The organism is Veillonella sp. LMAG:90, assembly GCF_008679445.1.
Lineage (GTDB): Bacteria > Bacillota > Negativicutes > Veillonellales > Veillonellaceae > Veillonella_A.
On record NZ_NAND01000001.1, the window covers coordinates 2,210,001 to 2,267,671 of the forward strand.

The 57,671-nt window shown below is 44.1% G+C and carries 42 protein-coding genes, 3 tRNA genes, 1 rRNA gene and 1 pseudogene (2 of these 47 cut by a window edge); 8 read left to right on the forward strand and 39 right to left on the reverse strand.

Annotation, left to right across the window (positions count from 1 at the left end):
• The 18 genes from CCC71_RS09790 to recQ form a co-directional block, all read right to left on the reverse strand.
• Positions 1–429: ribosomal RNA gene (locus CCC71_RS09790) — 16S ribosomal RNA — on the reverse strand; it reaches 1,134 nt to the left of the window's first position.
• Between the two features lie 421 nt (positions 430–850).
• A tRNA-Lys gene (locus CCC71_RS09795) sits at positions 851–926 on the reverse strand.
• A 6-nt stretch (positions 927–932) separates the two neighbouring features.
• Positions 933–1,007, reverse strand: a tRNA-Gln gene (locus CCC71_RS09800).
• Between the two features lie 3 nt (positions 1,008–1,010).
• Positions 1,011–1,086, reverse strand: a tRNA-His gene (locus tag CCC71_RS09805).
• A 95-nt stretch (positions 1,087–1,181) separates the two neighbouring features.
• A complete protein-coding gene (speE, locus tag CCC71_RS09810; protein WP_021840764.1) occupies positions 1,182–2,021 on the reverse strand; it encodes a polyamine aminopropyltransferase in 840 nt (279 codons plus the stop codon).
• Between the two features lie 177 nt (positions 2,022–2,198).
• Positions 2,199–2,831, reverse strand: coding sequence for a hypothetical protein (locus tag CCC71_RS09815; protein ID WP_021840763.1), 633 nt, complete (start codon positions 2,829–2,831; stop codon positions 2,199–2,201).
• An 89-nt stretch (positions 2,832–2,920) separates the two neighbouring features.
• Positions 2,921–3,352, reverse strand: coding sequence for a peptidylprolyl isomerase (locus CCC71_RS09820; protein WP_021840762.1), 432 nt, complete (start codon positions 3,350–3,352; stop codon positions 2,921–2,923).
• Position 3,353: 1 nt separating this feature from the next.
• Entirely contained in the window at positions 3,354–4,055 is a 702-nt protein-coding gene (locus CCC71_RS09825; RefSeq protein WP_021840761.1) for a tRNA threonylcarbamoyladenosine dehydratase, read from the reverse strand.
• A 211-nt stretch (positions 4,056–4,266) separates the two neighbouring features.
• Positions 4,267–4,638: a VOC family protein gene (locus CCC71_RS09830; protein ID WP_021840760.1), complete on the reverse strand. Its 372-nt coding sequence runs from the start codon at positions 4,636–4,638 to the stop codon at positions 4,267–4,269.
• 211 nt (positions 4,639–4,849) lie between these two features.
• Positions 4,850–7,933, reverse strand: coding sequence for an AAA family ATPase (locus tag CCC71_RS09835; RefSeq protein WP_156704813.1), 3,084 nt, complete (start codon positions 7,931–7,933; stop codon positions 4,850–4,852).
• Position 7,934: 1 nt separating this feature from the next.
• Positions 7,935–9,116, reverse strand: a complete 1,182-nt coding sequence (locus tag CCC71_RS09840; RefSeq protein ID WP_021840758.1) for an exonuclease SbcCD subunit D — start codon at positions 9,114–9,116, stop codon at positions 7,935–7,937.
• 89 nt (positions 9,117–9,205) lie between these two features.
• Positions 9,206–10,042, reverse strand: coding sequence for a deoxyribonuclease IV (locus CCC71_RS09845; RefSeq protein WP_021840757.1), 837 nt, complete (start codon positions 10,040–10,042; stop codon positions 9,206–9,208).
• A 228-nt stretch (positions 10,043–10,270) separates the two neighbouring features.
• On the reverse strand, positions 10,271–10,690 hold the full coding sequence (locus CCC71_RS09850; RefSeq protein ID WP_021840756.1) for a Fur family transcriptional regulator: 420 nt from the start codon (positions 10,688–10,690) through the stop codon (positions 10,271–10,273).
• A gap of 187 nt (positions 10,691–10,877) precedes the next feature.
• Entirely contained in the window at positions 10,878–12,449 is a 1,572-nt protein-coding gene (locus CCC71_RS09855) for a DEAD/DEAH box helicase (RefSeq protein WP_295827967.1), read from the reverse strand.
• Between the two features lie 147 nt (positions 12,450–12,596).
• Positions 12,597–15,104, reverse strand: coding sequence for a Tex family protein (locus CCC71_RS09860; RefSeq protein ID WP_296333539.1), 2,508 nt, complete (start codon positions 15,102–15,104; stop codon positions 12,597–12,599).
• 3 nt (positions 15,105–15,107) lie between these two features.
• Entirely contained in the window at positions 15,108–15,599 is a 492-nt protein-coding gene (locus CCC71_RS09865; protein WP_021840753.1) for a dihydrofolate reductase, read from the reverse strand.
• Complete coding sequence (locus tag CCC71_RS09870; RefSeq protein WP_021840752.1) at positions 15,599–16,390, reverse strand: thymidylate synthase; 792 nt, start codon at positions 16,388–16,390, stop codon at positions 15,599–15,601. The genes CCC71_RS09865 and CCC71_RS09870 overlap by 1 nt, the downstream gene beginning before the upstream one ends.
• Before the next feature lie 11 nt (positions 16,391–16,401).
• Complete coding sequence (gene recQ, locus CCC71_RS09875; protein ID WP_296333541.1) at positions 16,402–18,216, reverse strand: DNA helicase RecQ; 1,815 nt, start codon at positions 18,214–18,216, stop codon at positions 16,402–16,404.
• 161 nt (positions 18,217–18,377) lie between these two features.
• On the opposite strand from recQ, the gene putP reads away from it, so the two are divergent.
• The 3 genes and pseudogenes from putP (at position 18,378) to CCC71_RS09890 (ending at position 22,979) form a co-directional block, all read left to right on the forward strand.
• Positions 18,378–19,862, forward strand: coding sequence for a sodium/proline symporter PutP (gene putP, locus CCC71_RS09880; protein WP_296333543.1), 1,485 nt, complete (start codon positions 18,378–18,380; stop codon positions 19,860–19,862).
• 190 nt (positions 19,863–20,052) lie between these two features.
• Positions 20,053–21,165: pseudogene (locus tag CCC71_RS09885) on the forward strand (IS1249 family transposase).
• Between the two features lie 206 nt (positions 21,166–21,371).
• A complete protein-coding gene (locus tag CCC71_RS09890) occupies positions 21,372–22,979 on the forward strand; it encodes an IS1182 family transposase (protein WP_296333545.1) in 1,608 nt (535 codons plus the stop codon).
• Positions 22,980–23,195: 216 nt separating this feature from the next.
• On the opposite strand, the gene CCC71_RS09895 is transcribed toward CCC71_RS09890, so the two are convergent.
• Positions 23,196–24,740, reverse strand: a complete 1,545-nt coding sequence (locus CCC71_RS09895; protein ID WP_021841323.1) for a WG repeat-containing protein — start codon at positions 24,738–24,740, stop codon at positions 23,196–23,198.
• A 325-nt stretch (positions 24,741–25,065) separates the two neighbouring features.
• Here CCC71_RS09895 and CCC71_RS09900 point away from each other — a divergent pair, with 325 nt between their 5' ends.
• Together CCC71_RS09900 and CCC71_RS09905 are read left to right on the forward strand one after the other, a co-directional pair.
• Positions 25,066–26,340: an ammonium transporter gene (locus CCC71_RS09900; RefSeq protein WP_021841379.1), complete on the forward strand. Its 1,275-nt coding sequence runs from the start codon at positions 25,066–25,068 to the stop codon at positions 26,338–26,340.
• 81 nt (positions 26,341–26,421) lie between these two features.
• Positions 26,422–26,775 carry a P-II family nitrogen regulator gene (locus CCC71_RS09905; RefSeq protein WP_226974666.1) on the forward strand — a complete coding sequence of 118 codons (354 nt, stop codon included), beginning with the start codon at positions 26,422–26,424 and terminating at the stop codon, positions 26,773–26,775.
• A 213-nt stretch (positions 26,776–26,988) separates the two neighbouring features.
• On the opposite strand, the gene nifJ is transcribed toward CCC71_RS09905, so the two are convergent.
• Entirely contained in the window at positions 26,989–30,519 is a 3,531-nt protein-coding gene (gene nifJ, locus CCC71_RS09910) for a pyruvate:ferredoxin (flavodoxin) oxidoreductase (protein WP_295245674.1), read from the reverse strand.
• A gap of 624 nt (positions 30,520–31,143) precedes the next feature.
• On the opposite strand from nifJ, the gene CCC71_RS09915 reads away from it, so the two are divergent.
• The 3 genes from CCC71_RS09915 (at position 31,144) to CCC71_RS09925 (ending at position 33,888) form a co-directional block, all read left to right on the forward strand.
• The gene (locus CCC71_RS09915; RefSeq protein ID WP_021840826.1) at positions 31,144–32,073 is read left to right on the forward strand and encodes a LysR family transcriptional regulator; all 930 of its coding nucleotides are present in this window, start codon (positions 31,144–31,146) and stop codon (positions 32,071–32,073) included.
• Positions 32,074–32,078: 5 nt separating this feature from the next.
• The gene (locus tag CCC71_RS09920; RefSeq protein WP_156704235.1) at positions 32,079–32,540 is read left to right on the forward strand and encodes a tol-pal system YbgF family protein; all 462 of its coding nucleotides are present in this window, start codon (positions 32,079–32,081) and stop codon (positions 32,538–32,540) included.
• A 235-nt stretch (positions 32,541–32,775) separates the two neighbouring features.
• On the forward strand, positions 32,776–33,888 hold the full coding sequence (locus CCC71_RS09925) for an IS1249 family transposase (protein WP_296333587.1): 1,113 nt from the start codon (positions 32,776–32,778) through the stop codon (positions 33,886–33,888).
• A 317-nt stretch (positions 33,889–34,205) separates the two neighbouring features.
• On the opposite strand, the gene CCC71_RS09930 is transcribed toward CCC71_RS09925, so the two are convergent.
• The 19 genes from CCC71_RS09930 to panD all read right to left on the reverse strand — a co-directional run.
• Positions 34,206–35,534, reverse strand: a complete 1,329-nt coding sequence (locus tag CCC71_RS09930; protein ID WP_295245459.1) for a CitMHS family transporter — start codon at positions 35,532–35,534, stop codon at positions 34,206–34,208.
• A gap of 189 nt (positions 35,535–35,723) precedes the next feature.
• Positions 35,724–37,277 carry a citrate lyase subunit alpha gene (gene citF / locus CCC71_RS09935; protein WP_021840219.1) on the reverse strand — a complete coding sequence of 518 codons (1,554 nt, stop codon included), beginning with the start codon at positions 37,275–37,277 and terminating at the stop codon, positions 35,724–35,726.
• Entirely contained in the window at positions 37,267–38,511 is a 1,245-nt protein-coding gene (locus CCC71_RS09940) for an aldolase/citrate lyase family protein (RefSeq protein ID WP_021840220.1), read from the reverse strand. The genes citF and CCC71_RS09940 overlap by 11 nt, the downstream gene beginning before the upstream one ends.
• Positions 38,512–38,939: 428 nt before the next feature.
• Entirely contained in the window at positions 38,940–39,833 is an 894-nt protein-coding gene (locus CCC71_RS09945; RefSeq protein ID WP_021840221.1) for a LysR family transcriptional regulator, read from the reverse strand.
• 11 nt (positions 39,834–39,844) lie between these two features.
• Positions 39,845–40,543 carry a Bax inhibitor-1/YccA family protein gene (locus CCC71_RS09950; RefSeq protein ID WP_021840222.1) on the reverse strand — a complete coding sequence of 233 codons (699 nt, stop codon included), beginning with the start codon at positions 40,541–40,543 and terminating at the stop codon, positions 39,845–39,847.
• A gap of 149 nt (positions 40,544–40,692) precedes the next feature.
• On the reverse strand, positions 40,693–42,441 hold the full coding sequence (pyk, locus tag CCC71_RS09955) for a pyruvate kinase (RefSeq protein WP_021840223.1): 1,749 nt from the start codon (positions 42,439–42,441) through the stop codon (positions 40,693–40,695).
• Between the two features lie 76 nt (positions 42,442–42,517).
• Positions 42,518–45,922 (reverse strand): DNA polymerase III subunit alpha, encoded by a 3,405-nt coding sequence (locus tag CCC71_RS09960; protein WP_296333547.1) that lies wholly within the window; start codon positions 45,920–45,922, stop codon positions 42,518–42,520.
• Positions 45,923–46,081: 159 nt separating this feature from the next.
• Positions 46,082–46,870, reverse strand: a complete 789-nt coding sequence (locus tag CCC71_RS09965) for a M48 family metallopeptidase (RefSeq protein ID WP_156704950.1) — start codon at positions 46,868–46,870, stop codon at positions 46,082–46,084.
• Positions 46,871–46,878: 8 nt separating this feature from the next.
• Complete coding sequence (gene typA / locus CCC71_RS09970; RefSeq protein WP_021840226.1) at positions 46,879–48,690, reverse strand: translational GTPase TypA; 1,812 nt, start codon at positions 48,688–48,690, stop codon at positions 46,879–46,881.
• Positions 48,691–48,793: 103 nt separating this feature from the next.
• Positions 48,794–49,237 (reverse strand): cupin domain-containing protein, encoded by a 444-nt coding sequence (locus tag CCC71_RS09975; protein WP_021840227.1) that lies wholly within the window; start codon positions 49,235–49,237, stop codon positions 48,794–48,796.
• A gap of 82 nt (positions 49,238–49,319) precedes the next feature.
• On the reverse strand, positions 49,320–49,631 hold the full coding sequence (locus CCC71_RS09980; protein ID WP_021840228.1) for a heavy-metal-associated domain-containing protein: 312 nt from the start codon (positions 49,629–49,631) through the stop codon (positions 49,320–49,322).
• A gap of 116 nt (positions 49,632–49,747) precedes the next feature.
• Positions 49,748–49,984 carry a Sec-independent protein translocase subunit TatA/TatB gene (locus CCC71_RS09985; protein WP_021840229.1) on the reverse strand — a complete coding sequence of 79 codons (237 nt, stop codon included), beginning with the start codon at positions 49,982–49,984 and terminating at the stop codon, positions 49,748–49,750.
• 108 nt (positions 49,985–50,092) lie between these two features.
• Positions 50,093–50,839 carry a 6-phosphogluconolactonase gene (pgl, locus tag CCC71_RS09990; RefSeq protein WP_226974554.1) on the reverse strand — a complete coding sequence of 249 codons (747 nt, stop codon included), beginning with the start codon at positions 50,837–50,839 and terminating at the stop codon, positions 50,093–50,095.
• Complete coding sequence (gene zwf, locus CCC71_RS09995; RefSeq protein WP_226974555.1) at positions 50,824–52,356, reverse strand: glucose-6-phosphate dehydrogenase; 1,533 nt, start codon at positions 52,354–52,356, stop codon at positions 50,824–50,826. The genes pgl and zwf overlap by 16 nt, the downstream gene beginning before the upstream one ends.
• A gap of 276 nt (positions 52,357–52,632) precedes the next feature.
• Entirely contained in the window at positions 52,633–54,471 is a 1,839-nt protein-coding gene (locus CCC71_RS10000; RefSeq protein WP_021840232.1) for a carbon starvation CstA family protein, read from the reverse strand.
• A gap of 364 nt (positions 54,472–54,835) precedes the next feature.
• Entirely contained in the window at positions 54,836–55,441 is a 606-nt protein-coding gene (locus CCC71_RS10005; protein ID WP_156704960.1) for a class I SAM-dependent methyltransferase, read from the reverse strand.
• A gap of 108 nt (positions 55,442–55,549) precedes the next feature.
• Positions 55,550–56,539 carry a bile acid:sodium symporter family protein gene (locus CCC71_RS10010; RefSeq protein WP_156704962.1) on the reverse strand — a complete coding sequence of 330 codons (990 nt, stop codon included), beginning with the start codon at positions 56,537–56,539 and terminating at the stop codon, positions 55,550–55,552.
• A gap of 13 nt (positions 56,540–56,552) precedes the next feature.
• A complete protein-coding gene (gene panC, locus CCC71_RS10015; protein ID WP_156704964.1) occupies positions 56,553–57,410 on the reverse strand; it encodes a pantoate--beta-alanine ligase in 858 nt (285 codons plus the stop codon).
• A gap of 57 nt (positions 57,411–57,467) precedes the next feature.
• Positions 57,468–57,671: the 3' portion of an aspartate 1-decarboxylase gene (panD, locus tag CCC71_RS10020; protein ID WP_021841086.1), read on the reverse strand. The gene runs 189 nt beyond the window's last position; 204 of the gene's 393 nt are visible here — the last part of the coding sequence; the start codon falls outside the window, past its right edge; its stop codon occupies positions 57,468–57,470.

Here is a 57,671-nt window from a genome sequence, read left to right on the forward strand (position 1 = left end):
CACTCACGCGGCGTTGCTCCGTCAGACTTTCGTCCATTGCGGAAGATTCCCCACTGCTGCCTCCCGTAGGAGTTTGGGCCGTGTCTCAGTCCCAATGTGGCCGTTCATCCTCTCAGACCGGCTACTGATCATTGCCTTGGTGGGCCGTTACCCCTCCAACTAGCTAATCAGACGCAACCCCCTCCTTCAGCGATAGCTTATAAATAGAGGCCACCTTTCAATGAGCTTCGATGCCGAAGTTCATTCGCACGCGGTATTAGCAACGGTTTCCCGTTGTTATCCCCCTCTGAAGGGCAGGTTGGTTACGCGTTACTCACCCGTTCGCCACTAAGATCGATAGAAGCAAGCTTCCATCTCTCTCCGTTCGACTTGCATGTGTTAAGCACGCCGCCAGCGTTCGTCCTGAGCCAGGATCAAACTCTCCAAGATATCTTGGAGCTATTTGCTAGCTCGTTTTTGTTGTTGTCTCTAACCAAAGTTAGTGACTAGAATTTATTTGGTTGGTTTCAACGTTGTCGAAACCCGCACTCTGGCTATGTTCATTTCATTAAAAATGATTACCTTATATTGTTCAGTTTTCAAAGATCTGCGTGTCAGGTTTTTTAACTTTCATCGCCTGACGACTTAATCATTCTATCAGTGATAGAGGATTATGTCAACCACTTTTTTACAACTTTTTTACTATTTTTACACCACTAGCCGAAAAGCCGCATAAAATAAGGCTTTACAGTTTAATTACAGTGTTCGTCACTCAGGCATCCCCAAGATAACTGTTAATAGTTTCATTAGCTGTTGTAACAAGCTGTTAAAGATAGAGAAAAAGCATCGTCGCAATGACGATGCTTTTAAATGGTGACTCATCCGCGACTCGAACGCGGGACACCCTGATTAAAAGTCAGGTGCTCTACCAACTGAGCTAATGAGTCATGCAATGGCAGGGGCGGCTGGGATCGAACCAGCGCATAATGGAGTCAAAGTCCATTGCCTTACCACTTGGCGACGCCCCTAAGTGGGGTGAGTAGTGGGGATCGAACCCACGCGTAACGGAGCCACAATCCGCCGTGTTAACCGCTTCACCATACCCACCACTGTGGAACATACAGAGGAAAGTATCCCCCGTAACGAATGATATTGTATCATTCTCCGAGGGATACTGTCAACTATTATTTTTAATTAACTAGTTATTTTTTGATTAAATAATCTTTTACAAAATTAGGCAATGCAAATGCCGCCTTTTGTATCCCCTCATTATAGTATTTAGTTGTAAACGTCTGTTCACGATTAGCTTCCCATGTTAATGGGTCATATTTCTTCGAACCCATAGTGAAGCAATGCATCCCGGTTGGATAGATTGGAATAAACGCCGTATAAAGACGGGCAATCGGGAAGTGATTCGAAACATAGCCGAATACTTTTTCAACCAGCGGCTGATGCATCATAGGTGATTCAGTTTGTTGCACAAAAAGACCATCTTCTTTTAAAGCCTTATACGTATTGGCATAGAATTCATCGGTAAATAAACCTTCCCCCGGTCCGATTGGGTCGGAGCAATCTACGATGATTACGTCGTATTTATTTTCAGCCTCAGCCATAAAACCAATGCCGTCACCAATAGTTACTGTGAGTTTTGGATCTTTGCGAATCATGGCATCGGCAATGGTCGGCAAATATTCTTTGGCAAGCTCTACTACTTTGCCGTCAATTTCAATCATGGTTACGGTTTCAACGCAATCATGGCGTACGCATTCTCTGGCTACACCACCGTCACCGCCGCCGATGATCAAAACATGTTTTGGGTTCGGATGCAAGAACAAAGGAACATGGGACATCATTTCATGATAGATAAACTCTTCCCGCTCCGATGCTTGGAACACGCCATCCAAGGACAACATAGTGCCATATTCTAAGCTGTGAACCACTTCAATTTTCTGAAATTCCGATTGTCCGGAATATAAAACTTTATCGATTTCTGCGCTCAATTTCAAATGAGCGGACTGATTTTCTGTAATCCAATCTGCCATTGGTAACCTCCTAATCGATTAACAAGCACTAATCCTACCAAATCAGTGAATACAAATTTGAAAACTCCACCCCTTAATAATTGCAAGCTGCCTTCGTAACCACAATCATACTCGGCAATCATAGCCGGACTTGATATTCACAAGCACCCCTTGATAATTGCAGCTTTCTATAGCCAATTACTGTTGCTTACGTACGGCATAGGCGAAACCGCCGCCCAACATGGTATCTTGTAACCATCTTTTCAGTGAAAAAATGCGTTCAATTTCTTCATCGTATACTACGCAACGCACATCATCATTGTTTTCCGTCAATTTTACGATAGGAACCCAATGCCATGTGGACAAGCCTTTTTCATTACCGCGATGACGATTCAAAAAAGCAACCGGCGAATCACTGCCGAGCCCCTGTTTAATAAAGTTTACTACCTGCTGCAACGGTTGACGACATACAGCAAAGGGGTAAACCCCCATCATCTTCACGGTGTAAGGCAATTCTTTCTTTTCACAATAGTCATTCAGACCTTCCTGAAACCACTGTGTTTTATACAAACCGCCACCGATGCGGGGACGCACATATTGAAACAATTCTTCCATGCGCTTTAAAGCAGCTTCGCCATCATTACTGGTCGTACTATCGAGCAAACCGTCCCGGAACTGCACGTAGCTGATTACCTGTGTAGCCGTCGTCGGGCCGCACCCGGATAAACGCTGCCAATCATCATGATACCATTCTTGGTTATAACCGTAAGAAAAACGGCCGTCTTTTTTCACCTGCAACCATTCAGGATGTTTGAGTGTCAAACTCTCCATATATTACTCAATCCTCTATTACATCAACTTGATTTAACATATAAAATTATTGTAATAGTGACCTTCTATACATAGACCTACGATTAAGCTTAGTCTTCTACAACTTCAACCTTAACCATACGGTCGCCTTGCTGAATGCCATCTACTACATCCATACCTTCAATTACTTTACCAAATACAGTGTGAACACCATCCAAATGAGGTTGTGGTTCATACACGATAAAGAACTGACTGCCCCCTGTATTCGGACCGCGGTGAGCCATGGACAAGGCACCGCGTTCATGTTTGTGCGGATTACCGATTAATTCATCTTTAATGGTGTAACCGGGACCACCCGTACCGTTGCCGTTAGGACAACCACCTTGGGCTACGAAGCCCGGAATTACACGATGAAATGTAAGGCCGTCATAAAAACCTTCTTTGATTAATTTTTCAAAATTAGCAACCGTACCCGGTGCTTCTTTTGCAAATAATTCAATCGTAATATCGCCTTTTTCCATATGGATAATCGCTTTTTTCATGCTATTCTACCTCCAACAATGTACGCAGTACATAACTCGACAACATAAGACCCGCTACGGATGGTACGAAACCGCAAGAGCCGGGACTGCGTGAATCGTCATCACGAGTCGGCGTCATCGGCTTTTCAGTGGAAAAAACTACGGTCTGTTTCTTGATTCCGCGTTTGCGCAATTCGCGGCGAATAACTTTGGCCAAAGGACAGGTGTGAGTTTTGCTGATATCAGAAATGCGAAGTAATCCCGGATGCATCTTATTACCCGTGCCCATTGACGAAATACAAGGAATACCTAATTCCTGACAGTTTTCAATAATCGCCAATTTAGCCGTTACCATGTCAATCGCATCGATTACAAAATCTACCTTAATGTCCTTGATAAAATCAGGATACGCTTCCTTGGTATATACGATATCGTAAGTATCTACCTGCATATCAGGTCGAATCGACAAAGCGCGCTCTTTGGCCACTTCAACCTTACGACGACCGATAGTTTCCTGCGTCGCAATAAGCTGACGGTTCAAATTACTTACCGTAACTTTATCGCCGTCAATCAAAACTAAACGACCGATACCGGTGCGCACTAATGCTTCCATGGCAAAACCGCCTACACCGCCGCAACCAAACAAGGCTACCGATTTAGTACCCAAATTTTCTAATTTTTCTTTTCCTACCAGCCATTCTAAGCGGGTAAACATGTGTTCCATTCAAATCTCCCATCAATAATACACTTTTTACTGACTGCCACCAAAGTGACTACTACAAGCTGCCGCTCTTAGGCAACAGCGTTTTAAAAATAAGTTGGCGCTAATATATTTTCGTCAAAAACCGCATCATAGAGTACGAATTCAACGATTCACAAATTAGCGCTTCAACCATTATACCGCAAATTAACGAAATAACTACTATTACTTCTAATTAACGAGTTGCCGGAATTACTTCCAACCAATAACCATCCGGATCGGCAATGAAGTAAATGCCCATGTTAGGGTTTTCATACACAACACAACCCATTTCTTTGTGTTTTTTGAAAGCCCCTTCATAATCATCAACAACGAATGCCAAATGGAATTCGTTATCACCTAAATTATACGGGCGATCCCAATCACGTAACCATGTCAATTCCAACTGATGATTACTGCTGCCGTCTTCCAAATATACGATTTTAAAAGAACCGTCAGCCGGCTCAATGCGACGACCCGGTTTTAAACCTAAAGCGTCTTCGTAAAATTTAATGCTTTTATCTAAATCACGAACATTAAAATTATTATGTACCATTGTAAATTTCATGTTTGTAATCTCCTCTCATCACATAAAAAGTCATACGAACTTATTTAATTTTCTATTTCAAAGTTTACTGCTCAAAATATTTAATACTGCTATTTAATAGTATCATAAATCTCGATATATTGCTATATGATGAAGTAACAATATGACAAACTACTATATGATGTATCACTTTCAACACGCATAGGGCTACCCATTTTCTTCGCCCGTATATCTACGGTACTAAAAAGTGAGCCGTACTGCCCTTATTGGTAGCTTCCACAACCAAATGGGCCGGTATGCGCCCCTTCAATTCAGGCACATGAGAAATAATACCAACCAGGCGACCCGATTTTTGCAATTCCACCAAGGTTTCCATGGCAATATCGAGCGTATCCGGATCCAAAGTCCCAAAGCCTTCATCAATGAAAATCGTATCCAAGTGAATCCCACCGGCATAGGCTTGAATAATATCGGCTAAACCCATAGCCAGCGACAAAGAAGCAAGGAAGGTTTCACCGCCGGACAAGGTATTAGCCGGCCGTTCATAACCCGTATAGGTATCGAGCACCGACAGATCAAGGCCACGATGGCCGCGACTGACACTGTCCGCCTGAGCGCGTCGCAATTCATAGCGCCCTCGGCTCATCTGACGTAGCCGCACATTGGCGGCTACCACCACTTCTTCCAAAATAGCCCCCAATACATAGCGTTCAAAGGTTACCCCTTTTTGCCCGGCATTGCCGCCATTAGCAAGCTCATAGAGATTATTAATAAACGTAAATCGTTCGGTTATCGCCGCATTATCGGCCACTAATTTACTGTATTCGGCTAAAACTTCCTCGAGATGACGAACCGTCTCCGCTGCCTTCGTTTCGTTACGCACAGCATTTTCATAGATGACTGATGCTTCGTCCTTCATTTCTTTCGTTACAACCATGGACGGTTCTGCCAACGACGCCAAATCATTGGAAGCCGCCGTCAGCAAAGTTTGTACGCGGTCCACTGCCGCATCATAATTCTTGACAGTTGTTACGAATTCCGTCTTGCGTGCCACCATCGGCCGAAGCTCCAACAAATCAGCGTCACTCAATTTCGACCGGCGAAGTTCCGCTTCAATCTCTTGATCTTTAACCGTAACCTCGTGCATCGTTTCCCGTTGCTGTTTTTCTAAATTTATAATAGTCGTTTCATTTGAGCTCTTGGCCTGTAAATAATCCCGCTCCGCTTCTTCAAATTGAAGCTGTTCCTTTTCAAAAGTGGCGAGCCACGTCTCTTTAGCTTGTAATTCTTTCGCCCAAGAAACCTTATCTATCGCTTTTACCGCCTCTTGATGAAGAGCCAAACCTTCCTGCTTGCCTACGAGCTTCGTGCGCGCATCCTGATAGCTTGTTTCTTTCTCTTTCAATTCTATGCGAATGGTCTCGATAGTATTATTTAAAACTGCAAGGGTATCATTCAATTGTGTGACTTTCTTCTCTTTTACGGCTAAGGCTTGACTACGCTGATTCAGAATAGTTTTAACACTGTCCGCTTCTGCCAAAAACTCACAAGCAACCGTTGATTTTATATCTATATCACTATGTTCAGCCAACCAGGCTGCTATAGCCCTTTCACTTTCTTTGACCGCCTCATCGGCACGAGTCCATTGCTCGGCAGCCGCGCTCTGTCGTTCCGCCCGGGCGGATGTTTCTTGTAACGCTTTACTATACGCTTTTTCCGCGTTCATCATGGCTTCTTCCGAGTATTCATCAGGCAAAACCGCTTTGTGAGGATGGTCCGTAGATCCGCAAACCGGACAGGCTTCATGGGTCTTCAAAGCGACCGCTAATCCCGCTGCCGCAAATTGCCGGCACAGATTTTCCTGATGCGCTCGCTCCATGAAAGCTAATTCTTCCTGCTGCTTAGCTTCTTCATAGGCATGACGCGTGTTAGCCGCTTGTACTTTGGCCGCTGCCCGCTCTTCTATTAACTGCGTTGCTTTTTCACCCAGTTGAACAGCCGTCAAAACAGCCTCACGTTCCTTCATGAGTTGACTCTGATTACCTAAAGCCTTCCGAAGTTCTTCCACACTCTTACCGGTTGTATCCGCTTCTTCCAGCTTAGTTTTTAAAAGTTCATTCGCCGCCTTTACCGCCTTTTCCGCATTTTCAACGTCTTCCCCAAGCTGTTTTAATTCAGTCTGAAGTAAGGTGATAGCATCAAAATGCGCTTTAATCTCGCCGGCCTTGTGAATATCCAAACGATAGGTTTCACTCATAGGTTTACGCTCTGCCAAGGATGCCTTCGTAGCAGTTAGCGTCTCCCCGGTTTTCAGGAGTGCCTCTTTATCGGTCCGCGCAGCTATTAAATCATCGGTAAGTTGCTGCTTTTTAGCTTCTAGTTTTGCCCGTTCCGTTTCTTTCTGAAAAATCGGCGTCACTTGTTCCAAACGCTCTATGATTTGTCGTGATCCATTAACAGATTCTGCTTGTTTCATCAAATCAGCGAGCTCCGCTTGTTTTTCATTAATGGTGGCGCCTAATGTTTGGCGCTTTTCCCCTAATTCATAGTCAGCCAAAATTTTTACCTGATTGGCTTGCGCCTCTGCCAGGATGCCGGCCGCTTTAGTTTGTTCCGCTTCGGCACTACTCAATTTTTCACGCAAATCTGTTTCAGTCTTTACGCCCTCTGTACTCAATAAATACCGTTGACGGTCCACCACCTCACGCGCCGATGCATATACTTTGTCATGTTCTTCTTTGAGCATGTCCTGCAAACGGGCATATATTTCAGTCCGAAAGAGACTGTGCATCAGCGTTTCACGCTCTGAAGTAGGGGCTACCAGGAGTTTACGAAATTCCCCTTGAGGCAGTAATACGACTTGCAAAAACTGTTCCGCTCTAAAGCCCAGAATCTCATGTACCTTTTCCTTAATATCATTGGCGCGACTGCTGAATTCCTGCCATTCGCCATCTTCTAAAACGGCTAATGACGCTACGGCAGCCTGCTCGCGAAAGCCTTCACCGCGTCGTTTCTTTACCTTTTGTTTCGGACACCGTTCAATCTTATATTGACCATCACCTACTGAAAACGTAAAGGTAACTTTCGTCAATGTTTCCGGTGAAGCGTAATCACTGCGCATGCTTGTGCCGCTGCGCAAACCGCCACTGGATTCGCCGAACAAAGCATAAACCATGGCATCTAGAATGCTTGTTTTACCGGCTCCTGTCGGCCCCGTAATAAGGAATAAACTTTCTTCTTTCAAATCAGCAAAGTCCAAGTGAACCGTATCCGCGTAAGGACCAAACGCCGTCATCGTTAAAGTTAAAGGTCTCATGTCAGTCCTCCTTAATCAAACGTTCCCAAAGAGAGTTCATAAATTCCTTCTCCTCGTCACTTAACGGCTCATTACGAACGGCCAAAGCAAAATCTTCAAATAATTCACGCTCTGATAATTCTTTATAATTTACGCGATTGTCGGCAGTCAGTTCCGCCTGCATACGGCCCGTAAGCTCCAAGGACATGGCGTATGGAAAAACGTCACGCAAGCGTGCCATGCCGTCAATAACCGGTTCCGTATCCGCCAGTTCAACTTGTAAATACGTATCTTTGTAAGTTTCATGAAGTGCCGTATCTTGCAAAATATCATTAAAATTGCCTTTAACAATGGCTACATCATGTTGCGCTTCGATACCAACCTGTTCAATTTGGCAGTGGCCCTTTGCATCCATATCAACAATGGTAAATGACTTATTATGATTCGCCTCATCAAAGGAATATTTTAATAGGGACCCGCTATAGCGAATGTTATCGGTCCCCATGCGTTGCGGCCGGTGAATATGTCCCAAGGCCGTATAATTAAACGGCGCAAATACGTCGACCCCCACATTAGCGGTACCGCCAATTACCAAAGGTCGTTCTGATTCACTGGTAATACTGCCGGCCACCATAGTATGAGCCATGCCGACCGTACGCATTCCTTGCGGCACGAGGCTACGCAAATAATCGGCCCAAGCCGCATAGGTTTCGCCATAGGCTACCGCGAGATTTTGCCACTCATCCAAACGCTGCTTCGCCGGAACCGTTTCCAATAAATTGGTCAAAACTGTGCGCGGTTCCGTAAATGGCATAGGACAAAAGGCAATCTCGCCATACCCGTCTTCCAAATAGAGGGGCTCTAAACTGCGGTCCATCCGCCCCCACACATGAACGTGTGATCTAGAATACAAATCACGGCCCATGTCGAGGCGCTCCGCACTGTCATGATTACCGCCGATAACCAGCGTCGGAATTTTATAATCCAAGGCCAACTTAGTAATCACCATATCCCATAATTCCACCGCTTCCACAGGCGGCACGGCGCGATCAAATACATCGCCCGCAATAACAACGGCATCTATCTTTGCGTCTTTCAGCAGCTTGAAAAATTGGTGCTCCAGTACATAGGCCTGGTCATTCGTAAGATGGCGGGCATAAAAAATTCGGCCTAAATGCCAATCACCGGTGTGTAATATCCGCATAGTATCCCTCTTCAAAACACGCTAAACACTGAATTTCTCTATAGGCTCCCTTTTTATAGAGATTTTGAAAAAACTAAACATCTTATACCTTACGCTTCTTTATAAACGCTGCGCAACAAGGCAATTTCCTTCGCATAACCATCCAATTCATTCGGTGTTTCCAAATAGAACGGTAAATTGCGCAGTGCCGGATGATTGATTACCTTCGTAATCGCCTCCAAACCGATATGACCTTCACCGATTTTTTCATGACGGTCTTTATGGGCACCCCGCGGATTTTTAGAATCATTCAAATGAATGGCATGTAAACGGTCGAGACCGACGATTTTGTCAAAAGATTCCATAACACCATCCAAGTCGCCGATAATATCATAATCCCCTTCGTGAATATGGCAGGTATCCATGCAGACACCGATATAATCTTTCAACTTCACGCCATCAATGATTCGGGCAATTTCTTCAAAGGTGCGCCCCACTTCAGTCCCTTTGCCGGCCATAGTTTCTAACAATACGGTAGTGTGCATGCCTTCAAACATGACTTCATTGAGGGCTTCCACAATATATTCAATGCCCTGATCAACACCTTGTTTGACATGGCTGCCGGGATGAAAATTATATAATTGATTCGGCAAAAATTCCAAACGCTCTAAATCTTCGCGCATCATGTTTTTAGCAAACTGACGCAGGGACGGATCCGCAGCACAAGCATTTAACGTATACGGTGCATGACCTAAAATTTTGCCGAAGTTATGCTCCGCCATAAAAGCTTCCAATGCTTTCATATCCGCTTCGTCAAACGTGCGGGCCTTGCCGCCGCGCGGATTGCGTGTAAAGTACTGAAATGTATTGGCCCCAAGGCTTAAAGCCTCTTTACCCATATGTAAATAGCCTTTGCTGATCGATAAATGACATCCGATAGTTAACATTGAACGCTCCTTTATTTTAAATCTATTTAATAATTAAAATTACAATTTTACAATTTATAGTACAACGGCCTAAAATTCCGCCGCGAGTATACAGTATATAATTTAACACCGATACTTTTATTATATAACAAATTACTGATTACTTGCCTAAATCCTAAGTTCACAGCCAAACATTGACAGCCATCCTATATTTTAACAACAAAAAAAGAGCCTTGCGGCTCTTTTTGTTTAATGGGTTCCTTTACGCAAACAGTCAGGGCAAATACCTTCAAACGTAATTTGCTGGCCGGTCACTTTGTAGTGACTCAATGCTTCGACTTCAGCTAAGGTATCTTCCATATTCATATCGTGCAAATCATCAACGCGATTACATACGCTGCAACGCATATGAGGGTGGTTATGAGTATCCCAGTCATAGCGGCTGGAATCATCACCAATATCAAGAACTTTTACAAGACCGATTTTTTCAAAAATTTCCATCGTCTTATATACGGTTGCTAAACTCATGGTAGGATGATCTTGGCGTAAACTCTGATAAATCATTTCCGCCGTTGGATGCTCATTTTGACCATAAAGCACTTGGTAAATCGCAATACGTTGAGGGGTTACTTTGTAACCTTCGGAACGCAGTTTTTGTGCAATATCCATAGCAATCAATCCTCTCTCCACTCGGATTTAAAAGTGTTTCGTGCAACTCTGCACGTTGCCTGTAGCTAAGTTGCTTTAACTAGAATATCAATTCTAACCAATAACAATTATTGGTTAAGTAATTATAGCAAATTTAGTATACTTTGGCAAGATAACCGCTCATCAAATCTAATTATATATGGTAGGATTAGTCTTTGAAGTACGGTTTAAAGGCACCGCTCTTATGTGCTTCCTGACCACCGCGACGGTCTTGGCCTTCCGGATTGCGGCGTTTGGAACGATTGCCGCCGGCACGACGGGAATCATCACGACCACTGCGGTCACGGAAACTGCGTTCACCATTGCGGCGATCACCGCGACGGTCGGAACTGCGAGAGCTGCGTTGACCATCACGACGACGGCCGTCTTTACCGAAAGAGCGTTTTTTACGAACCCGTAAAGGTGCTTCTTCGGTGATATTTACCGGTGTCGTATCCGGTTCTTTAGTCAATAACTTAATAGCGGCCGCTACCAACGTTACGGAATCCAAATCATTCAATAATTCTTCCGCACTGGCACGATATTCTTTAAGGTTTTCCGTATCATCAGCCATATTGATTAAGCTCTGAACGGCTAATTTCTGTTGACCTTCCAATACTTCGCCTAAAGACGGGGCTTTACGACGAGCAATTTTACGTTTAGTCAAACGTTCAATAGCGTGTAAATGTTCCATTTCACGAGGAATAACGAACGTGTTCGCCATCCCTGCTTTACCGGCACGACCGGTACGGCCTACACGGTGAACATAGCTTTCAGGGTCTTGCGGTAAGTCATAGTTATATACATGAGTTACACCGCTGATATCGAGACCACGAGCAGCTACGTCGGTAGCTACCAAGATATCGATAGTCCCTTCACGGAACTGACGAATTACGCTGTCACGTTTCTGCTGGGATAAATCACCATGAATACCTTCAGCCATGTAACCGCGTTTTTTCAAACCTTCCGTTACTTCGTCAACACGGCGTTTCGTACGACCGAATACGATGGCAAGGTCAGGTGCCTGCATGTCGAGTAAGCGACAAAGTAAATCGAACTTCTGACGATCCTGTACTTCGATGTAGTACTGTTCGATTAAGTCCATAGTAACCTGCGTCGGTTTCATGCGAATGAGGCGCGGTTCTTTTAAATAGTTTTCAGCCAAAGTCTGGATGGCCGGCGGCATGGTGGCGGAGAACAATAATGTCTGACGTTGTTCCGGCACGGCTGCCAAAATTTTATTGATGTCATCGATGAAACCCATGTTAAGCATTTCATCCGCTTCATCGAGGACAATTACTTTTACGTTATCAAAATTGATGGATCCACGTTCCATGTGATCCATTAAACGACCCGGGGTTGCGACGATAATTTGAGGATTTTTGCGCAAGCTGCGGAATTGGCGCTGAATATCCTGACCGCCGTAGATAGGCAAGGCCTGGATATGAGTGTGCTGTGCCATTTTGTTGAGTTCTTCCGCTACTTGAATAGCCAATTCACGGGTTGGCGATAAAATTAAAACCTGTACGGCACGAAGATTTTCATCAACCTGTTCCAATGCAGGAATACCGAAAGCGGCAGTTTTACCGGTACCGGTCTGAGCCTGGCCAATCATGTCTAAGCCGCTCATTGCCACAGGAATTGCTTCCTTCTGAATCGGTGTAGGTTCTTCAAACCCCATATCATTTAAAGCCCGTAAAATGGGCTCGCTAATCTGTAATTCTTCAAATTTTTCAAGCATGAACTATATGAGTCCTCCTTATGTAAATCAATCTTATTTTCGTCTAATTTTCGTCGGCGCATTCTAATATTATATCACAAACAAAAGAAGATAACCAAATCAGAATCCCTATTTTTTCCAATTTGGTTATCTTTATGAAAAACTATCCTATTTTTTCTTACTATATACGATTGTTATATTGTTATTTTCAAACGGCGCCGGTTCATGGCGTTTTTGACGATTTTGGTTGTTGCGCCCGCCTCGATTATCGTTGCGATTGCGCCGGTCATCATTACGGCGGTTATGGCGCTCTCCTTGACGACCATCACGGTTATTAGCCGCATTACGATCCTGATTGCGTCCGTCACGACGATTATTGCGATTGCGATTTTCACCGCCTTGATTATCGCGGCGATTACCACGATTATCGCGATTGCGATTATTCTGCTGTGAATCATCACCGGCCGCTACGGCAGCCGCGGCTTTTTCTTTATCACGTAACCCCTTCATAGAGAGACCAATACGATTGCGTTTCGGCTCAACGGAAATAATTTCCGCTTCAATGATATCGCCTACAGCCAAGACATCGGACGGATGTTGGTCACGGCGACAGAATTCGCTGCGATGCAAGAGACCGTTAACTTTTAAACCGAAGTCAACGAAGGCGCCGAAATCTACCACATTGTGCACCGTCCCCTTTACAACGGTTCCCACCTTTACATCTTCCAAGCTCATGATGTGTTTACGCGTCATTGGCGCCGGCAAATCTTCACGTGGGTCGCGGCCCGGTTTTGCCAAAGCGTCCAAAATGTCGCGCACCGTCGGCACGCCGGCATCCAATTCTTTGGCAACTGTTTCCGCATCAACCAAGGCCAGCTTCGTATGGAAATCAGCCAGTTTCACTTTATCGTTTAAGTCCGCTAAGTTGTAACCCAAATTCTTAATGATTGTTTCCGCCAACTCATAGGATTCCGGATGAACCGGCGTATTATCGAGCGGATTGTCGCTGTCCTTAATGCGTAAGAACCCGGCACATTGCGTAAAGGCCGCCGGTCCCAAGCGTTTAACTTTTAACAATTCTTTGCGATTGTGAAAAACACCGTTATCTTTACGATAAGTTACGATGTTGTTAGCTACGGCGCCGGAAATCCCTGCCACATGTTCCAAAATGGCCGGCGATGCCGTATTGAGTTCAACCCCCACATGGTTTACTACCGTTTCCACCACTTGGTCCAAAGTTTCACTCAATTGCTTCTGATTAACATCATGCTGGTACTGACCGACCCCGATGGATTTCGGGTCGATTTTAACAGATTCTGCCAACGGATCCTGTACACGACGAGCAATGGACACGGCGCCACGAATGGATACATCAAGATCCGGTAATTCTTCGATTGCCAATTTAGAAGCAGAATAAACGGAAGCCCCCGCTTCATTGGTAATGATATAGTGGCAGTCCAATTGTTCTTCTTCAATCAATTGGGAAACAAATTGTTCTGTTTCATAAGAAGCCGTACCGTTACCGATGGATAACAAAGTAACTTTCCATTTACGAATGCAGGCCGCCATATCTTTCTTAGCCGCTTCCTTACCGCGCTCACCGGATGTCAAATGATAAATGCCTTGGTCGAGCACATTCCCTTGCGCATCAATAACAGCCATTTTACAACCCATGCGATAGCCCGGATCGAGGCCCATAATTACATGGCCCGCCAACGGTGGCTGTAATAAGAGATTGCGAAGGTTGGTCCCGAATACCTTAATAGCCTGTTCATCGGCATTTTCCGTCAACGTCTTGCGAATTTCGCGCTCCATGGCCGGGAAGATAAGGCGTTTATACGCATCGGCCACCGCTATGGCTTTATATTCTTTTAAAGCCGCTACGCCCGTTTCCGGCATAGCCTTTACCATGTATTCGATATATTTTTCATCAGGTGCGGTCAAAGTTACTTTAAGAGCGCCTAATTTTTCACCGCGATTAATAGCCAAAATACGATGGGATGGCAACTGATGAATCGGCTCTTCATAGTCGGCATATTTCAAGAACACTTGACGCACTTCGTCGGTTTCCGCTGTTTCTTCATCCCCTACCATGACGGTTTTAACTTTGCCTTGGCGCCAGATGGCATCACGCAAATACGCACGAAAATCGGCACGGTCACTTACGTCTTCCGCCACAATGTCCATAGCGCCTTGCAAGGCTGCCTCGCTGTCAGGCACTTCTTCCGTTATGAACGGAGCCGTTAAGCTTTCAATCGTGCTCGTCGTATCCTCGGTAGTATCAGCCAGCATTAATTGTGCCAACGACTCTAACCCACGTTCACGAGCAATGGAGGCACGGGTACGCTTCTTAGGGCGATAGGGCAAATATAAATCTTCCAATTCCTGGAGCTTCATAGCCCCTTCGATAGCCGTGGCCAATTCAGGCGTCATTTTTTCCTGCTCCGTAATGGAACGGACAATTTCTTCACGGCGCTGTTCCAAATTGCGCAAATATTTAATGCGTTCTTCGATTTCACGAAGTTGCTCATCTTTTAATTCCCCCGTTTTTTCCTTACGATAACGGGCGATAAAAGGAACCGTGTTCCCTTCATCCAATAATTCAACGGCCACCTTTACCTGCCAAGGATTAACTCCTAATTCGGCCGCAATATATTGGGACATTTTTTCCAACATGAACTACTCCTTTCGACGATACGTTACAAAACTAAATGGCCATGGATTTTTCTCGTCCACTTCACCGGGAATTGATTCTACCACTTCAAAGGCATTCAAATCAATAGTCGGAAAATATGCATCCCCTTCAAACTCATGCTCGATTTCCGTAACATAGAGAACATCAGCATAAGGCATAAAGGATTCATACATTTGCGCCCCGCCGATGCAATAGGCTACATCGAGCTTAGCCGCTTCCGCCGCGGCCGCTTCCGGTGATGTAAATACGCGCACCCCTTCATAAGGCGGTACATAGTCAGTTTGACGCGTCACTACCCAATGTTCACGATTGGGGAGTAAAAACGGCAACGATTCCAAGGTCTTACGGCCCATGATGATAACATGACCGGTAGTCAGTTTTTTAAAATACTGCAAATCTTTCGGCAAATGCCAAATAAGCTGATTGTCTTTGCCAATCACATTATGCTTCGCCCGTGCCACGATCATCGCTAACATTATACGGCCACCTCCATCGGCAATTTTCCTAAATGCTCATACCCTTCCAGCTTCACATCATCAGCCGTGAAGTCATAAAAGTTTTGTACCTTATCATTAATCCATAAAGACGGTGCCGGTTTAGCTTCGTCTAAGCGAGCGAGTTGTGTCTTCAATGCTTCCACATGATTTTCATAAATGTGAGCGTTGTTGATAATATGGGTAAATTGCCCCGGTTTCAAACCGCTTACGTGAGCAATCATGTAGACGAGGGTGGCATATTGGGTCATATTAAACGGCACGCCGAGGCCCATGTCGCCGCTACGCTGTACGAGCATACAGTTCAAATGGTCACCTTCCACATCCCACAAAGTTTCATAAGCACAAGGTTGCAACGCCATATCCGGTAAATCTTCAATGTTCCACAAAGTTACAATCATGCGGCGGCTCTGCGGATCTTCCTTAATCATGCGGAGCAAATTATCCACCTGCTTGTATTTGGCCAACTGATAGCCGTACGCTTTGCCGATAGTGCCATCTTCACGCATCCATTCATCCCATACGTGAACGCCCATAGCTTGCAGTTCTTTCACATCATTGCTCTGCTTCTGCCAAATCCACAAGAGTTCTTTCACAGCTGTTTTGAACGCCACAAATTTAGTCGTCAAAATAGGGAATTCTTTGCTCAAATCGAATTGCATCATTTGGTGCGGCAATTTATACGTAGGAACGCCGGTACGGTTATTGGCATAATAACCATCCTTCAAAATGCGTTCCACAATCGCTAAGTATTGAGTATCTGCTGAACTCATGATAGTCTCCTTTAATCACTGAATGTACTGATTACTTTTAAAAAGGACAGCCCGAAGCGTTGTAGTTTCGCCTCGCCGATGCCTTTAATCTTATATAAATCCGCCAATGTTTGCGGTCTCATGGACGCCATGTCGATGAGTACCGTGTCGGGAAAAATCAAATACGGCGGCACTTTCAGCTGTTCGCTCAGCGTCTTGCGATGCTGGCGTAAGGCTTCAAATAAATTAGGCTTATTCGAGGCCCGCCGTTTCATGGTCATGCTGTTGCCGGTGCCGTCAGGCCGTACTTTTACTAGCTGACGGCGTACTTCGGTCACCTTGGCACTGCCGTCAAGCACTGCTTCGCCGGCCGGCGTAATGCTTAAAATCGGATATTTCCCGGTGGCACAATCGAGATAGCCAAGCGACGTAAATTGACGGATAAGGCCTTTTATTTCACGGTCATCCATATCTTCCAAGCGGCCGAACACGGGCAGTCTGTCATAGCCGTAACGAACAATGCGATCCGTCCGATTACCGGCTACAATGTCCGTAATCATAGCGGCTCCATACCGCTCTTCCGTATCGATGACGGCTTTAAAAATCGCTTTTGCTTCCTTTGTCAAATCGCGCAGCGCGCCTTTGTGTAAGCAAGAGCCGCAATTGTCGCAGCGCGTCCAGTTCACCGTTTCACCAAAGTAGTTAAGCATATACTTACGCAAACAATCCGTCGTAAAACAATAGTTAATCATCTGCTGCAATTTGCTCATTTCAATGCGGCGCCGCTCCGGTTCGTGCACCGATTCATTAATTAAATACTTGTGTATCATCACATCGCGGCCGCTATAGAGGAGCACACATTTTGACGGTGCCCCATCACGGCCCGCACGCCCCGCTTCCTGGTAGTAACTTTCCATGTTGCGGGGCATCTGGTAATGCAGTACATAACGCACATTACTCTTATCAATCCCCATGCCGAACGCACTGGTAGCCACCATGACGCGCACCTTATCGTAAGCATAGCGTTCCTGCTGCATCTTACGGATTTCATCACTGAGGCCTGCATGGTAATAACCGACTTCCACACCTCGTTTAGCCAATTCACCGTACACCGTTTCTACATCTTTACGGGTGGCGCAGTAAATGATACCGTTTGCCGCATCATGGTCCGCCACAAACTGCAGCACATATTGCAATTTATTCTGCGGTTGCACTACTTCAAAGGATAGATTCGGTCGGTCAAAACCGGTCACATGCACCGTGGCATTCGTTAGACCCAAGAGTCGCTTCATATCCGCTTCTACTTCGCGCGTGGCACTGGCTGTAAAGGCCCCGATTACCGGCCGCCGCGGCAGTTGTTCAATGAACGGTGCTATGAGCTGATAAGAAGGTCTGAAGTCATGCCCCCATTGCGATACACAGTGGGCTTCATCGATAATGACCTGATCAATGGGCAGTCCCTTGAGAAAGTTAATAAACCATTCCGAAGCCAATCGTTCCGGCGCCAAGTATAATATTTTAACCCGGCCCGCGCGCAAGGCCCGCATAACGTTAACGGACTCATCCTTATCTTGGGTACTGTTCAAATAAGCTGCGGGAATTTTTTGCATGCGCAAGCCGTCTACCTGGTCTTGCATCAAGGATATTAACGGTGAAAAAACAATGGTCAAGCCTCGTTTTAATATGGCGGGAATCTGAAAACAAATCGACTTCCCCGCACCGGTAGGCATGATGGCGAGCACATCTTTATTGGCCAGTAGCGAAGCTACCGGCACTTCTTGAGCCGGTCGAAACGACATATAGCCGAAATAATGGGCTAATGCTGCCTCCGCTGCTTTATGTGCCATGTCCGTTCACATCCTTTCTTTCGGGAATTATCACATCATATTATTTTAACATTTTTTGACAAAAAACACACCTACCACTCAATTATTTAATATAGTAGAAACTGTATTTTTATGCTAAAATATAAGAATATATTTATTATGAAAGGGGGGTGCATCCAAGTATGCACGATCAATTCTCCATTATTCTCGCCTTTGCCATCTATCTAGGTGTTATGATGTACATTGGCATTTATTATTATCGCAAGTCACGTAATCTGAGTGATTATATTCTGGGCGGCCGAAAGCTGGGCCCTTGGATAACTTCCATGAGTGCGGAGGCTTCCGATATGAGCGGTTGGATGCTCATGGGCTTACCCGGTTTTGCCTACAGCACCGGGATTTCCGCCATCTGGATTGCCATCGGCCTTGCCGGCGGTACCTGGCTGAACTGGGCCTTCGTATCGAAGCGCCTGCGCAACCATACGGAAGTAGCCAATAACAGTTTAACCATTCCGGATTACTTAAAAAACCGCTTCCGCGATACGACTAAAATCTTACCTATCGTGTCCGCTATTTTCATCATTATATTCTTCCTGATTTACACCTCATCAGGCTTCGTTGCGGGGGGCAAACTCTTTACGACGATTTTCGGACTTGATTATACCGTATCCCTCCTCATTACGGCGGGCGTAGTAATCTTCTATACCTTCCTCGGCGGGTTCTTAGCCGTAAGTTGGACCGATTTTATTCAGGGCACCATGATGTTCTTTGCCATCTTACTCATTCCAATCGCCGCAGCCTTCACGTTAAACGGTCCGATTAATACAGCTCATTTAATCGCTACAGAATTTCCGCAAGGTCTTTCCATTTTGGGGCCTGAAGCCGACACCTATACCTTAGTCATCGGTATCATCTCATCTGTCGCTTGGGGGCTTGGCTATTTTGGTCAACCGCACATCTTGGTTCGTTTCATGGCCATCTCCGATGCCCGTGAACTGAAAAAAGCCACCAATATTGCCATGGTATGGGTTGTTATTTCCCTCATTGCAGCTGTAATGGTTGGTCTTGTAAGTAAAGTATTCCTCAGCACACCACTTGCCGGCGCTGATGTGGAAAAAGTATTCCTCGTAATGAACGAAGAACTCTTCCCGCCATTTGTGGCCGGTCTCGTATGGTCCGCCGTACTGGCAGCCATCATGAGTACTGCTTCCGGGCAGTTATTGGTAACGGCCTCTTCCGTTTCACAGGACTTGTATAAAAACATCGTCGGTCACCGCACCAGCGATCAGGAATTAGTACTTATCAGCCGTATTACGGTACTTGTTATTTCCGCCATTGCCTTGTGGCTTGCCCTCGATCCGAACAGCTACATTTTAACCATGGTCGCCTATGCGTGGGCCGGCTTCGGTGCCGCTTTCGGCCCTGCCATTTTGCTCTCCCTCTTCTGGCGTCGCATGACCTTAAAAGGTTGTGTCGCCGGCATCGTGGTTGGTGGCTTGACTGTACTTATTTGGAAACAGTTCGAGTGGTTCGGTATCTATGAAATCGTGCCGGGCTTCTTGTTCTCCCTCATCGCCATTTATGTGGTAAGCCTTTTGGATAATCCACCTTCTAAAGAAATTACCGATGAATTCGATGAAGCACAACGGATGCATATCGAGTTATAGGACAAAAAGTGTGTGTAGAAAGTGCTGCAAACTTAGATAAATACTGGATTTGTAGCACTTTTATCTTTTTTTGACAAAGATAAAGGGTGGACAAAAAGTGTTTGTAAAAACATACGTGAACCCACATAACTACTGACTAAAATGGTATTATATCTTCCTAAATAAAAACATAAATAGGAGGATGATTAATATTAAACAAGTAGTTTGCCCTGATTGTGGTCGAAAATGTATAAAACACGGTATATTGAAATCCGGTTCTCAGCGATGGTTTTGTAAGCACTGTAAAGTCGCTTTCACTAACAAAATTAACACTGATAGTAATGATCTAAAGCTGTTTTTGAAATGGTTATTTAGTAAACAATTGCAGCAGCATATGCCTGGAAGAGGGCGTACATTTAGACGTAAAACGTCTAAATTTGGGTCCATATGGTGCCTCCCACCAAAGATTGAGGAAGTATATGATGTGCTTTACTTTGACGGCATATACCTAACGCGTAAGCTCTGTGTACTTATTTGTTGTAGTAAGGACCATGTATTAGGCTGGTATGTTTGTAGATATGAGAACTCTAGAGCTTGGCAGGCATTAATGGACCGTATTGCTCCTCCGCGTGTTGTTATCTCAGACGGCGGATCTGGATTTGCTAAGGCCTTAGCAAAGAGGTGGCCGACAAGTAACCATCAACGCTGCTTATTTCATGTTTTTGCGCAAGTAAGAAGGTATACAACCTCTGCGCCAAAAACAATAGCCGGCAAGGCCTTATATGAACTGACAAAGCGTTTATTTAAGATTCAATCGATAGATGATGCCTATACTTGGATTGATGGCTTATTAGCTTGGAGAGAAGAGTTTGATGACTTCTTACGTGAAATGACAGTCGACGAAAATGGGAATCAAAGGGCAACTCATGAACGCCTCTTAAAAGCTGAGGCAGGACTTTTACGATTAATTAGAGATGAGACTCTATTTACCTACCTGACGTTTGTAGATATTACCGTACCTACAACGAACAATCGACTGGAAGGAGGCGTTAATGCGCAACTTAGGGGGATGTTACGAGATCACAGAGGGTTATCCTTAGAAAGACGATTAAAAGCGATCTATTAGTGGTGTTACGAGCACTCACCTAGACCGCTTCCTGTTGCTGAAATATTAAAATGTATGCCTACAGATAAAACCATTGCTGCTACTTACCGTAGGATAATGCGGAATAACCGTCCTGATAATATCTTACCGCAATGGGGCGATGCCATCGTCTGGAATGAGTTTCATATGTCCACGGAATTTCCAATTTATTGGGATTAACTAAAAAAGCCACACACACTTTTTGTCCTATAAGCCTGCATATCTTATAACATTTTCATAAAAACACAAAAGGGGCTGTAACGAAATACACCCCTAAAAACAAGAATGCGGTTTGAAGATACGAAAGTGTCTTCAAGCCGCATTCTTGCTATATTTGTATAAGAAAAAAGGCCCCGAAGGGCCTTCTTTGTTGGTATAATTAATTTATGAACAGAAACCATATCCAACAAGGCAATTATACTAAACTTTCTGGCTTTCGCCAAGTAGTTTTATCATTGGATTATGGCTTTCAGATCGGACCAAAAGAACCGGTGAGATTACTGGATGCTGTATTGGAGGAACTGGACTATACAAGGTTGCAGCATTTATATTCTTCAAAAGGAAGAAAATCTTTAGTACCTCCCCATCTTTTGTTTAAAGTCTATGTGTTAGCTATGACCGAAGGCATTGTATCTGTTCGCAAAATTGCTGAGCAATGCACTAAAAATATCCATTACATGTGGCTCTTACAGGGCTATCCGACTCCGTCTCATATGGTATTTCATCGATTCTTTCAACGCTTAACTGTTGATGTACTTAGAGATTTGTTATCTCAATTTATTCAAGCATTAAGTGAATTTGACAGCTTAGATTTTTCTGAAGTATTCATCGACGGAACTAAATGGGAAGCCTATGCAAATAAATACACCTTTGTGTGGAAAAAGGCAATTCTTAAGCACTATGCTAAGTTACCGGATAAATTGTTAGTTCTTCAATATGAAATACAAAATCTTTTGGACATAGACGTCTCAGATATGACTGAAGATGAACTATTGGTTTTGCTGGAGCAATCCATACGCGAAAAGCAAATTGAGTTTGTACACGGTACCGGTAAACGAAAACATCCATTGCAAAGAGCTTTTGAATCCTGTTTAGCCTTGCGTGACAAGCGAAATGAATATGATGAAAAGTTAGCTATTCTAGGCTTTCGCAACAGTTACTCTAAAACTGATCATGATGCTACGTTTATGCGACTAAAAGAAGATCATATGTTAAACGGCCAATTAAAACCGGCCTACAATGTTCAACTAGCTGTTCATAGTGAATATATTATGGGCGTTGGCGTATTTCCAAATCCTACAGATACGAACACCTTAATTCCATTTATGCAACAATTAGAAGGACAATACAAACAACACTTTCAATATGTGGTAGCTGATGCCGGTTATGACAGCAACGAAAATCTGGCATGGTTATGGGCTCATGATTACAAAACTTGTATTAAACCAAGTACATATGAATTGAGTAAAACGAAAAAGTATAAGAAAGATATTGGTCGAGCGGATAACATGGTATATGATGAGGCGACCGATACATTTACTTGTGCCAAAGGCCGTACATTACGATTCCAATACATACGCAGAAACAAAAGTAAGACCGGTTTCATTAAGCAAAACCGAGTATACCGGTGTGAAAACTGCAATTATTGTGGCTTACGTAAGGAATGCCAAAAACTTAAGTTCGGAAAACTTCCTAAGGGGAATAAGACGATATATATTGCTACTGATTACCGCGAATTATTAGCCAAAAACAAGGCTGTATTTGATAGTGACTATGGCTTACAACTTCGAGTAAACCGTTCTATTCAGGTGGAAGGTGCTTTTGGCATAACAAAAGAAGATTTTGAATACACCAGGTTCAGGCACCGAGGCAAAGTTAACGTAGAAAAAGATTTATTACTATTAGCTTTTGGATACAATTTACTGAAGCTGCATAACCGAATACAGAAGAAGCGATTAGGTCAACGGTTGTTCGAAACTAATTCTACTGCGTAATTAAAAGCCAAAAGCTAAAGGCTTATTTAAGTGCGCTAAAAAACAAAAAAACAAGGATATTTTCAGAATTGTTGATTTTGGAAATATCCTTGTTTTAATTGAAAAGGGAGCTGTAACTGAAATGTGAGTTAAAAAACTCAATTTCGTTACAGCCCCTTTTTTAGTTATATGGACTATCGATAAACCGATTCAAAACTTAGGGTTATAGGACAAAACTTATCGGAATATCATCACGGCTTCGCCCGTAGGCACAATAAATTGAATATCTTTGTAAGTCGGTTCAACGAGCCACTGACCGTTAATCGTCATAATCCCCCATTTACCGCCTACTTTTACGGCTGTATAATCGCCGATAAAATTAGAAACTTTCTGAATTTTGATATCCTTAGCTTCATATACGACCTGACCTGTTTTATCGATGATTTTATACCCTGTAAAACCATCACCTAAGAGTGAATCGCCCGTAACCCAAGCGTATCCTTCGGCACCGTAATAGGTATGTTTAGCACCCTTGGATAAACTAAATATTTCTGTACGAGCCGGCTCCATTTTATACACCCGCTTGTTATCTGCCGTCGTGGCCACGATATAGCTGTCATTCATAAAATCAATACCGTCGTAAATAAACGGCAATACATTCTTGTTCGTCAAATAGTTCAGTACGCCTCGTTTTTCCGTATGCTTATTCTTAAGTGCAATATACGAATCGGAAAGATTTATGCCTTCAAAGGTATAATCACCAAACGGAATTAGGAAGTTACCTTTTTTATCGACAACAGCCAACTGATTGTCGTTTTCGATAATAGTCCCAAATGGCATCATCGGATACACATAGTCAAGCTTGCTGTCTACCACGATACGGCCATCACGATCGATATAACCGCGCTTTACCTTATCCCGCGCCACTTCAACACCACCGAAGCCGAAAAAGCCGTCGTCATAATCGCCCCAGCCCAAATAACCGCCGTGACCATGACCGACGCCGATGCCGATACCGAGACCGCTGTCACCGCCGCCGAAAATACCGCCAATGGCAAGGCCGCCAAAGCCGCCAAATAAATTAAAGCCCGATGCTCGCCGTTCTATTTGTGCTAATCCATCATTATACGGCGATACATAATCGGCCGCCACCGTAAAGAGTTCACTGCCCGTGCCGTCAATGCCTACAATCTGACCTTTTTCCGTTTTAACAAAAGCTCGGTCTTCGCTGAACGAAGCTACTACATCTTTATATTTCGGTGCGATTACAATTTGATCGCCTACATTTTTAAAACCATACCGTTTAGTACTTTCATCCTTGAACGGAAAATACAAATCGGAGGCATAGCCCTGGCGCTTAATCATAGGTGCATCCAATTTAACCCCTACGGCCGTTTTATCTTTTGGATTACTGAACACCAATTCATGGCCACGGTTAGCACTGTTTACCGTTTTATAGGCCGGTTGAACAACATATTCACCTTTTGAGTCCAAGAGACCATAGCCTTCCTTGGTTTGCACAATGGCAATGGCGCGATTTATCTCTTTAAGACCATTAGCATCATCCCCTTTTACAGCACTATCAGCCATGGCAACGCCGTCATGCTTCAAGGTTGGCCACAATTGACCGTTAGCTGCATAGGTTACTTCATCACTGAGTACTACTGTAGGGGGCAAATAATTTACCGTGTCGGTTATGGTCGCCTGACTTTGACCGTAACCTAAACAGAATGTACAAACGGCTGCTACCAGCCATGTTTTTGTTCGCTTTGAAACTTTCATATAACTACCTCCCAACAAACGTATTACACACTCACTTGTTAGTTACTCATATTATAAGACGTGCCATTCAAATTAGCAATATAAGCCGTTCCCCTTATAATACAGCCTTGCCGCATGTTCTGCTGACGCTTATATACTCAAAAATAAAACAGCTGTAACTTAATTTCAAAAAAACGATTTCTATAGTCTATAAAACATGTTGACATATGTAGCGACATGTTATAGTATGTACGTGTAAGCTTACAAACAGAATAGTTAGGTAACGGCGCCTAGTCCTCAGATGATTCTGAGACTAGGCGCTTTTTGTTTATGAAAGGAGTTTATTATGGTTACTATCGATACAGGTAATACGGCCTGGGTACTCGTGGCGGCAACCTTGGTGTTCTTTATGACGCCGGGCCTTGCCTTGTTTTATGGCGGTATGGAACGCAGTAAAAATGTACTTAATACAATCATGGAAAGTTTCTTTTTAATTGGTGTGGTTTCCGTGGAATTTATGCTGATAGGCTACACCTTAATTTTCGGTAGCGATGTTGATGGTGTCATTGGCAATCTTGATAAAATAGGCCTTATCGGAACGCAAAATAATATTATGGATGGCGTGAATATTCCGGAAATGGCTTTTGTTGCCTTCCAATGCATGTTTGCCGTAATTACACCGGCCATTATGAGTGGTTCTATTACAGGGCGCATGCGTTTTGCTCCTTTTGTCGTATTTTCTGTCATTTGGTCCTTATTAGTGTATAATACTATGGCTCATTGGGTATGGGGCGGCGGCTTCCTCGCTCAATTAGGAGCGCTCGACTTTGCCGGCGGTCTTGTTATTCATATATTATCCGGTGTTTCCGGCCTGGTCCTTTGCTTACTATTAGGACGGCGTCGCGGTTATGGACGCATGCCGATGTTACCTCATCATTTGCCAATGACCGTTCTCGGCGGTGCCATATTATGGTTCGGTTGGTTTGGTTTTAACGCCGGTTCCGCTCTCGGAGCCGGACCGCTGGCCGCCAATGCTCTGGTAACAACTCAAATAGCGGCAGCTATCGGTGTTGTCGGTTGGGTATTGGCCGAACGATATCATCGCGGCAAACCGACTGTATTGGGCGCTGTATCCGGTGGCGTAGCAGGACTTGTTGCCATCACACCGGCAGCCGGTTTTGTAACACCTGTCGCTGCTATTTTCGTCGGTTTAATCGGCGCTATCTGCTGCTATGTGGCGGTAGCTATTTTGAAAAATAAGCTCGGCTATGATGACTCCCTTGACGCCTTCGGTATTCATGGTGTAGGCGGCATGTGGGGCGCTATTGCTACCGGATTATTTGCTACGGTTAGTGTCAATCCGGATGGTGCCGACGGTTTGTTCTATGGCGGCGATTTATTGTTGCCTCAATTGGTTTCTATCATTGTAGCTGTTCTCTTTTCTATTATCGGTACTGTTGTCATTTTTAAAGTAGTCAGTCTCTTTATGGATATGCGTGTCAGCATCGGTGCTGAATCCTTAGGCGTTGATATTAGTGAACATGGTGAAGAAGCATATAATCAATCTGAATTTAAAAGTAGCGGCCGTTTTATTACGTCCGATCACCATTCACTGGTTTAAGATGGTTTTCATGAAAAATAGAATTTACCAACGGTACAATACTGTTAATTAACATACAAAGGATGTGGTAGCGTGAAACGGATGAAAAAAGTAGATATAATAGCCCGCGCAGAACAATTAGAAGATCTAAAAGAAGCTTTGAATCGTATAGGCGTTCAAGGTATGACGGTGTCTCAAGTATTTGGCTGTGGTTTGCAAAAAGGACATACCGAAGTCTATCGCGGCAAAGAATATACAGTAAATTTAGTGCCTATGGTTAAAGTTGAAACTGTTGTATGTGATATACCGGTCGATCTGGTAATGGATACGGCCCGTGATACTTTGCAGACCGGTGAAGTTGGAGATGGTAAGATTTTTGTATATGACGTGGAAGATGCTATGCGGATTCGAACCGGTACGCGCGGTACTAACGCGGTGACTGATGATGAAATATAATAAATGCGGTTTGAAGCTATGTTCGTAGCTTCAAACCGCATTTTTACTATATTTGTAGAAGTAAACAACGCCTAAATTTTACAAAGAAACATACAAAAACCGCAAGGGCTTCTAAGAAACCCTTGCGGTTTTGTATTACAGGAATTACTGTTTACCGCTAGACGGTAACCTCACAATTGCTTGCTTGGCTAACAGTCAAAACCTAAATTTTTATTATTGTACTTCGTCAAAACCTTTTTGAAGGCGTACATAGCTCTTACGACGTTCAATAGCGTCACGTTCAGTTTTAGCGAACAATTCTTCAGCCATTTCAGGAGCAGCTTTCTTCAAGGATGCATAACGAACTTCGTTCATTAAGAAATCACGGAAGTTTTCAGTTGGTTCTTTGGAATCCAAGCTGAATGGGTTTTTGCCTGCTTCTTTAAGAGCTGGGTTGTAACGATAGAGATCCCAGTAACCGGCTGCAACAGCACGACGTTGTTCTTCCTGAGCGTTACCCATACCGCCTTTAATACCATGGTTAATACATGGAGCGTAAGCGATAATCAAGGATGGACCTGGATATGCTTCAGCTTCGGTAATAGCTTTCATCAACTGGCTCTTATCAGCACCCATGGATACTTGTGCTACATATACGTAACCATAAGACATAGCCATCATGCCAAGGTCTTTCTTCTTAGTACGTTTACCGCTGGCAGCGAACTGAGCTACGGCAGCTGTATGAGTGGATTTAGAAGACTGACCACCGGTATTGGAGTAAACTTCGGTATCGAATACGAATACGTTGATGTCTTCGCCGGATGCCAATACATGGTCAAGACCACCGAAACCGATATCGTAAGCCCAACCGTCACCACCGAAGATCCACTGGGAACGTTTAACTAAGTATTGTTTCTTAGCCAACATTTCTTTAACTTCAGGAGTCTGTTCAGCAGCTTCTAATTCTTTAACTAAAGCAGCAACGCGTTCACGGGAACCTTCGCCCTGGTCTTTAGCTTCTACCCAGTTTTCAATAGCTTCTTTCAAGCTTGGAGCTGCATTTTCAGCAATTACTTGAGCAGTTTCAGCCAACTGAGCGCGAACTTTGTTAGCACCGATTAACATACCATAGCCGTATTCAGCGTTGTCTTCGAACAAGGAGTTAGCCCATGCAGGACCAAAGCCGGCTTGGTTAGTAGTGTATGGAGATGCAGGCATGGAAGCACCCCAGATGGAGGAACAACCGGTAGCATTAGCAATAACCATACGGTCACCGAACAATTGAGTAATCAAACGAGCATATGGAGTTTCACCACAACCTGCGCAAGCACCGGAGAACTCGAGAAGTGGAGTTTCGAACTGGCTGCCTTTAACAGTTTCTTTCTTCATTGGGTTTGGTTTTACAGGTAATTTAACTGCATAATCCCAAGTTTCAGCAAATTCCATTTCGCCGTCGATAGGACGCATTTCAATAGCTTTGCCTTTAGGGGAAGGACAGATATTTACACAGTTGGAGCAACCTAAGCAGTCAAGTGGAGATACAGCAATACGGAATTGAAGATCTTTAGCACCTAAAGCTGGGATTGCTTCGAAGTTGTCAGGACCGGCAGCTACTTCTTCAGCTGTTGCCAATACAGGACGGATAGTTGCGTGCGGACATACGAACGCACATTGGTTACATTGGATACAGTTTTCTTTGATCCAGTGTGGAACGAAGAGAGCAGCACCACGTTTTTCATAAGCAGCAGTACCGGCAGGTAAAGTACCATCTTCGAAACCGGTGAAAGTACTTACAGGTAAATCATAACCTGCTTGAGCATTTACTGGTTTAGCAATGTTTTCTACATAGCTTGGGCAAGACTGGCAACCAGGTTTAACTGCTTTTTCACCGTTGTCAACTGCGTCTTTCCAAGATGCAGGAACGTCGATTTTAACAAGAGCGTCAACGCCTTTGTCGATAGCAGCGTTGTTCATGTCAACAACGTTCTGACCTTTTTTACCGTAAGTTTTTTCTACGGAATCTTTAAGGTATTCAATAGCTTTATCAACAGGGATGATGTTTGTCAATTTGAAGAATGCAGACTGACAAATCATGTTGATACGGCCGCCTAAGCCGATTTCACGAGCAATTTCAGCAGCATTGATGATGTAGAAATTTAATTCTTTTTCAGCAATGGTACGACGAAGTTTTGCAGGTAATTTTTCTTCTAATTCTTCAGGAGTCCAAGTACAGTTCAAGAGGAATGTACCGCCTTTTTTGATACCGCGAAGGAGGTCATATTCATGAACATAGGACTGACGATGACAAGCGATGAATTCAGGTTCGGTTACGAGGTAAGGTTTGTTGATTGGAGTCTTACCGAAACGAAGGTGAGACATCGTTACGCCACCGGATTTTTTGGAGTCATAGTCGAAGTATGCTTGAGCATACATATCAGTGTGGTCACCGATGATTTTGATAGCGGATTTGTTGGCACCTACAGTACCGTCAGAACCGAAGCCCCAGAATTTGCAGCCTGTTAAGCCTTCTGCAGTAACAGATACGCCTTCAGCACGTTTCAAGGAAAAGTTGGTTACATCGTCTTCGATGCCCAAAGTGAAGAAACGTTTAGGAGCGTCAGCAAGCATGTTATCGAATACGGACACGATGTCGGCAGGGATAACGTCTTTGGAGCTCAAACCGTAACGACCGCCATATACTTTAGCATTGATGTCGTTCTGTACTAAAGCAGCTTGTACGTCGAGGAATAAAGGTTCAGCCAAAGCACCAGGTTCTTTAGTGCGGTCTAATACAGCAACGCGTTCTACTGTCTTAGGCAAAGCAGCTACGAAACGATCGGTAGCGAATGGACGGAACAAATGAACTGTTACCATACCAACTTTGCGGCCTTGTTTATTCAAGTAGTCAACTGTTTCTTCTACTACTTGGCAGCTGGAACCCATAGCTACGATAACGTCAGTAGCATCAGGAGCACCATGGTAGTTGAACAACTGATAGTTACGGCCGGTAATTTTGTTGATTTCAGCCATGTAGTGTTCTACTACGTTAGGAACTTCAAGGTAGAATGGGTTGGAAGCTTCGCGATGCTGGAAGTAAATATCAGGGTTTTCAGCAGTACCGCGAGTTACAGGCGCATCAGGATTCAAAGCGCGTTTGCGGAATTCTTCAACTGCTTCCATATCTACTAATGGTTTTAATTCGTCATAGTCAAGAACTTCAATTTTCTGAATTTCATGAGAAGTACGGAAACCATCGAAGAAGTTGATGAAAGGTACGCGAGTTTTAATAGCTGTCAAGTGAGCTACAGGGGAAAGGTCCATAACTTCCTGTACAGATGCTTCGGAAAGCATTGCACAACCTGCTGCACGAGACGCCATAACGTCCTGGTGGTCACCAAAAATGGCCAATGCGTGTGCTGCAAGAGCACGAGCTGCTACATGGAATACGCCCGGTAATAATTCACCGGCAACTTTGTACAAGTTAGGGAGCATTAACAATAAACCTTGAGAGGAAGTAAATGTAGTTGTTAAAGCACCTGCTTGTAAGGAACCGTGTACAGCAGCGGCAGCACCGGCTTCAGATTGCATTTCTACAACCTGTACAGTATGGCCGAAAATGTTTTTACGACCTGTAGCTGCCCAGTCATCAACGTGTTCCGGCATTGGAGAAGATGGAGTGATTGGGAAAATCGCTGCTACTTCAGTAAAACCGTATGCAATGTGAGCCGCAGCCTGGTTGCCGTCCATAGTTTTCATTTTACGCATGTTAAAAAAGCCTCCTTAAGCATTAAGAATGAGTTTTACACTTGCTTACCCTTATTATCTCAGGAACAAATTCCCCCGCACCTAGCGCATATCTATGTCCATTACTGCATAAACGCACGATAAGACCCTATAGTATAATGAATACACTATAGGATTCAATTTTATACCGCGTATAAATTTTTGACATACATATTGGCAAATCACTTCTAATTCGCATTACTTCTACATTGTAAGCAACAAAGGACGTTAAATTTAATGCATTCTTTGTCGTAATTTTCGTAAAAGCATTGCCTATCTTGCAAAAATGTAATAATATAATAGTTATTAAAACTCTTTTGCATTTGGAGGACCTATTTCATTCCTAAAATAACAATTCGATATAGCCTCATGCTTTAATTATACAATTATAACGTGCATATAGCAACTGAAAGAGGCGTATTGGACTTGCTAATTATGAGATGTTGAGTTGATATTTTTTCATAGGTTCTCAATATTGCGAATGCTTTTCAATAAGATATTTTTCGCCCCCTCAACCGCTCCATTTGGTTCGAGGTATGACTATAACGCATTCTTGAAAAGCAGCTTCGAGTTTTTCATATATTATTTAACTAGTCGAGGTGTATTATGGATTTTCATCATTTAAAGTACTTTGTAGAAGTAGCCGATCAAAAAAGCTTCAGTAAGGCAGCTCGCAATCTGCATATTTCCCAGTCCGCCATCAGCCGTACCATCAAGGCTTTGGAAGATGAATTGGGCGTCGTTTTGTTCATGCGTAATGCCAAATCTGTAGAGTTAACTGACGGCGGCACTATTTTCTTAACACATGCCAAACGGGTTGTATTTATGTTTGAGCATTTAAAAGTAGATTTTGAGAACGAATTTCGTTTGGAACAAGGCTCTATTCTCATCGGTTTACCACCGATTACGGATGCACCGATTTTTGCGCAGCTCTTGGGCGAATTTAAACGTGCTTATCCGCAGATTGAATTGGAATTATATGAACACGGTTCCAAGAAAATCGAACTTAGCGTACAAGAAGGTCTTATCGACATCGGTATTATTTGTACCAAACCAAATCCTAAAGAATTTGAATCTTTCTACCTCACCAGCGATCCGTTGTGTGTAATCTTACCACGCGATAACCCGCTCGCTAAAGAAAAAGAAATCTCCCTTGATATGTTATCCGAAGAATCCTTCGTACTCCACAAAGACGATTTCAATCTTCATGATGAAGTTGTTAAATCTTGTAAACATGCCGGCTTCCAACCGCACATCGTCTTTGAAACCAGCCAGCGCGACCTCATGCTGCAGACTGTAGGGGCTCATTTGGCCATCGCTTTATTGCCTAGCCGCCTCTGCCCTACTAAAGGTGAAAACACTAAAGTTGGTACCAGCGTAGTGGTTCGTCCGTTGGTTCGTCCTGAAATTACTCATACTTTATATGTAATCTGGAAAAAAGGTCATTATTTATCTCATGCGTCCCGCTTGTGGCTTGACTTCGTAACGGCTAAATTGCCGTTGCCAAGCGGTTCTATTGCAACTGAAGGGAAATAAGCGCTATGAGTGAGGAACGCCCTCGCCATCAAAGAATTAAAAATATAGGCAACTATTTGTTGCAAACGGTAAAAAAGACCGGCTTTTGGCTCTGCCTTATTATTATCGCCATGGCCGGTTATATAGCCTACCAACAGGCTCAAATCGATGAGTTGGCCACCCAGGTTTACGGTCAACACAATATGAGTGATTCGGACAGTTTCGACTATCGGATCACTAATCTGGAACATATCAGTAACGCCCATGCAGCCCGATTAAAAGAAACGGAAAAAGATATATGGATATTGCGCAAGGAAATCGATAATCTCCAGTGGCGCCTCATGCAGTTGGAATGGATTCATCCGGAAATAACGGTTCCGCAAGCAGAGCCCACTAAACCATCACTGAAAGATTTCAACAGTAATCCGGGCAATGTTCCGTTCCCGTTAAAACCGGACGAAAGTATTATGAGTAATGAAACGCCTTAATCACGCACACCTCAGTGGTTAGGCATAGAAAAACTAGAGTTATAGGACAAAAAGTGTGTGTAGAAAGTGCTGCAAACTTAGATAAATACTGGGTTTGTAGCACTTTTATCTTTTTTTGACAAAGATAAAGGGTGGACAAAAAGTGTGTGTAAAAACATACGTGAACCCACATAACTACTGACTAAAATGGTATTATATCTTCCTAAATAAAAACATAAATAGGAGGATGATTAATATTAAACAAGTAGTTTGCCCTGATTGTGGTCGAAAATGTATAAAACACGGTATATTGAAATCCGGTTCTCAGCGATGGTTTTGTAAGCACTGTAAAGTCGCTTTCACTAACAAAATTAACACTGATAGTAATGATCTAAAGCTGTTTTTGAAATGGTTATTTAGTAAACAATTGCAGCAGCATATGCCTGGAAGAGGGCGTACATTTAGACGTAAAACGTCTAAATTTTGGTCCATATGGTGCCTCCCACCAAAGATTGAGGAAGTATATGATGTGCTTTACTTTGACGGCATATACCTAACGCGTAAGCTCTGTGTACTTATTTGTTGTAGTAAGGACCATGTATTAGGCTGGTATGTTTGTAGATATGAGAACTCTAGAGCTTGGCAGGCATTAATGGACCGTATTGCTCCTCCGCGTGTTGTTATCTCAGACGGCGGATCTGGATTTGCTAAGGCCTTAGCAAAGAGGTGGCCGACAAGTAACCATCAACGCTGCTTATTTCATGTTTTTGCGCAAGTAAGAAGGTATACAACCTCTGCGCCAAAAACAATAGCCGGCAAGGCCTTATATGAACTGGCAAAGCGTTTATTTAAGATTCAATCGATAGATGATGCCTATACTTGGATTGATGGATTATTAGCTTGGAGAGAAGAGTTTGATGACTTCTTACGTGAAATGACAGTCGACGAAAATGGGAATCAAAGGGCAACTCATGAACGCCTCTTAAAAGCTGAGGCAGGACTTTTACGATTAATTAGAGATGAGACTCTATTTACCTACCTGACGTTTGTAGATATTACCGTACCTACAACGAACAATCGACTGGAAGGAGGCGTTAATGCGCAACTTAGGGGGATGTTACGAGATCACAGAGGGTTATCCTTAGAAAGACGATTAAAAGCGGTCTATTGGTGGTGTTACGAGCACTCACCTAGACCGCTTCCTGTTGCTGAAATATTAAAATGTATGCCTACAGATAAAACAATCGCTGCTACTTACCGTAGGATAATGCGGAATAACCGTCCTGATAATATCTTACCCCAATGGGGCGATGCCATTGTCTGGAATGAGTTCCATATGTCCACGGAATTTCCAATTTATTGGGATTAATTTAAAAAAGCCACACACACTTTTTGTCCTATAAGCCTAAAAAAGCCACACACACTTTTTGTCCTATAAGCCTAAAAAAGCCACACACACTTTTTGTCCTATAAGCCAAAAACTAAACATAAATGCAAAATAAAAGCTGCGGATTGAATTCGATTCGCAGCTTTTTATTACGTCTATGTGCGTGCACTTACAGCTCAGCCCATTCACTACAACTAAGCGCTCATAACAAAACGACGCCGCTCCCGAAGGAACGACGTCGTTTTTTATTTGCATTATATTATGTTTTTATTAATAATTCCTCACCATAACCTGACGGCTTAGATGTGGAATAAACCTAACATAGCACCGCCAGCCAAGGAAATTAAGGACATTACGAAAAGACGTGGAGCACAGAATTTCAACATATCTTTAATTTCGATACCGGCCAAGCCGCAAGCCAAGAATGTAGTTGCAGCATGAGGAGTTACCAATACGCCGTAGTTTTTGGAAATCAACATAGCCATAGCCATGTCCTGAGGGTTTACACCGAATTTTTCACCTACGCTGATAGCCAATGGTACCAAGCCGAAGAAGTAGGAATCAGTACCGAGCAACATACCGATAGGTACACCGAGGATACCGAATACAGTCTGCAAATGTGGTCCTAAGAAATCAGGCACAAGAGCGATTAACATGGTAGCCATGTTATCCATCATTTTAGTACCGCTCAAAACGCCGAGGAATACGCCGGATGCCAACAAGATCATAGGCATGGTCAACGCTGTATCAGCATGCATTTTGATTGCTTTAGCCTGAGCTTTAGCGCCCGGGAAGTTAACGATCAAAGCAATAGCCAAACCGAACATGAAGGCACCGTACAAAGGAATCTTTGTGAAGCAGAGTAACAAGATAACAACTAAAGTTAAAAGACCATTGAACCATAACAATTTAGGGCGTTTCATAGCTTCGATATCTTCAGTCGTAGCATTGCTGTCAGCCGGTACAATAGAAGAGTCGAGTAAAGCAGCTTCGCCTGTAGGGTTAAGGCCCGCACCGCGGCGTTTTTCAACTATGCCCATGTAAGCAGCGAATACCATTAAGATTACGAGACCAACACCTTGCAATGGAATCAATTCCTGCCACAAAGCGTTTACGTCAGCGTTCAATACAACGCCGGTACGAGCTACCGGACCACCCCATGGTACCAAGTTCATGATACTCATAGCAGCACCGATGATACAAACTAATACAACCGGACGGATGTGCAATTTCTTATAGATTGGCAACATAGCAGGGATTGTGATTAACAATGTGGAAGCCAACGCACCATCCAAGTGACCGATTACGGCGATCATAGCCGTAACAATGGTTACCAACATAATGTTGTTACCGGCTTTTTTAGCCAAGTAGTTAACCAATGGGTCAAACAAACCAACGTCACTCATTAATGAGAAGTATACGATAGAGAAAATAAATAATACCGCAGTAGACCAGGTTTTGGATACACCGGTTTGTACAAACTTATAAATATCTTCAGGACCGAAACCTGCAATTACGGCCGCGATGATAGGTACGATTACGAAAATCGGCACCGGATTTGTCTTAGATTGGATTAAGGCCCATACGATGATGACAATCATCATTAAGCCAAGAAAACCTAAAAACATGAGAAAATCCTCCTTTAAAACAACTACAAAATAAATGAGAAAATTATCATATCACAATATATAATGCGTTAACAACTCCCTGCCGAGTGAGATTAATAAGCTTAATCTCACTCACAGGAGTCTTTTTATTAAAGTCGACTACCTAATCACAGTCAGCATTACTACTGATTGGAGCAGACATTAATGCCATTAGTCTAAAGGTTTACGAACCACGTCGATGATAGTGCCGTCACGATATTCTACGATAGCTACTACGTCTTCGTCTTTATCGCTAACAGTTACACCTTCCGGTTTACCTACCAAGTCAAAGGCCAATTTTTGCAATTCTTCAATCGTGTAGATTGGCAAATTGGAGTCTTTGAAGCGTTCGATAAGGTCGGTACGACGAGGGTTGATGGCGATACCGCGTTCAGTTACGATAACGTCTACGGATTCACCAGGTGTAATTACTGTCTGAACGTTGTCAAGAATCATTGGCAAACGACCGCGAACGAGTGGACAAGTAATTACTGTGCATTTAGCACCGGCTGCTGTATCGCTGTGACCGCCGGAAGCACCCATGAGGATACCGTTGGAGTCAGTCATACAGTTAACATTGAAGTTAGTATCGATTTCGGTAGCACCTAAGAATACTACGTCGAGATAGTTTGTCATGTTGTCGGTCCAAGGATCCGCATACATGGAGGCGCTCATTTCGATATGGTTAGCATTTTTATGTAAAGAAGCCGCTGCATCAGTATCAAATGTTTGCGTATCATAGATAGCTTCGATCAAGCCGTCTTCCAACATGCCTGCCAATACACCGGTAGCACCGCCGATACCAAAACCGGCTTTAACACCTTGGGCTTTCAATTTTTCGCCGATAAATTTAGCAACTGTCAAAGGAGCTCCGCCGGCACCTAACTGGAAGGAGAAACCTTCTTTAATGATGCCTGCCTGATCCAAGAATTCAGCGGCCATTTCAGCGATTTTAATCTGGATAGGGTTTTTAGTGAAACCAACCGCACCGGAAGCAATACCTGCAGGGTCGCCGATAGCTTCTACTTCAACGATGTAGTCTACATCAGTTTGAGGTACGGAATATGGATATACATAGTCAACGAGGTTATCGGTAATAGCTACGGTTTTATCTGCATAATGGGAGTCAACCATGGCGTAGCCGAGAGCACCGCAAGCGGATTTGCCCTGCATGCCGGTGAAGTTACCGCGACGATCGCAAGTTGGGGCACCCATGAAAGCCACATCGATGTGAAGTTCGCCGGAAACGATGGCACGAGCACGACCACCATGAGAACGAATCACTACCGGACGTTTTAATACGCCTGGGTTTTTCGTCAAGAATTTACCGAGCGCATCACGTAAACCGGATGTTTCGATAGCTGTTACGGTACCATCTTTAATCATATCGATCAAGAAGTCATGGCATGGGCTCAAAGAGCTGGATGCTACGGTGATGTCTTTAATACCTTTAGCCTGGATGCGTTCCATAACCATTTTCATAACATAGTCACCATTGCGGAAATGATGGTGGAACGATACAGTCATACCGTCTTTTAGGCCGGTTTTTTCAATAGCTTCGTCGATGGAAGCCAATAATTTATCGGCACCGCCTTTATTATATTTAGCAACCGGACGACCGGCACGGTGCATTTTCGGCTCAACTGCGAACTCGCCTTGATACACTTCACGGCCTTCAAGAGCCGGAATATTCATTGGAATTTCGCGATTTGCTTTATTTAACATTGATTTCAGCTCCTTCATCTACTTCTACTTTAATCCCGGCAGCACGTGCTTTGTCCACGATACGTTGTGCACGTACTACGATAGGACCGTCAATCATTTTACCGTCTACGGCGATTACGCCTTTATTATTTTTCAAAGCATCAGCATAGCTGTTCAATACTTTTACGGAATGAGCGATTTCTTTTTCATCCGGTGTGAATACTTTGTGAGCTAATTTAATCTGGCTTGGATGGATACAAGATTTACCGTCAAAGCCGAGGGCTTTAATGTATTCAACTTCTTCAACGAAACCTTCAGGGTCTTTAACATCGGAGAATACAGTATCGACACAACGGATGCCGGCTTCACGAGCAGCCAACAAGATGGACTGACGAGCGAATGCCAATTCAACTGCCGGTTTATGTTTACCGGTACGAAGGTCGGCACGGTAATCTTCAGCGCCTAAAGCGATACCTACTACGCGAGGTGCGTGGCAGATTTCACGAACATTGTAAAGGCCTTTTACGGATTCGATAGCTACGATAATATTAATCGTACCTTCTTCCCAGCCGTTTGCTTTTTCTACTTCTTCAATCTTACGGGCTACGATTTCAACTTCGGAAACGTCTTCCGTTTTAGGAATACGAATCAAGTTAGGTTTAGCCGGTACGATTACATCGAGGTCATCATAACCGTAAGGAGTCTGCGTCGGATGGTTAATACGAACTACCGTTTCGGAACGGAAAGTCATGCTTTTTAAAGCTTCAGCCGTCATCAAACGAGCCGTATCTTTTTCCGTTACAGGGATGGAGTCTTCAATATCAAACATCAAGCTGTCAGCACCGTGGATATCAGCACTGTTGATCATTTTAGGTGTGTTGCCCGGTACGAACATCATACTGCGGGAAATACGTGCTTTAGCTGCTTCGCTTAAAGGTAATGTTTTGGCTTCTACAGGACGAGTTTCGTCGTGAGCTACAGCCGCTTTTGGTTCGGAACCGCGTTCCAAAGCACCGAGTACACGAGCTTTAATGGCATAGTCCCAAGCTGCTTTATCGTCGGCAATAACTTTTACTCCGTCATAACCGGCTTCTTTAACCGTTCTTACGATTAATTCTTCAATGTGTTTACCATACTGGCGTTGAACTTTGGAAGTCAATTCCACTTCAATACCGGCCGCAATTGGTTCAACTGTTACAAGACAATCTTGCTTTTCGTCAAAACCGACAGTCGCTGCCTTTACTAATTTGTTCATAGCTTCGCATCCTTTCCTGACGAATCGAATTACTGAAAAAAAAATTAACGATAAAAGTTAAGGAAATACATCAACATTTAAACTACTGATAATAATTTAAGCCATTACATAACTTAGATTTGAATTTTAAACATTTTTTTATCTCTTACTTCTAAAAACATTATATCTACCTTCATCATATAAAGATAATAAAAAGCCGTTATGTACTGTATAAAATTTTTATACACATTTTTTCATTCCATAGATTACATTTAGTAATGTGTTATAAATACGCATAAAAAAAGAATCTTTTTGCATTTAGCAAAAAGATTCTTAAAAATTATCACTGCATTTGCAATTTCCATATAAGAAAAAGTTCTTTTGGGCTTTATAAAAAGTAAAACGTAAGATTCGTTCAACACAAGTTTACACCTGTCTACGAAATGTCGTTAAAACTGTATCGTTACCGGTGAATTATCTTTATAATATTCTTGTACATAATCTATAAACGTTTTAACGGCAATCAATTTATCACTCACTTCATTGAAGTATAAAAACGTACTGCGCACCCAAGGCTTGCCGTCTTTCTGATAAATCGGTTCCACATAGATGCCTTCATCTTTGCAGGAACCAAGCCCTAAATACGGTAAGATTGACCAACCGAGACCTTCACGCACGAAGTGACGACAGGTAACCATAGAGTCCATCTCCATAGCCGCTTCATGACTTTTCGGCAGATTTTCATTACACCATGTGTCAAGAACGGTAGTAATCGAACCGTCCGAACGATATTGAATGAGCGGCAAATCCGCCAACTCATCAATTGTAACCGGATCTTTATAAACCAAGCAGTAAGGCTCTTCAAAGAGCTTAATACTGCTGCTTGTTTCTTTATGATTGCCGCGCGCGATTGCCACGGCCACTTCCCCGCTGTTAAACATCTTATTTACATGGGAACTGTGACCGGTTTTTACTTGGATATGAATATTGGGATATTGCTTCGTAAATTTACCCAATAAATGCGGCAACTGATAGTCCGCGAAGTTGATGGACGAAGCAATTTTTAAAGTCCCTTGTATCTCTCCGCTCATCTCACCGATAGCCTGCTTCAAGCTTTCCATTTCCTGGAGCATGCGGCGGCAGTAAGCATGAAAGACTTCGCCTTGAGGCGTCAACGTAATTCCTTCACTGGTACGAAGTAATAAGGGACTCCCCAAGTCTTCTTCCAAATGGCGCAGACGATAACTCAGCGCCGGTTGGGATAGAAATAGTTTTTCAGCGGCTTTTGTAATATTGCCTTCTTCCACAACGGTTACAAAAGTTTGCCATTCCCGTTCATCCATTAAATCCCTCCTCAATCTCTACGGAAAAATCGCAATAAGGATAAGAAGATATTAATGAAATCCAAGTACAACATTAACGCGCCGATCAATTCAACCCGTTCCAACACTTCGTCATCTTCAAGGGCTACCGTGGTCAAAATCCCTTTAATGCGATTCACATCAACGGCCGTAAAAATCGTGAAAATAATCACACCGAAAGCACCGAGGGCTAAATTAACGAAACCGTTTTGGAATACGAACACATTAAGCAAGCTCACGATAATAAGCGCAATGACAGCACCTAACAAATAGGTCGTCCACGATGTTAAGTCACGTTTAACCACACCGCCGATAACCGCAAAGGTACCGAAAAACGCCAACGTCCCCACAAAAGCATAAAAGAACGCCGTCGTACCGTATACCATACTCAAGGCCGCCAAAGTAAGGCCATTTAAAATAGAGTAAATAAAGAACATGCTTTTCAGCGTAGTCAGACTGGCCGACATCTGCCGCGCGCTGAATAAGAAGACCGCGCCCAATTCCAAAATCAACAAAATATTGTAGTTGGAAACAGCCAATGAAAGCCATTGAGGGTTAAATAAAGCTGCCAACATAGTAACAAATGTTGTCAAAATTCCCCAGCCCATCCAGAGCATGGAGTTGCGCAATTTACGCGCTACAATCTGCGAAATTACAGATTGATCCGCATTCACGGGCATTGAATAGTTCATACATACCTCCTCAATCAAATCTGTCACGGCTCAAATCGGCCTCTTAATATAAAATCTTGCTTGTGCCTCTCACCTTGACACAAGCAAGATTTACGTCACTACCTATTCAGCATGCCGCAGCAATACCTTAATACGCATTAGCCACACAATTAACGGGCGTTGGCAATGCCTTCAAATACTTTGCCGCGAGAGCCGTCGACAGTTACAACTTCACCATTATTAATTACAGTTTCTGCATTTCTTACACCTAAAATTACCGGAATACCGAAGTTAATCCCTGCAATAGCGGCCGCCGAAGTAAAGCCGTCTTCAGCAGCAATGATAGCACCGGCACGTTTAGCAAACGGCATTAATTCCGGTTCTAACGTGCGAACTACCAATACATCGCCATCGCGGAAAGACTTCCCTGCCATTTCAGCATTATAAGCGAGGCAAACACGACCGGTAGCGGCGCCTTTACCCACACCATTACCGCTTAATACGGCTTTGCCGACTACATGTACGCGAATCATATTGGTCGTACCGGCCTTACCGGATGGTACGCCGGCGGTAATAACAACTAAATCGCCGGATTCGATATGGTTTTCAGCCAAGGACGATGTAATAGCACTGTATACCATTTCATCGGAATTTTCATGGCCCGCACCGAGTACGGCTTCAACGCCCCAATACAACTGAACGCGACGAACCGTAGCTTCATGCGGCGTAACCGCTAAAATCTTAGCGCGCGGACGGTTGCGGGAAATACTCATAGCCGTTTTACCCGTTTCCGTACAAGTAATGATAGCCGCCGCATCAAGATTCTTAGCTACCGTTACGGTTGCCACACTGATGGCATCCGTAGTTTGTACCGTATCAGAAGCAAACGGATGCTCAATATTGCAATATAAAGTGGAATGTTCCGTCACTTCCGCAATACGCGCCATTGTCTGTACCGCTTCTACCGGGTATTTACCGCCTGCTGTTTCGCCGGACAGCATAACCGCATCAGTGCCGTCCAAAATAGCATTCGCTACGTCGCTGGCTTCGGCGCGGGTAGGGCGTGGGTTATTCGTCATAGATTCCAACATTTGAGTGGCCGTAATTACAGGCTTCGAGGCTTTGTTACATTTAGTAATCATCATCTTCTGAAGAACCGGTACTTCTTCAGCAGGGATTTCAACGCCCAGGTCACCACGAGCTACCATGAGACCGTCGGACATGCGCAAAATATCGTCTAAGTTATTGATACCTTCTTCATTTTCAATCTTGGAAATGATTTTAATATCTTTCCCTTCTTCTTCCAAAATGCGGCGAATAGCCACTACATCAGTGCCACGCTGCATAAAGGAAGCGGCTACATAGTCCACATCCATTTGGCAACCGAAACGCAAATCTGCCATATCGCTTTCCGAAACCGGTGGTAAGCTGAGTGGAATGCCCGGTACGGCTACGCGTTTACGATCGCTCATAGGCCCGTTGTTTTTAATTGTAGTGTAAATTTCGGTGCCTTCGATTTTTTCTACCTGCAAGGTAACCAAACCGTCGGATAATAAAATTTCGCACCCTACTTTAACGTCATCCACCAAGCCTTTATGGTTAACCGAACAAATGGTAGCGTCCCCTTCAATATCGCGCATAGTAAGCGTAAACGGTTTACCCGCTTCAAGCATTACTTTGCCCTCTTTAAAATGACCTAAACGAATTTCAGGCCCTTTGGTATCAAGCATAAGCGCTACCGGAATCCCGGTTTTCTTCGAAGCAGCGCGCACCGCTTCCATACGTTTCGTATGTTCGTCATAAGAGCCATGTGAAAAATTGAAGCGTGCTACGTTCATACCGGCCTGTAGCATCTGTTCCAATACGCCGGGCGCATCAGTGCTCGGTCCAATGGTACAAACAATTTTAGTCTTTTTCATAGTAAATACCTCACTCATAATGAATTGGAATAAAGCCTATGTTTTCCCTTCATAGTAACCATTATACACTAATCAATTAAAGTATTTCTACACTATCGGGGCCTAAAATTTCTTCCACCGCCCGGCATATTTCAGTCCCGGGGGCAAAATAGTATTCTTTGGCTACATCAATGCGTTTCCGTTGCCGATGTAAATAAAAGGTGACCGGTACCGTCCCGGTTGCTTTGAGGAGTAATTTTTTCAACGCATTACTCGCTTCGGCCGTGTCAAAACCAGGACGAATATGAATTACAATACGCTTGGCCGTATCGTAATTGACTTTTAACGGCTTAATCGTATCGGCAATGATTTGTACGCCCTTTTCATCCGCATCAATCCGTCCCGAAATACGTATCGCCATATCTACGGCCAGCATGGCCTGATACTGCTGAAATTTTTGTGGGAAAACGACAATAGACGTGGAACCGGAAAAATCTTCGAGCCGAATAATGGACATGACATCGTTGCGCCGCGTAATTCTGTCGGTTTTCTCTACAATGAGGCCACCTACGGTCACTTCCTGCTTGTCGTATTGTTCCGGATTTTCATTAAGTTTACCCACTTCGAAAAGACCTTTTAATTCAGCTTCATAAGAATTAAGAGGATGGCCGGAAATATAAAAACCGGTATATTCTTTTTCATCGCGCAATTTTTCATCCATGGTCAAATCGTCGAGCTTTGGCACTTCAATGGTTTCCGCCACGGACGGTTCATCACCAAAAAGACTCATAGCGCCGCGGGCTTCTTCTTTTTGAAGGCGCTGTCCCAAACTCTGCGCTCCTTCATACATGGCGAGGAGCTGATTGCGGTTTTCCTTGAAGCTATCCATGGCGCCGCAGCGAATTAAGCTTTCCAGTAAGCGTTTATTTACCACGCGCGAGTCGACCCGTTTGCAAAAATCAAGAATGGAGCTGTATAAACCGTTCCGATGGCGCTCGGCCAAAAGTTGTTCCACCGCATTATCGCCTACGCTCTTAACGCCACCCAAACCGAAACGAATAGCACCGTTCTGTACGGCAAAAGCCTGTTCCCCGTAATTAATATCCGGGCCCAACACTTCGACGCCGTGCTTTTTACAGTCATTAATATAGTACGTCAGTTTATCCACGTTGGTCATGAAACTACTCATAGTAGCCGCCATAAATTCAGGATAATAATGAGCCTTCAAATAGGCCGTCTGATACGCAATATAGGCATAGGCCGCACTGTGGGATTTGTTAAAACCGTAGCCCGCAAAGTATACGAGCAAATCGAATACTTCATTGGCAATGGCTTCCGGAATATTATTCTGCACCGAGCCGGCAATAAAGGATTCACGTTGCGCTTTAAGGACGGATTCTTTCTTTTTACCCATGGCACGGCGCATTAAATCCGCTTGGCCGAGACTGAAACCACCCATGGCAGAGGCAATCTGCATAACCTGTTCCTGGTAAAGAATAACCCCGAAGGTATCCTTCAAAATCGGTTCCAACAACGGATGTAAATAGGTAATTTCCATCTCCCCGTGGCGACGTTTAATAAAGTCTTCCACCATGCCGCTGCCCAACGGCCCCGGTCGATACAAGGCAACCAAAGGAATGAGGTCTTCAAAATGCTCCGGTCGTAAATCCATAACGAGCTTCGTAATCCCATCCGATTCAAGCTGGAATACGCCCGGCGTATCACCGCGGGTTAAGAGGTCACACGCGGCCTTGTCGTCAAGGGGAATTTTATCGAGGTCAATATCAATTCCGCGGTTAGCTTTAATGAGCTTCAAAGCGTCATCCATAACAGTAAGCGTCCGAAGGCCCAAGAAGTCCATTTTCAAAAGGCCCAATTCTTCGATATTGTCTTTATCATACTGAGTAACAAAGCCCGCGTCATTGGCGTTCTGAATCGGCACATGGTCTTCCAACGGTGCCGCCGAAATCACCACGCCCGCCGCATGAGTGGAGGCGTTGCGCACAATACCTTCCAGTTTACGGCCATAATCAAAGAGTTCACGAACCTTCGGATCCGTATCATAGAGCTGCTTTAAATCTTTACCCTTCAGCGCTTTGTCGAGCGTAATGCCCAATTCATTGGGTATCATCTTAGCCAGGCGGTTCACTTCAGGCAGTGGATGATCGAGCACGCGACCCACATCGCGAATAACGGCACGCGCCGCTTCCGTACCGAAGGTGATAATCTGAGCCACCCGAGCTTGACCGTATTTTTCCGTTACATATTCGATAGCCTTGCCGCGTTTTTCGTAGCAGAAGTCAATATCGATATCAGGCATGCTGACACGTTCCGGATTCAAAAAGCGTTCAAAGAGAAGATTATATTTGAGCGGGTCAAGGCCGGTAATGCCGAGCAAATAGGCCACCACGGAACCGGCCGCACTACCACGACCAGGCCCTACTAAAATGTCGTGCTCACGAGCGTAACGCACATAATCCCACACGATGAGGAAATAATCGTCAAAACCCATTTGAGCGATAACGGCGAGTTCATAATCGAGCCGTTCTTTCAGTTCCGGCGTCATCGTACCGTACAGTCGCGGCACTTCTTTTTCACACAAATGGCGTAAATAGGTAGTCGCCGTCTCCCCTTCCGGCACGTCGAAATGAGGCAAATGATGCTCATCAAAATTAAATTCCACATTACAACGGTCTGCAATGGCCAAGGTATTTTCCATGGCACCCGGAATATGACTGAATAATTCCGCCATTTCGTCGCCGCTCTTCATATAAAACTCGTCATTCGGGAATTTAAGTCGATCCGTATCGGCCACTTTGGCCCCGGTCGCAATGCAAACCTTAATATCTTGCGCATCTGCATCTTCTTTTAATACATAATGAAAGTCATTGGAGCACACCAAGCCTACGCCATACTCTTTGGCTAACTGAATGAGTGCTTCCTGCGCTTTTACTTCGGCGGGTAAGCCGTGATTCTGTATTTCTAAAAAGAAATTATCCTTGCCGTAAATATCTAAGTAGGTTTCCAGCGCTCGTTTCGCTCCTTCCGGATTATCCTGCAATACACATTGCGGAATTTCTCCTTGAATACAAGCACTCAAGGCGATGATACCTTTACTGTGTTCTTTTAATAATGCGTGATCGACACGAGGTTTTCGGTAAAAACCCTCCGTAAAACCGCGGGATACAATTTTAGTGAGATTTTGATAGCCTTCCATGGTCTCAGCCAGCAAAATCAAATGTTTCAATCGCTCTTGCCGACTTGCGTCTTTATCAAAACGACTGCCCGTCGTAACATACACTTCGCAGCCGATAATCGGCTTTATCCCCGCACTTTTTGCTTCTTTATAAAAATAAATGGCACCACACATGTTACCATGGTCCGTTATCGCCAAAGCAGGCATGTTCAGTTCTTTGGCGCGGGCTACCATTTGCGGCAGGCGACTGATGCCGTCCTGCAAGCTGTATTCAGTGTGGCTATGCAAATGAACAAATGGTTTCATGGTTCCCTCCTCAATCAAAATTATATAAAAAGGACCGACCCCGAGGTCAGTCCTTTTACTGTATCTGTACCTTATTTAATTATATCATAAGTTGGAAGTCGTACTGCTTAATTATCAAACATTACTACGAAATAGCCTCCCGGCGAATGGGACTATTCGTTAACGACCTCGAAAATAATGAGTCAATTCACGGCGCACCATCTGCCACTGGGGCATAAATTCAGCCACTACCTGCCAAAAGCGAGCGGAATGGTTCGGTTGAATAAAATGGGCAAACTCATGAATCATTACATATTCCAAGAATAATCGAGGCCCGATTAATAGTTTCTGATTAATCATAATCCGCTCTGTCCGTAAGGAACAGGAACCCCAGCGCGTTTTCGCTTCGCGAATACGCAGTTTTGGATAGGGCACATCATAACCGGCTTCAATGTAACAACGATAAATGCGATCACGCATATCCTTCACCACATCTTCTACCAGATGTTCCCAAAAATCCGCCATCAACGCGGCGCGCTCCGCTAGCGTGCTGTGCGGTTTGACAAACATGTATAAAACAGCCGGGTCCGATTCACTCCAACTCACGTAAGGTGCGTGATTGGGTTCAACCGGAGCCACCGTCAACCGGGCTTCATACCCCAGAATGGTAAACAGTTCACCGTTTTCGTACTGATACGGTACTACAGGGGTCTGTTTCGCCTGATGGTCTTTGAAGCGCTGCCGTGCTTTATCGATAAAGCCTTCATGCTCCGAAACAAATTGAGTAACGGTGTGAGCGGGCATACGCCACGGTGCCGATACCTTGACCGTACCGTCCGGCATGACGCGGAGGTTCATGTTTTTGACAGCCTTCCACGTCACCGTATACGGTATAAGCTCACCGGCTATTCGTAATTCATATGTCTTCGACTGTGTCTTACGCGACGACCGTCGCTGCCACCAACTCATAGTATTGCTTAGCGAGCGTTTTTAGCTGCTTTAGCACGGGCAGCACGATCCAAAATAGTTTTACGCATGCGAATGCTGTGCGGTGTTACTTCTACCAATTCGTCGTCGTTAATCCATTCCAAAGCCTGTTCCAAGCTGAAAATACGAGGCGGTGTCAAACGAACAGCTTCGTCAGAGGAGCTGGAACGCATGTTGGTAACATGTTTTTTCTTACATGGGTTAACGTCCATGTCGGTTTCACGAGAGTTTTCACCGATAATGCGACCGGTGTAAACCGCTTCGTTAGGACCTACGAATAAAGTACCGCGATCCTGTACGGAATTCAAACCGTAAGGAGTTGTTTCGCCGTCTTCAAAAGCTACCAAAGCGCCGCGCGTACGGCTCGGAATGTCGCCTTTAAATGGTGCATACCCATGGTACACATGGTTCATGATACCATTACCTTTAGTGCTGGTTAAGAATTGAGCACGGAAACCGATAAGACCACGGGCAGGAATAATGAATTCCATGCGGAGGTAACCGGCCAATTCGGTCATGTTAATTAATTCGGCTTTACGAACGCCCAAGTTTTCCATAACGGTACCCATGAATTCCTGAGGTACGTCGATGGTTAAGTATTCTAATGGTTCGCAGAGCTGATCGTTAATGCGTTTGTAAATTACACGTGGTTTACCAACCTGTAATTCATAGCCTTCACGACGCATAGTTTCGATTAAAACGGCCAAATGAAGTTCACCGCGACCGGATACTTTGAAGGAATCCGGCGAATCGGTTTCTTCTACTTTCATGGACACGTTGGTTTCTACTTCTTTGAACAAACGGTCACGTAAATGACGGCTCGTTACATAATCCCCTTCACGACCGGCAAACGGGGAGTTATTAACGGAGAACATCATGGACAACGTAGGTTCGTCAATCTTAATAGCCGGTAATGCTTCCGGATGTTCCGCATCAGCTACGGTTTCACCGATGTTGATATCTTCGATACCTACGAAAGCAGTGATGTCGCCCATGGCGGTTTCATCGGTTTCCACACGATTCAAGCCATTGTAGGTATAAACACGACCGATTTTAGCTTTACGAGTGCTTTCGCCGTTCATGATTACAACCTGCTGGTTAGTTCTCATGCGACCGCGAACAATACGACCAACGGCGATTTTGCCTACATAATCATCATAGTCAAGGGTCGTAACCATGAACTGTAACGGACCGTCAATGTCGCCCTGCGGAGCAGGAATTTCTTTTAACAATACTTCGAATAAAGGCTGCATATCTTTGCCTTCATCATCCATGGACAATTTAGCAATGCCATCACGAGCGGATGCATATACAACCGGGAAGTCTAATTGATCGTCATCGGCTTCGAGTTCCATGAAGAGTTCCAATACTTCGTCTTCTACTTCGTGAACACGTTGGTCCGGACGGTCAATTTTGTTGATAACAACGATTGGTTTTAATTTCTGTTCCAACGCCTTACGAAGTACGTATTTAGTCTGTGGCATCGGACCTTCAAAAGCGTCAACCAACAACAATACGCCATCAACCATGTTGAGTACGCGTTCTACTTCGCCGCCGAAGTCAGCATGGCCCGGGGTGTCAACGATGTTGATTTTTACGCCATTATGCATGACAGCCGTATTTTTAGACAAAATGGTAATACCACGTTCTCTTTCAAGATCGTTAGAGTCCATAACACGCTCTGCCACTTTTTCATTCTCTCTAAAAATATGGCTTTGTTTTAAAAGGGCGTCCACCAAGGTTGTTTTACCATGGTCAACGTGCGCAATAATTGCGACATTACGAATATCTTCGCGAATCATGTATGTATGCCTCCTGTTTCGCTATAAAAAATATTAACTACTGATATAGTCAAAAGTATCAATCTATATAAATAACAGTTAATTATAACATAGCTTATACCTTTTAACAACTTTCTAAAAATTCTTTAACCGTTGGATTTGCTTTTAAGGCTTCAATTTCTTCTTCGCTTGGAATTTTCACCTTATCACGGTCTATATTAACAAGACACAAAAAGCCTACATAATCGCCCTTATTGGCACGAAATTGATGAATCGTGTTGCTCGGGATTTCAATAAAATCGCCCACTTTTACATCCACCACTTTTTCACCCAGCAAACATTGCCCATGGCCTCTGAAAATCATAACCATATGTGTATGTTCATGATGTTCCAAGGTCGAATAACCACCCGGTTTCACTTCAAAATAACGGAATTGGCAGGGAATGTCAAAGGCGCCGTCAAAGAGTACCTGCCGTGTTACATCTTTGAAGGGACTGCCGTCCTGTTTATAGACTAAAGTATCTACGCCCTCCCAATTAAAGGTTTCTGTATTAAACTTTTTAATCATAATTAACTCCTCAACATTAAGGCCTGCCAATACGTTTAACGCAAAAAACGCCCGTTACTACCGCAACGGACGCATCGCTATTTTACTTAAACATACGTTTCAATGTGCCCATGAGGCCGCCCTTTTCATGAGCATGAGTCGCTTCGGATACGGAAGCTACTTCAAAGCCTGTTGCATCAATGGCTTCTTTAATGGCATCAGCATTAACTTTGCTGTTGTCATAGGAAATAGTTACGTCTTTGGATTTCAAATCCACGTCGGCAGACATAACCCCCGGCAAACCGAGTACTGCAGTTTTTACTGTATTTTCGCAATTGCTGCACATCATTCCCGGTACGTTGAATACCTGCTGATGAGCATGACCTGTACTGCCGCAACCACAATCTTTACACATAATATGTTCCTCCAATCTTCTTCCGGCTCAACGATATGAACCAAGCCATAATATTAACGATTTAGTCGCAAAGGCCTCCCCTGGCCTGACGGCATAGGGAGGCCTTAATTATCATTTTATTGAATTTCTTTATGTTTTTTATCATTAACGGCGCCCGCTTCTACGTCAATCGTTTCCACTTTGGCCACATCAGATACTTTTTCTTCTTTTTTCTTGTCAGAGCTTACGGCGTCTTTGAACTCATTGATACCTTTACCAATGGCTTTACCAACTTCCGGCAACTTACCCGGTCCGAACACAACGAGCGCAATAACGAGCACTAAAATTAGTTCCTGTGTACCGAAATTAAACATAATTTTCACCTCGTTTAGCTACAATAATTATCATTTCTCTTTACAGTGTAACACGAAACCCTATAAAAATGCTATAGAAAGTATCATAGCATTTTATCAATTTAAATATTAGTTTTTAGCGGCTTTGTCTACATACCATGTCACTGTATCCTGTGAGAGAACAGCGCCCGGAAGCACATGGCCGATACGTTCTTCCCATGATTCATCCATATACTCTTTACGCTGACGCAGTACGCGACCAAGAGCTGCCGCTTTCGATTCACCCACAACGGTAAACCATACATTGCGCGCTTTCGCCAAAAACGGGAACGACATGCTCACACGGTTCCATACTTTGCCGTCCGTTACGGGAATAACGGTCCGCTTCTTTTCTTCCAAAGCCTGAGACCGAGCAAATAAGGATGCAGTATGGCCGTCATCGCCAAGGCCTAACAACGTAAGATCTACGCCGTCTTTTTCACAAGCACTGAGCACGGTGGCTACTTCTTTTTCATAGGCATCGGCTGCTTCTTCAACGGTACCGCTGTTTGTCGGTACCGGATAGAAATGACTGCTGCCGCCAATAGAGGCAAAGAGGCGTTCTTTGGCACGATAGAAATTATTGTCCGGATCGGTCTGCGGCACAAAGCGCTCATCCACCCAAAGGAAGAATATATTTTCCCAATCCAATTGCGTACGATATGCATCGGTATTTAAAAGCTCAAATAATGTATTCGGAGTAGTACCGCCGGAAATAGCTACTACAGCGCTTCCGGACTCGGCAATACAAGTATTCGTAAAGGCAATAAAATCCTTAGCTACTGCTTCCGCTACTTCTTGAGCGGTCTCAAAAGCACGAATTAAATCTTGCGCCATTGTAAGGAGCCTCCTTCTAAAATCTCATTAGTTTCTTTCGGTCCTTCGCTATAGGCCGGATAGAAGCAAAGTGGCACATTGTCCAAATCAGCTTCCCAAGCACGCAATAACGGCATAAATAAACGCCAAGATGCTTCTACGGTATCATTGCGTACAAACAAGGTTTGGTCCCCTAAGAGGGCATCCAAAATTAAGCGTTCGTAGGCATCCGGAATATCCTCCCCTTGCATAAAATCACTGTAGGAGAAATCCATCTCCAAGGTATTTACACAAAGTTTAGAGCCCGGCGACTTAACTTCCAACGATAAGCCCATCCCTTCATGTGGCTGCATACGCAACAACAAGACGTTTTGATTAAAATCTTTCGGTCTAATCGGTTTGAAAATGGAGTGTGGAATCGGTCTAAACGTAATGGCGATTTCACTGGATTTCTTCGGTAAGCGTTTGCCCGTACGCATATAGAACGGTACGCCGCGCCAACGCCAGTTATCGATGAAGAGTTTTAACGCCACATACGTTTCCGTCTGAGAGTTCGGGGCCACCCCTTCTTCCTTGCGATAGCCTACGGCCGGACGTTCCGAATCAACGGCTTCTACATATTGGCCGCGCACGGATATTTTGCCGAGGTCCTGTCCTTCCAACGGACGGATGGACGAAATTAATTTAGCGATTTCATCGCGATACGCATCGGCTTCAAAAATAGCCGGCGGTTCCATGGCGATGAGCGATAACATCTGTACCATGTGGTTCTGGAACATGTCGCGCAAAGCACCGGCTTTATCATAATAACCGGCTCGTTTTTCAACGCCTAATTCTTCCGCTACGGTAATTTCCACTTTTTCAATATACGTATGATTCCAAAGCGGTTCAAAAATGGCATTGGCAAAACGGAGCATCAAAATATTCTGAACCGTTTCTTTACCTAAATAATGGTCGATACGATAAGTTTGCGATTCTTTAATATAACGTTTCAAGGATTTATCGAGGGCAACGGCACTTTCTAAATCGTGGCCGAACGGTTTTTCAATAATAACGCGGGACCATGCTTCCTCTTCGTCCAATAAGCCCTGCTCTGCCAAACCTTTTACAATCGGTTCAAACATAGTCGGCGGCATGGCCAAGTAGAATAAAGCATTTCCTTCCGTGCCATGAGCTTCACTGACGCGTTTTAACTCGGTTTCAAGCAGTTCAAACATAGCCGCTTCCGTATATTGACCGGCCACATAGGAAAATCTGGCCAAGAAATCATCTGTTACGGTATCGCCGTTAGCCGCCATAGCTTCGCGTACTTCTTCCTGAAAAGCTTCATTGGTCATTTCAGTACGAGCTACGCCGATTACGGCGAATTTTTCCGGTAATAATTTACGCTCAAATAAAGCATGTATAGCCGGTAACAATTTTCGTTTAGTCAAGTCGCCGGAGGCACCGAATATTACAATAGTGCCGGGGCCCGGAGCCGAGTCAACACAGAGTTGCTCCCGGTAATTACACGAAACTGTCATTGGTTTTGCTTTCATTGTTGCAATCTCCTATTACTCTATTACTATAGAATATCATTCATATGCTTACTCTAGCACAAAACGACGTGAACTTCAATATATGGGTATATTCTGCCCCTTATTTGACACAATTTTTACCTCTTTTCCCCACATTTTCGCCCTAAACTTATGTATATACAAATAACCGCCCCGAATTCGTAATGAATCGGAGCGGTTATTTATATAAATGTCATTCAAAGCACTTTAAGTTACATACACCTATGACAGTTTATTTATTTGTCAGGCGTAACACCCTTATTTAACTTCTACTTTAACGGCACCGTATTTCTTAAGACTTTCTGCTTCTACCTCAGCTTGCGTCTTATAGTTTTGCGGAATTTTAGCTAAACGAATCCAGCTGCGAACCGCTTCCACCAATACGATGACAATCATGAGGAACATGACTACACTGAAGGCAACCAAGGTCCATTTGCCGGCCGGAATGTAACTGTAGAATACGTTTTCATAATCGGCAGCAATAGCAATGATGGCCATGAAGAAACATGGTACACCGGTTACCCAAGCGTAACGTTTGTGGCCGAGACGCATGATTACTGTAGTACCTACGGCCAAAGTCATGGTACCGAGCAACTGATTGGATACACCGAATAACGGCCAGATAATACCGATGTTACCTTGTAATACGAGGTAACCCCACATGATACAAATTAAGGCAGCACAGCCATATACGCCCGGTGCCCAGTTAACGTTTTCAAGCGGTTTGTAAAAACGGCCTAATAATTCTTGCAATAAATAACGACCTACACGAGTACCGGCATCAATCAAAGTCATGATAAACAAAGCTTCGAACATGATGCAGAAATGGTACCAGTAGCCCATGAGATGAGCCATGTTAGGCAAGCGCGAGAAGATATGAGCCATGCCGACGGCCAAGGAAACGGCGCCGCCCGGACGATGCATCAAGTCTTCGCCGACCATCTGAGATAAAGCCGGTAATTCATGAACTTGAAGTCCCAAAGCTTTGAAGGATTCAGTAGTGGAGTTGATGGCAAAATAGTCATCAGGATGTAATGCGGTAGCGGCAATCAAAGCCATCATGGCAATGAATGCTTCCGTAAGCATAGCGCCGTAACCGATAGGTAAGATTTCTTTTTCATTGGTAATCATCTTAGGTGTTGTACCGGTAGCAATTACGGTATGGAAACCGGACAAGGCACCACAGGCGATGGTAATGAAAATGAATGGGAATACGGAACCTTTAAGGACAGGACCGCCGCCGTAAATGTACTGGGTAACGGCCGGCATTTGGATTATCGGCATAACGATGATAATCCCTAATGCCAAAGCACCGATAGTACCGATTTTTAAGTACGTGGATAAATAATCACGCGGTGCCAGCAACAACCATACAGGCAAGGCGGCTGCGAAGAAACCGTATACAGCCAACATGATTTCGATGGTCTGTAAGTCGTAAAGGAACCAGCTTGCATAGGAGGAAGCGGCTACTTGAGGACCGTAAATAATGGCGGCAAAGATAAGTACTACACCGATAACCGTTGCTTCCTGAATTTTGCCGGGGCGAAACCAGCGTAAATAAATACCTACGAAAATAGCGATTGGAATCGTCATGCTGACGGAGAAGAAGCCCCATGCGGAGTTATGAAGCGCATTGGCTACTACTACGGCCATACCGGCCAAAGTAATAATCAAAAGGAACAAGGTAGCGAGCATGGCACCGATACTGGCCAAATTGGAAATTTCTTCCTTAGCAATATCGGCAATGGATTTGCCGTCATAACGAACCGACGCAAACAAAATTACCATGTCGTGAACGGCCCCGGCTACAACCGACCCGATCAAGATCCATAATAAACCCGGTAAATAACCGAATTGAGCAGCAATAACAGGACCAACCAAAGGACCTGCACCGGCAATCGCTGCAAAATGGTGACCGAATGTTACCCACTTATTCGTAGGTACATAGTCATGGCCGTCGTTGTGAACAACGGCCGGGGTTGGACGGAATTGGTCCAATACCAATACCTTAGCGGCTAAGAAGGCCCCATAATAGCGGTACGCTAAAATGAGGATGCACGCCGAGGCGATTACGATGTACAACCCATTCATTTCCATAAAAAAACACCTCCAATGTCCTAACAGCATTGAAGGTGATGGCTCGTATCATAAATAATAAGAACTAACAGGTAATACGTCCGCCACAAACAATGTTGTTACCCTAGTAGAACTATCTACGCCCTTATTGTAACGCCTCACAAAGGGGTGTCAATTATCATTTACGAATAATGCAATTCTAATATTACATTTCAGTATTCAAATGTCAAAAAATCGTCTAATAAAAATCCCGATTCTTTCAATAGGAATCAGTTGTTTTACTTCCCTATGACTTTAATGTATAGAAAACTTTATTAATTTTATACATAATCAATCATAATAAAAAGACCTAAAACCCTTATAAAACGGCTTTAGGTCATATGTTTTATCCAAAAATTTTTTCATCGACAGTAAGTACGAGGATTTTTTCGCGCCTATCCGTACCGTCAAATAAATCACGACAGTCGATGATATCCTCAACAGTCAGATTTACATGATTGAGTAAAAACGCTTCCGTTTCTTCGTACGGATAGTAAAAGAAGAAGCGCAAACGCCGCGGTTCTTGATAAACAGAATCGAATATATTAGCCAATACCCGCTTCAAGGTATGTAACGCAAAGGGATTGAATAAAAAGCAGCAATCCACTTCCTTCGGCACTTTGAACGCTACCGCATCACCGTGAATAAATTCGACGCGCTTACCGGCCACGGCCGTCTTCTGATTATCCAGCGACCGTTCCCATAACCGCTCGTCAAATTCCACGCCGATACAACGGCAACGAGTTTCATGAGCCAGAAAGAGACTGACCCGCCCTTTACCGCTGCCATAGTCGATTAGCGTACTGCGCTTCCCGATATAGCCCGTACTGATTAAACGCTCCAGAACCGCATAGGGAGTGGGCTCGTACGGATGATGCTCTCCGTCAAACTGACTGTCATCACGACCGGCCGTCTTAATATTAAGCAACCGTTCCCATGCCTGCTCATCCATACGCCTACTCCTTTACAACTTAGCTTATACTTACCAAAACTTACAAAACTTGCGAATCAAAGTGCCCGCACAACGACACTGGCGTTCATCATTTCACACGTACTTAGCTTATTCGGCACTTTTTACCACATTAGAACTTACCAACGCCTCCGTGCCGTCATGTTTTTGACGAATGGAGGCAAAGATAGCTCCCGAAATATTATGCCATACGCTGAAAATCGCCCCCGGCAAGGTAGCCAGCGGATTCATGGCAAAGTGAAGCGTGGCGAGCGACACGGCGAGGCCGCTGTTCTGCATGCCCACTTCAATGGTAATAGCCGTTTCCTTAGGATAGGAAACACGCAACACTTTAGCCGCCGTAAGACCAAGGCACATGCCGATAATATTATGCAAAATAACAACCGCCAACACCAATAGGCCGGCCGTGAAAATCTTCGTTACATTCACCGAAATAATCCCGGCAATAATCATGACAATGGCGATAGATGACACCAAAGGCATCGTAGCCAACAAGGCTTCCAATTTTTTGCCGAAGAAATGATGAATAGCAATGCCCACCAGCACCGGAATCAACACCACTTTAACTACGGACATAACCATGGCCAGGAAGGATACTTCCACCCAGGTACCGCCCAGAGAATAAATCAAAAACGGCGTCAATAGCGGTGCCAACAAGGTTGACGCAATGGTCATGCCCACGGATAGGGCCACATCACCTTTGGCAATGTAGGTAATCACATTGCTGGCCGTACCGCCGGGGCAGCAGCCTACGAGAATCACGCCGATGGCAATATCCGTCGGCAGATTAAGGGCTTTACAAAGCACATACGCCGTTAACGGCATAATCGTATATTGTAACAATACGCCGCCCAAAATCACTTCTTTAGGATGGGCAAGAACCATTTTAAAATCATTGGCCCGAATAGAGAGCCCCATACCGAACATGGCGACACCCAAAAAGACCGACGTATAACTTACGGTCCAACTAAACATGGAAGGCGTCACACACGCCCAAATAGTAAACGCAATGATAATCACACCGATATACTTAGTCACAAAACCGGTCAGGCTTTTTAACGTCGAAAGCAACGGTTTCATAGAATCACCCGCCTTATTTAGCAGCACTGTCAGCCGGATTAAAACTGAAATTATCAATCAAGCGTGTTTTACCGATATAAACAGCCATGGCCACCAAGACCGGACGATCGATAACATCCACATCTTCCATGGTCAAGGCGTCTACCGCTTTAATATATTCAATCTTCGCCATTGGTTCAGCCGCCACGATATCTGTAATGGCCTGTACCAATTCAGCTGCCGGCATCCCTTCTTTAATATGTTCCTTGCCATAAAAAATCCCGCGGGACAAGCAAAGCGCCGCCTGCCGTTCTTCCGCCGACAAATAGGTGTTACGCGAAGATTTGGCAAGGCCGTCTGCTTCACGTACGATTGGACAACCCACAATTTCAACAGGGCTGTTCAAATCTTCTACCATCTTACGGATAATCGCCAACTGCTGGGCATCTTTTTCGCCGAAATAAGCTTTATCCGGCGTCACAATGTTAAATAACTTCGTCACTACCGTACAAACGCCGTGGAAATGAATTGGACGGAATAGACCGCATAAATGCTCATTCATATCTTTTACAACAACGGATACTTTCGCATCGGTATACATTTCCTTCGGATCCGGTCGAAACATCAAATCGGCCCCCATTTCTTCACATAAAGCCGCATCACGGGCTTCATCACGCGGATAGGATTCTAAGTCTTCATTCGGGCCGAACTGCGTAGGATTAACGAATGTGGATACAACCACATGATCATCTTCTTCGGCAGCACGCTTAATCAGCGACGCATGACCTTCATGCAAAAAGCCCATCGTTGGTACCAAACCTACTGTTTCACCGGCACGACGCCATGCTTTAACGGCATCACGCACTTCTTTAATCGTATTTACTGTTTTCATATATTTTACGTCCTTTCACAAGTTGTTTGTAAAGATAGCTCTGCTCTGACAGCACAATTACTTCATATCGGCTAACAAACCATGTTTTTCGTAATTTGTTACCCTCACAATGGCATTCTTTTCATCCACAAACACTACGGACGGTTTATGAGTTTTAACTTCTTCGTCGTTTAATTGTCCATAGGCCATAATAATCACTACATCGCCGGGACAAGCGCAACGAGCGGCGGCGCCGTTCAAACAAATCACACCACTGCTAGC

What these genes read in the sequence shown, in the direction of transcription:
- zwf (WP_226974555.1), bottom strand. Translation starts at nt 52,356, where the DNA reads ATGAAAGCAAAACCAATGACAGTTTCGTGTAATTACCGGGAGCAACTC.
- CCC71_RS09920 (WP_156704235.1), top strand. Translation starts at nt 32,079, where the DNA reads ATGAGTGAGGAACGCCCTCGCCATCAAAGAATTAAAAATATAGGCAAC.
- CCC71_RS09930 (WP_295245459.1), bottom strand. Translation starts at nt 35,534, where the DNA reads ATGTTTTTAGGTTTTCTTGGCTTAATGATGATTGTCATCATCGTATGG.
- CCC71_RS09815 (WP_021840763.1), bottom strand. Translation starts at nt 2,831, where the DNA reads ATGGAGAGTTTGACACTCAAACATCCTGAATGGTTGCAGGTGAAAAAA.
- CCC71_RS09865 (WP_021840753.1), bottom strand. Translation starts at nt 15,599, where the DNA reads ATGTTAGCGATGATCGTGGCACGGGCGAAGCATAATGTGATTGGCAAA.
- recQ (WP_296333541.1), bottom strand. Translation starts at nt 18,216, where the DNA reads ATGGCACATAAAGCAGCGGAGGCAGCATTAGCCCATTATTTCGGCTAT.
- pyk (WP_021840223.1), bottom strand. Translation starts at nt 42,441, where the DNA reads ATGAAAAAGACTAAAATTGTTTGTACCATTGGACCGAGCACTGATGCG.
- CCC71_RS09895 (WP_021841323.1), bottom strand. Translation starts at nt 24,740, where the DNA reads ATGAAAGTTTCAAAGCGAACAAAAACATGGCTGGTAGCAGCCGTTTGT.
- CCC71_RS09855 (WP_295827967.1), bottom strand. Translation starts at nt 12,449, where the DNA reads ATGCTTGAAAAATTTGAAGAATTACAGATTAGCGAGCCCATTTTACGG.
- CCC71_RS09900 (WP_021841379.1), top strand. Translation starts at nt 25,066, where the DNA reads ATGGTTACTATCGATACAGGTAATACGGCCTGGGTACTCGTGGCGGCA.
- putP (WP_296333543.1), top strand. Translation starts at nt 18,378, where the DNA reads ATGCACGATCAATTCTCCATTATTCTCGCCTTTGCCATCTATCTAGGT.
- CCC71_RS10000 (WP_021840232.1), bottom strand. Translation starts at nt 54,471, where the DNA reads ATGGAAATGAATGGGTTGTACATCGTAATCGCCTCGGCGTGCATCCTC.
- CCC71_RS09870 (WP_021840752.1), bottom strand. Translation starts at nt 16,390, where the DNA reads ATGAGTTCAGCAGATACTCAATACTTAGCGATTGTGGAACGCATTTTG.
- citF (WP_021840219.1), bottom strand. Translation starts at nt 37,277, where the DNA reads ATGTTAAATAAAGCAAATCGCGAAATTCCAATGAATATTCCGGCTCTT.
- speE (WP_021840764.1), bottom strand. Translation starts at nt 2,021, where the DNA reads ATGGCAGATTGGATTACAGAAAATCAGTCCGCTCATTTGAAATTGAGC.
- CCC71_RS09985 (WP_021840229.1), bottom strand. Translation starts at nt 49,984, where the DNA reads ATGTTTAATTTCGGTACACAGGAACTAATTTTAGTGCTCGTTATTGCG.
- CCC71_RS09860 (WP_296333539.1), bottom strand. Translation starts at nt 15,104, where the DNA reads ATGTTGGAAAAAATGTCCCAATATATTGCGGCCGAATTAGGAGTTAAT.
- CCC71_RS09850 (WP_021840756.1), bottom strand. Translation starts at nt 10,690, where the DNA reads ATGGATATTGCACAAAAACTGCGTTCCGAAGGTTACAAAGTAACCCCT.
- CCC71_RS09945 (WP_021840221.1), bottom strand. Translation starts at nt 39,833, where the DNA reads ATGGATGAACGGGAATGGCAAACTTTTGTAACCGTTGTGGAAGAAGGC.
- CCC71_RS09950 (WP_021840222.1), bottom strand. Translation starts at nt 40,543, where the DNA reads ATGAACTATTCAATGCCCGTGAATGCGGATCAATCTGTAATTTCGCAG.
- CCC71_RS10010 (WP_156704962.1), bottom strand. Translation starts at nt 56,539, where the DNA reads ATGAAACCGTTGCTTTCGACGTTAAAAAGCCTGACCGGTTTTGTGACT.
- CCC71_RS09835 (WP_156704813.1), bottom strand. Translation starts at nt 7,933, where the DNA reads ATGAGACCTTTAACTTTAACGATGACGGCGTTTGGTCCTTACGCGGAT.
- CCC71_RS09975 (WP_021840227.1), bottom strand. Translation starts at nt 49,237, where the DNA reads ATGATTAAAAAGTTTAATACAGAAACCTTTAATTGGGAGGGCGTAGAT.
- CCC71_RS09890 (WP_296333545.1), top strand. Translation starts at nt 21,372, where the DNA reads ATGAACAGAAACCATATCCAACAAGGCAATTATACTAAACTTTCTGGC.
- CCC71_RS10005 (WP_156704960.1), bottom strand. Translation starts at nt 55,441, where the DNA reads ATGGATGAGCAGGCATGGGAACGGTTGCTTAATATTAAGACGGCCGGT.
- panC (WP_156704964.1), bottom strand. Translation starts at nt 57,410, where the DNA reads ATGAAAACAGTAAATACGATTAAAGAAGTGCGTGATGCCGTTAAAGCA.
- pgl (WP_226974554.1), bottom strand. Translation starts at nt 50,839, where the DNA reads ATGGCGCAAGATTTAATTCGTGCTTTTGAGACCGCTCAAGAAGTAGCG.
- CCC71_RS09840 (WP_021840758.1), bottom strand. Translation starts at nt 9,116, where the DNA reads ATGCGGATATTACACACCGGTGATTGGCATTTAGGCCGAATTTTTTAT.
- CCC71_RS09820 (WP_021840762.1), bottom strand. Translation starts at nt 3,352, where the DNA reads ATGAAAAAAGCGATTATCCATATGGAAAAAGGCGATATTACGATTGAA.
- CCC71_RS09980 (WP_021840228.1), bottom strand. Translation starts at nt 49,631, where the DNA reads ATGTGTAAAGATTGTGGTTGCGGCAGTACAGGTCATGCTCATCAGCAG.
- CCC71_RS09960 (WP_296333547.1), bottom strand. Translation starts at nt 45,922, where the DNA reads ATGAAACCATTTGTTCATTTGCATAGCCACACTGAATACAGCTTGCAG.
- nifJ (WP_295245674.1), bottom strand. Translation starts at nt 30,519, where the DNA reads ATGCGTAAAATGAAAACTATGGACGGCAACCAGGCTGCGGCTCACATT.
- CCC71_RS09965 (WP_156704950.1), bottom strand. Translation starts at nt 46,870, where the DNA reads ATGAGTTGGTGGCAGCGACGGTCGTCGCGTAAGACACAGTCGAAGACA.
- CCC71_RS09825 (WP_021840761.1), bottom strand. Translation starts at nt 4,055, where the DNA reads ATGGAACACATGTTTACCCGCTTAGAATGGCTGGTAGGAAAAGAAAAA.
- CCC71_RS09905 (WP_226974666.1), top strand. Translation starts at nt 26,422, where the DNA reads ATGAAAAAAGTAGATATAATAGCCCGCGCAGAACAATTAGAAGATCTA.
- CCC71_RS09940 (WP_021840220.1), bottom strand. Translation starts at nt 38,511, where the DNA reads ATGAACAAATTAGTAAAGGCAGCGACTGTCGGTTTTGACGAAAAGCAA.
- typA (WP_021840226.1), bottom strand. Translation starts at nt 48,690, where the DNA reads ATGATTCGCGAAGATATTCGTAATGTCGCAATTATTGCGCACGTTGAC.
- CCC71_RS09915 (WP_021840826.1), top strand. Translation starts at nt 31,144, where the DNA reads ATGGATTTTCATCATTTAAAGTACTTTGTAGAAGTAGCCGATCAAAAA.
- CCC71_RS09845 (WP_021840757.1), bottom strand. Translation starts at nt 10,042, where the DNA reads ATGTTAACTATCGGATGTCATTTATCGATCAGCAAAGGCTATTTACAT.
- CCC71_RS09830 (WP_021840760.1), bottom strand. Translation starts at nt 4,638, where the DNA reads ATGAAATTTACAATGGTACATAATAATTTTAATGTTCGTGATTTAGAT.